Here is a 57,671-nt window from a genome sequence, read left to right on the forward strand (position 1 = left end):
ATGCTGGTTAATAAGGTAATGTGAATGGCGATCGTCTCACGCGGAACAACTGCTATATGTAAATGTTGGGCGTAGAAAGGAAGTACAGGCAGGCTTACTCCGAAGCCAATCATGACTACAAATAAGCAAACAAGAAGTAAGAAGAGCTTTTTAATCATAAAATCAGGTGAGGGGTTTTATTTGTATTGGGTTGGTGATTACTCTGGTAATCGAAACCTATCGAGTTAATGGTTTCTAGGCGTTGCTCATTCATGGTATGAATCAACTTTTCGCTTGATGTTACAAAACTCACCCTACTTAGCTTATACCCATTCCGAAATCTTGAATTTATACCTGTATTCAGCAACGCCAGGCTGAATCTCATTAACTACCAATAGTCACACAAACCTGGGATAATTTAAACAAACGGCTCAGATGGTAAGCCAAAGAAGCGAAAACAGCAATGGCAAGCTACAGAGAATGGAACCAAGCATTAGTGTCTTACTTTACCAGTGGCGTACCGCGCGGTACTAAACTTTACGTAAGCGTTGACGACGATGTACTCGAGCGTATTGGTCTAGAATTTGGAAAGGATACGGGCGTCAACAACGGTCGCGATGACTTTTTGATTGCCGTAAGGAAAAGAGTCATCATTGACCAACAAGTTAATTTGAGCAACTTGCGAGGGTGTGATTCTGACGGTTTACCCAAAAGTATTGCCTTTCTCAGTGCCACAGTCCTAGCCGCCTATCAGATGGCTGAGGAAGAAAAAATATCAGAACTAAACTACTTCCGGCGATTGCAGAAAATTTTAGGTCTGTCCGACGCTCGTCGTCCACCGGGCATGGAATCTGGTTCCGCTGCTGAAGAACCGCTATGGAAAGAATGGAATCTTTGGCTAAGGCAACAGGGATTTTTACCTTCAGCAGTTCGGGGTCGCGGTGGTCCAACTACCTATATAAATTATCCAATTTCGCAATCTCTTCTACGCCACGCTGATAAAAACCGACTTCTAGATATATTTAACGAAAAGCAATGGACAGCCCAATGGGATGCCCAAACTTTATTTACTCATGTCCGCCGCGAGACGCCGAGGCTTTGCCAACACTTAAAAGAGTTACTGACGGACAACAGGCAGCGCTATGAAGCCGTTGCCGAAGCAATTCACGAAGTTTACGAACAATGGCAAAATGAGGGGAAACCAGTAACACTAAAACAAGGAGTACGCACCTGGAGCCGCTACCTTTTTGCAGGTTTATATCGCACTGAAGATCCATTCTTGGGCCAGATTGATTACTATCTCTACCCGAAACAGCTAAAAGGGCGACCAGTAGAATCGGTACAAGTTCAGTACAGAGATAACGTTCACCAGCTTCGGGACGAACGCGCTGGATGGTATTTCCCTCTAAAAAATCCAATAAATATGAATGAATTGGATCGCGGTGCAAGATACCAAATTAGTTGTTCTACAGACCTGGATTCCCTAATTTTGCCCGAGCGTAACTTTTGGATATTAATTCCAGATCCCGATAACCCAGATTCAGGAGCCTATGCTTCTTGGGGAACGCCATCCCTCGGTACGCCATTTATCCTACTCTACAAAAAAGAACTGCTCTCAGATATTCAACGGTTGCAAGATGAGCAGCTATTGAAATGGCAGGGTGGAGCACAACCAGTATTTAAAAATTCTACCTGGTTTGAAATTCACACCTGCATGGTTGTTTCCCAAGCTTGGGATGCAGTCTTTATCAAAAGTCAAGAACTTAAAGATGCTTTGCAACCCAGTGTCCGTTTATCTATTAGCTTTTCAGGTGGTTTGCGCGTACCTCAATTGGGTGCATGGCTAGAGGGACATAGCCCTCTAGTAACTATCTTTGGTTTCCATCCCACAGTTGAGTTACAAGTAACTCGATTATCGGATGATTCCCAAATTTGGGAAAAGTTACAGCAAAGTACAAATATTCCCATTGTAGTTAACTTTCCTAGTGTAGGTGACTATCTCGTAAAAGCTACTTGTGGAGGTGAATCTAGCGAGCGCTTTGTCAGAATTGTTGATTGGAGTGGTCTGTCAATAGTAGAACCATCAAGTTGTGAAGTGATGCCGATCGGTTCAAGTCATAATATTTGTGGCAGCGTCCTTCAGTCATTGGCTCAATAAAGTTAAATAAATTCAAAAGTAAAATGACCAAAATTCAACGTTGGTACAGAGGATTTTCATACAAAGGGAACCCAAAACAACTTATCCAGGAAGTTTCCAAACACATACAACACCAAAATATCAGTCAATATGTGCCACTTCTGCGACTGGAAAAAGGAGCTACTTCTAGAAAAAGCTTTTATTTTTTTCTAGCAATTGAAAGTAGTACCCTAGGAGAAATACCTCAAGAAATTGTAAACTCTAATTTGCTCAAATTTCCCTGTTTTAAAACTTCGGCAGTTCCCGGCAATAAGAGCTTCACCTATGAACAAATAAAATCTATGGTTGGGGCAGCCCATGAAGTTTACGATTACACGAACCCTATTCCTTATCAGCCTGTAGAGAAAGTTACCTATGATAACCCATTTGAGGCGAGCGCCTCATCGCCTATCAATCAATCGTCACCAGATATTGAGGCACTTTCCCAGCGTTACGAACACCTTCTCTACTGGCTATCTACCCTTGGTAGCGGAACGTGGGAATCCTTCAAAAAAGCCTGCGATACTCTGAGACTTGAGGAACCAAAACGCATTTTACGGAGGCTTAGGTTGCTTGGGCATATTGAGTCTTCTTCAGACGGTACACGATGGTCTATGGCTCCTACAGCCCTCGTTAAGATTAAATCAGACTCTCCAGAATTTCTTCTTTGCGGTCAACGCAGCATCAAGTTGCTGAAGGAGTTGGAAAAATATACAGATATAATTTCCAGTCATCAATCAAGAAGAGACGCACCGCCTTGCATTCGTCTCAATTTGAGTGACTTTAATATAATTACAAGCCAGTTTTCTATCCTTTACGCTGGGGAAGTATCGAGCCGACTTGCTGAAATTATACCAAATCTTGACATTTGGAAGCAGAATCTCAGAAGCTTGCAGGGAATTGTGCCGAGTATATACGAGTGGAAGCGCTTTGATGGTAATGATTTTATTAGCTGTATCTCTCCCAATCAAACAGGTATGTACCAGATGTGGAGGATAGAGGAGAGCGATCGTCCTGGCTATACACTCTTTTATGACCAAGAAAGCGCTAGTTGGCGACAGGGCGACTGGTATGGTCTACGATTTTTAGCATTGCAGCACAGTGGCTTTGAATGTATTGCACGTTACGATCGCGCTAGCTGGCGTTTAGCAATACCTGTCTCCCAGCGTTGGCCTGAAATTTACGAACGTGCGCTAGTGCTAGCATCTGGACAACTCCCAACTTATCAAAAATCCTGGTTGCTCTACGAGAACGTGCCGATGGAAGTAATTTCTCTGCTAACTGATAAACTTAATGTAAAGTGCGAAGAGGTACCTGCCAGTGCATGACTTAGTTGGCGCATATCAAAGACTTGATCGCATTTATCAGCTATATATCAAAAGTGCCTTTCCCCTGCGTTACCGCGCTTTGGCTGATGAACGCGATCGCCTCCTCCAGCAACCAGGTATCTTGAGTCAGCCTCCCTTAGTTGAGCCTGTCCCGATTTATCCATCATCGGGGATGAATTTGTCAGCCGCAGCCAATCAACTGCCCTCCGAATACCACAATTTGGCACAACTTGGGCAAATGATTTTCGATCCGGGAGTCCAGCTTTACCAACACCAATGGGAAAGCCTGCGGGAAGTGTTGGTTAACCAGCGAGATTTAGTCGTGACTACTGGTACGGGTTCCGGTAAAACCGAATGTTTCCTCTTACCGCTTTTGGCACAGTTAGCAAGGGAATCCCAAACTTGGGGGGCTAATCGCCAACCGCCATCAAATCATCGTTGGTGGGATAACAATGTAAATTCTAATGGCGACCGTATCTCTCAATGGGCGCATACACCCCGACCAAAAGCCCTCCGTGCCTTGATTCTCTATCCTCTTAACGCGCTAGTTGAAGACCAGTTGCGACGGCTGAGAAAAGCGCTAGAAGCGCCATCAGTACACCAGTGGTTAAATCAAAACAGAGGGGGAAATAGAATTACCTTTGGACGCTACACCGGACAAACACCAGTTTCAGGCATACAGAAAGACGATAGTATCAGACGACTGAAAAATGAATTAAGGGAACTAGAACAGCAGCGCCGACAGAGAGATACGGATATCCAAAACAATCCGTCTTGGCTTCAGGATATGCCCGATTTGCCTTACTACAAACCGCTACTTGATGGCGGTGAAATGTGGTCTCGGTGGGATATGCAAGATAGTCCGCCGGATATTCTAATTACTAATTACTCGATGCTCAACATTATGATGATGCGGAGTATTGAGAACAATATTTTTGATGCTACTTGTGACTGGCTTGCTGACAATCCCGACAACCAATTTTTCCTAATTATTGATGAACTTCATGCTTATCGCGGTACGCCGGGGACAGAGGTTGCTTATATTCTGCGATTGTTGTATTCGCGTTTGGGATTGACACCAGACTCGCCACAACTACGGATTTTGACGACTACAGCTAGCCTTGAGCCAAATCAACAGGGCAGAGACTTTTTGCGTGAGTTTTTTGGCCGCGATAATTTTGACTTCATCACAGGACAACAAACCCCACCAACACCAGGGGCAAGATTCAATCTTTCGGCCTATCAAAATGCTTTTGCCCAGTTTGCTCAGTCAGTACAAGCTGACCCATTGCAGGAAATGCAACCGCCAAATTCAGCATCTAATCAAGTGCGGAATGCTATGTCTAATTTGGCTATGCAGCTTGGACAACCGGCAGGATCTGGACTAAGTGCGGAACAACATCTTGGAGAAGCACTGGCTACTTTAGGCGCAGCAGATGTACTGAGAGATGCTTGTCGCGAAGTCGATCGTCTGCTTAATCCAAGTAATCCTAACCCTACAGTGAGGGCTACGAAAGTTATAGATGCAGAACACTTAAATGATCCAACAGATTTAGACCGTCAAATTTTCTCTGGTGCTGCGAGTAATGGGTTGGTATCTGATGCGATGCGGGGGCTACTTCTAGGACTGGGAATGTCTCAACGAGTGAGTACGGGGCGATCGCCTCAACCTGTACGCGGTCATCTATTCTTCCGCAACCTGCAAAACTTATGGGCTTGCTGTAATCCTAACTGTACCCATTCACCAGTCGATCGAAATATAAGGCAGAACACTCCGAATCCTCCGACTGTTGGTGCAATTCATGCCACTCATCGCCTTAGCTGCTCCTGTGGTTCTCGTGTTTTGGACTTAATTATTTGTGAAGTGTGTGGAGAGGTTTTTCTTGGAGGCTACAACAAAACTACTCAACGAATAGGAAACACAAATGTAGAAATTCTTACACCCGATCAACCCGATTTAGAGGGAATCCCTGACCGTATTACTCTCAATCAACGCTACGGAAATTATAGAGTTTTTTGGCCTTTGCCTGGAGAGACACCTGTTTGGGATACGCAGCCACAAGACCCAGAATGGACGCTTGATAAAATAAAACGCCGATGGGTTCGTGCCAAGTTAAATCGGACTACAGGCGCACTTACGCAGAATAGCACTCAACCACAAGTAGATGAAGAAATACCAGGGTGGCTCTATCAAGTGACAGGCAATCATCCAGAAGAACGAGCATTGCCAAGTAAATGTCCTCGCTGTGATGCTGACTACGGAAGACGAGACAAATTTCCTACTCCCCTGCGTTTCCACCGCACCGGATTTCAGAAAGCTTGCCAAGTGCTTGCCAGTGGACTTCTGAGAGAAATGCCAGCACCAATAAGCCCCACCAGTCGATCGTCTCGCAAGCTGGTCATATTTTCCGACAGCCGTCAAGATGCCGCCAAGCTAGCTGCAGGGATGGAGCGCGATCATTATCGCGACATGGCGCGGATGTTGCTGATTCAGTCTTTTCAAGATTATTGGAATGACTTTGTAGGCTTCCTCCGCATTACTTCTGCAAATAACCAGACAGCACTTACTAGGTTGCAGGCATTGAACCCAGATCTTTACACTGCTGTTGTTGCGAATCCGCAGCCTGATGATATGGTTCGGCGCAACCGATTTCGCAATACTAATCAGGCTTTGGTAAATGAAGCAAGAGACTGGATTGATGATTTGCCCTCAAGTAATCAGCAGGCTCGTGACGAATGGCTAGGATTACTAGAGCGCTACCCAGGGGGAATTCCTCTTCTGAATTTGCGGGATAAGATTCGAGATGGCCTTCTCAATTATGGCATTTGTCCGGGCAGACCCAGCTTTCGGACTATGACCTATACAGTCGGACAGGGAAGGGGAGTAGAAAGGTTTCCTTGGTTTGATTGCTACAACTGGAATGCTAATCCAATCGCACGAGTTATTCCCGGCACCCAGGAACAGAGAGCTCATGCTGACCTGTTGGAAGCTCTCTTAACTGAAGAGTTGATGTATGCTCTTTTCCCCCACATTGCTCGGACTATTGAAGGACTGGCACAGGGTTGGGTTAGCTATCAATATCAAGGAAACCGAACTCCGTTGATTGAAGCAACTGAAGCAGTGATTCGACAATTAGGAATTCGGAAATTACATCGCTATTTTCCCCATGTCCGTCTCGACAATAATTCAGATTTGCCTAAGTTTGCTCAACGGTACATTAGTAGAACGGGCCTTGAACTAAGCGACGTGCAGCATCAGTTACAACAAGTCATTCCAATCCAACCTTCAAATCAATCTCAAAGTCAACGATTTATACTCGATCCCGATCGCCTCTATCTCGTTTTACCACCCCCGGCAAATTCTGATGGTTCGCGTCCGGGATTCCGTTGTCCGCAATGCAATGCTTTCTTTATTCAACCTGCTGCTGGAGTTTGCCCCGAATGTAACAGCGATCGCCGTTTTGACAATCCGAATACTTCCACAATTCATCTGACACCAGGACAGACAACAAGCGACTTTGATTACTATACCTATCTTTCAGAGCAATCAGGTCAGCCGTTCCGCATGAATGCAGAGGAATTAACGGGTCAAACTGACAAAAAAGAGCGAACTAGGCGCCAGGAGTTATTTCAAGACATCCCTATCAATCAAGAAATTCTGCGGGTTCAGGGTATCGACTTATTGAGCGTCACAACGACAATGGAAGCGGGGGTAGATATTGGTGCATTGCTAGCAGTAATGATGGCAAATATGCCGCCCCGCCGATTTAATTATCAGCAACGAGTTGGTCGTGCTGGCAGACGTTCTGCGGGAGTTTCATTAGCTGTTACCTTCTGTCGAGGCCGAAGTCACGATGACTTTTACTTCCAGCGTCCTGAAAGCATCACAGGCGATCCGCCGCCACCGCCCTACGTTGAGATGAAGAGTCAAGAAATTTTCCAGCGCGTCCTCATCAAAGAAGTGTTAAGGCAAGCTTTCACAGACACAGGAATCACTGCGTCTTTAGGTGGGACTGACAACGTACACGGTGAGTTTGGTGATGTTGCTAATTGGGCTAATTATGAAGTAGCGATCGCCAATTGGTTAAACAATCCAGCCAATGAACCGAAGATTTTGTCAGTTTTGGATATTTTGCGGGTGCAAACAACATTATCGAATGCTAGTAATTCTCAAATGTTGAATTATCTCCGCCAAAACCTGATAAATGCCATTCAAAATGTTGTAAATGACCCTACATACACTCAGAATGCGCTGAGCGAACGTTTGGCAAATGCGGGGTTATTACCGATGTTTGGTTTTCCAACGCGGGTGCGTTTGCTTTACACGCGCTGGCCCTCACCGGGCGCTCAATGGCCACCAGAGACGGGAATAGTCGATCGCAACCTTGATGTGGCTATCAGCCAATTTGCACCAGGATCTGAGACTGTCAAAGATAAGGCGGTTCACACTGCTTGTGGTGTGGTTGAATTGTATCCTCAAGGCAACACAATTGCGACCGCACCAGGCTTAGTCCCAGCACTCACTCAGGGCAACGAATCTCTCGGACTTTGTAGTAACTGTCAAGCGGTAATCTACCCGTACATAACCTTAAATGAACCACTCCCTGGCGGTCAGCGATCGCCAACAACTCAATGTCCAGTTTGTGGTGTAAATGATGCGATGCGTTACATTGATGCCAGGGAACCCAAGGCATTTTTTACAGACTTGCAACCAGAGGACTTTGATGGGCAATTTGAGTGGCAACCGCGATCGACACGACCTTCTTTGAGTATCCCTCCGAATGATGGCACGCCTGCAAATAATGGCACGCCTGCATCTGTCCTTAATGCTTCTGTATCTGCATTCAATGACAATATCATTTCGGTTAATGATAATGGTGGCACTGGAGGGTTTGACTTCTACGAAAGAGTTAGGATTGATAATCGACATAAATCAGGAGCTTATGCTGTATCTAAGCAAAACAGTTCGGTTAGTACATCTGGAGCGGTTTATCGGGTAGCTCTACTATCTCGACGTAAAACAGATATCCTATTAGTAAATATTCAGGAATGGCCTAATGGCATATTTGCCAATCCAACTACAGTTGAAGGTCGTGCTGCTTGGTATTCTTTCGCGTTTTGGCTGCGGGTAGCGGCTGCTTCTCTTCTCGATGTGGATGCACTGGAGTTGCAGGCGGGTTTTCGTTCATTAGAGCAGAATGGAGCGATTATAGGTCAAGCTTTTCTTTGCGATCAATTGGAAAATGGAGCTGGATATTGCCAATTTCTCGCCCAACCGAATGAGTTTCAACGACTGATGGATCGGGCAGATCCAACAATTTCAAACAGCATTGCCTGGAAATGGACGACTCCTCACGAGCACGGAAGTGATTGTGATACTTCCTGCAATTTGTGTTTGCGGGACTATCAAAATCTGGCTTATCACGGGTTATTGGATTGGCGACTGGCTTTAGATATGGCACGATTGGTGTCTAATCCTGCGTCGGCGATCGATCTCAACTCTTCTTGGGGCAATATTCAGAATCCTTGGCTCAACTTAGTGCAAGTTCCAATTCCAGCCGCACTTCAACGCTTGGGTTATGGTGCACCAGTGCAGTTTGAGACTCTCACTGGCTACGTGCACCAGAATGCTCGACGGCGGACAATCAAAATGATTCGACATCCTTTATGGAATGATGACCATCCAGAGTGGATTGCAGCGGTGGCGAGCGCGCGATCGCAGTATCCTGGTTATCAGGTCGAGCCTGCCAACCCATTTATGGTTCTCCGGCGACCGGGAGATTGTGCGTAGATTTTTGTCTAGCAAATCATTTTTGCTTATAGCGAGTGGCGCTTGGTGTTTGACTGTTTCTAAAAAGCGGTTCCCAATTTGTACTGGGTTTATGAAAAAAAGGTAATGTATTATTGGGACAACTATAATGATGGCAGGTTAAGGCTCCCGACTCACGATAGCCTACGGATGATGTTCCAGAAGCACGCAGGCAATATTTTTCTATGAAATCATCATATTCTGATTTAGAAATTTGGTGGCTGTCGAGAATATCCGTAATTTCTTGGCTTTTATAGTCGAGCATCGATTCATAATAGATAGTCTCACTGTTCTCAGAAGCAAATTCTATACTAGCTAAGTTGAATGATGTAGCCTGAACTACATACATAAAGATAAACAATGACTGTTGATATGCAGGATATTGTTTGAGTAGCTTATTGATTTCTCTAATACATTTGGCGAGTTGATTACCAGAACCGTTAGTATAGTCCATAAACACAAAAACTGATGTTTCATAGTTTTCTGTACCTGCTTGAAAATACTTGCTCAGAGGTCTAATTTTTTTGCCATCAGGAACGCTAGTTGCCGTCAAAGCCGACCTTTCATAAATTCCCCAAAGGCCGTATTGACTTTCCACTGATGTATTCGGCGGTGAAGGTAATTCAGCATATCTAATAATTTTATTTCTCAACCATTTTTTAAATTCAGCTTCATTACCTTTCAAAGCAACTTTAGGATCGTCACGAAAAGCTTTGCAAAGATTCTCTTTTGTCAGAAGTAAGTCAAGTAACTTTTTCTGTAAATTTTGACTAGCTGATTCAATATGAGTTTTGGAGAAAAACTGAAACTTACTCAGGAGTAAATATGCTATGTTTTGGTCTAGAGTTGTTTCAAACTGATTAATCCAATCCCGAATTTTTTTCTTTGACAAAGAACCATCCCAACTATCAAACCTCTCATAGCAAGCCTCAATATCTATATCGTCAAATAATAAAGAATTTTCTACCTGGCGTTCTTCTGGTAAAATAGAAGATATAGGTCTTCTATAGGGGTTCATTATATCTGACAGTTTTCTTCGCAATAATTGAATTTCCTTCGTTATATTATCTCCCTTTAAGTTGAGGTACTGATTAAAATCTTTTTGGGTCATATATTCGACGCTTTTTCTTATTAAATTCTTTCACGGGAACGGAAGATATCTTGGAAAATTAAGCTAGTGAGGGTGTACCTATATGGTCTTTGCCCAAACACTTCTAAATACTCAGATCCTAACTTATTTTTAAGTTCTACACGTGCTCTATTCAACCTATAATCAGCTTTTTCATCGGACAGTCCATAAAAATATGAAATTGAACAAGCATCCTTCAATTTCAAAAGCTCTGGAATAGACTGCCTTCTCCCACCGCTAAAAAAGAGAATATTCAAAAAAGCCTCCGATTCTTCCGAAAACTTGAAACTGTCCCGTAACTCTGAGAAATATGATAAGGCGTAAACTCGATAAGTATTACTGAAAATTCTTCTAGCAGTTTCAATACTAACCAAAGTGTGGTGGGGTTCTGCTTCTGCCCAAAGCAATTGGCCAATAGTTTCTACATATCTTGGAACCCCTCCAGAGACTACTGTAATAAAATCAATTACTTCTTCTTCAAAAGGATAAATTTTATCAGTTGTTCTCAAAGTAACTGAACTGTTTTTTGTTTCTATATATTCTTTCACTTCGGAGAAAGGTAGAGGAGTTATAATTTTAAAGTTAAACCTAGCCTCTTGTAACTGTTTAGCTTCTGAAATAATTTGACTGTAGTATTCTTGAGTGACACTTATACACAATCCCCAACCCGGTCTGGTTGAAAATTTTTCGGACAACCCATGCAAAAAAGTCATAAAATATGAAAGTTTTAGTTCTAGGTTGGAAAAGAGGAGCTCTACTTCATCAAAAGCAATTAATATATTCTGTTTCTGCGTTCGATTCAGCATTTCCAAAAAAACTTCAAATAAATCGATAAACTCTATCTTCTCGAATAATACTTCATCTTGTTTAGTCAAACATCCTTCTCTAATCAAAACGTTATACATCTTGGTAAAAATAGCTCCCAGAAGACTCTCAAAGTGCTTATCTGGCTGGCTGGACGCTGCAATAGGCGTAACTATCTCAGAGAATTTAATGGGTATGCAAATGCCTTGTCTATCATGAAATTCTTTGGCTATAAGATTTAATAAAGTTGTCTTGCCATATCCATAATCTCCAACAAAAAATAGTTTTATTGGTCTCTTTATATTGAGTGATTGTCTAACCTCTTCCAGGAGATTGTCAATAAACTTTGTATGAACAATTGTAAATTCATAGTTCTGCTCTAATACTGACATAGCAGAGCCAGAAGCCACGTAGGGATTTAGAGCAGGCGGTACAAGGTTTCCCTTAACATCTTGATAGGACATACTTAGACAGCAATAGCAGGTTCTAGAAGTTTGATAAATCCGTAATTGACTCCTCGAATGTCAATACACTCAATTCCCATATTACGGGCAAGCTGAGACTTGGTTGTCCTTAATTCGATGCGGTGAGTCAGTTGCAACTGAATCAGATGTTTTTTAAAGTGTTCTTCCGTATAATCTGATCCTTGCGTCATAATTCTATCACGAATCTGAGCAACTGGAACTAGACCCAGACTTTTCTGGGCAATATCGCGATAATTTTTTAAAATAAAGTCTAAAAGGTTTAAGTAATTGTCAATTTGTATCTTGTGTCTATAAAACAGATCGAGATAACCCACCCCTGGATTACCAACATAGCTATAGCCACAATGTTGTATTAATAACTCTTGAAGTTTAGCAAGTTCAGGGTTTTCTGATAATTGATACTTTTCACACAGTAAAAATCTATCGTTACTGTAAGTTTTAACCATTGGGGAATATTGAGAACAAATTTGAGTTAAATTTTCATTAAAAACTTCAAGAGAAGAAGACTTTTTAGCCAGAGTCTCTAAGGGCTTGATAACTTCTATTTTAGACTGAACCGAAATTGATGCTCTGGTTTTTTCAGGCGTAGTTTCTGAATATAACTGACCATCTAATTTATAAATATCGAGAACATAAAAACCAGCTAAATAGTTTTTTATAGTTGTAGCAGACATGGGGGTTCCTACTGGCTTTCCTTTATGTGCCTTATGAGTAACTAGCTTACCTTCCAACCAAGACAATGCAGCCTTTAATATCTGACCGTTATTAGCTACAAGCCCTTCCGCCAGTACCCTCATGTCCTGTTCATAATACTCTTTTGGTAAGTAAAAAACTGGAATTATCTTGGACATAGTACCTTTAAGCGTATAAGTAAAAGGTTGAGTCTATTGCAGTAAACACTAAGGTCACAATATTTTACTGCTCTCTGCTATACGGGTTAAGACCTCCTGAAGGCAGCTTACCTTCTCAAGGTTATCACCAAATCTGGCGAATAGGCAATTGGTTAAAGCGTTATGGTCTCGCCTTGAGAGGAGAACTCATAGACCTCAGATCCTCGGTAAGCTTTGCTAACGCAACCTGGAGCGAACAGAAGTGGTAGAAACACCATCTGCCGGAAGAGGCTGATCGCGAGCAGTCTGTTAACAAATGAGCTGGAGTCCTCACTCTTTAAAGATTAATCCCGACGGCGAAGCATAATCTCTAGATGTCCCTTTTTGTACAAAGTCTTTAAGAGTTCCCATACCTCCTGATTATGTGGCAAATTTTGACGAAGTTGGCTAATGGCGATCGCACTGTTGTCAGAGCTAATGGCATTTAAAAGCTGTCTTTCTTCCTCCAGAAGGCTTTCATCTCTTTTAAAATGAATTTCTTTCAATTTATTCTGAAGAACCTGACCGCGTTCAAAAATAGATTTGAGTTCGTTTATCTGTTCTTCAAGGTTGGCTAAGCTGTCGATCGCAGATGGCAACTGTTCTCTTTGTAATGATAGCTGTGTTTTTAAATCAGTGAGTTGACTCAAAAACTCTGTCATATCGTGGTCGCGTTCTTGGGAAATAAAGGAAAAATCACGCTCCAATTGCTCCCATTCTGAAACCAAACCTTCGCAGAATTTTTGCAAATTTTCCCACACAACTCCTTTCATAATGTGGTAAGATCCATCCCGGTCTTCATCATCAAATTTGCATCGATTTTTCAAAGGAGATTCATTAATTGAAATTAGATCCAGTAAGACTTCGTAACGACTAAGCATTTGCTCGAAAGCCTCTCGACGCGAGCGCTGTTCACCATTAATTTCCTCTTCAAGTTCAACCAAAGGTTGTTGCAGTAAATCGTACTGTCTAAAACTCTCAAGCTGATTGTTGCTAAAATGCTTAACAACCCGGTCAACAAAGTCATCATCGTAACGCATCAAGCGAACTGGGTCTTTATTCAAATTCTCTCGTAACATCTGTGCTCGATTTAGAATAATCCGCCACTTCTCTAAACCATCTACCAACTCCTCAAGCCTTAATTTAGTGGGTTCGCAAGTTAGCCAAAACTGCTGACAATGCTTTAGCTGATGATGCAATGCAAGTATATCAGTTTCATTTACTTTAAGCGAACTAGCTAGGCTTTGGCAATCTTTATCTAGCTGATTTACTTGCCTTTCCAAAATTATCCGGTAGTCATTGAGACAAGATTCTAGGCCGCTATCACTCTCAATCATTTGACTAATTTTAGAAGCATTCAAGTCTAAGGTAAATTTTTCTAGCCTGAGTTTAATTCCACGCAGTTCTTTTTGCAGGGTTGAGCGCCTCTCAATGCAAAAATTTTCTAGAAGCTCCCGTTCGGCTTGGATATTTCTATGAACTTGGTCGAGAGCTACCTCTGACTCATGGTTAGCATCAAGAATTTTTTCCTCCTCATTTATCTTTTCATTGATTTCACGTAAAATCGTCTCATCAAAACTTTCAAGTAACGAAGAAACCCGAACGCGGAGTTCTTTTAATTGACCATTTAACTCCTCTGGCTCTAATTCCAAACTGGCTTCGCGGATAATATCCGTTGAACGCGCCCACTCTATGTAGCGTCGCCGCTGCAACCATTCAAGAGCTTCTTGGAACTCGTCTTCAAGATAGCCAAGCAGTTTAACTGCTTTCCATAACTTTGAATACTCTAATGCTTTAACATCTTGCTGTCCCCACGCCGTCTCAACTGTTTGTGTTCTGCCTTGTGATTGCAGTTTCTCTTTAATAAACGATTCCAAAGGATGTTCTGTAAATTTAATTTGGGAATTTCCTTCTTTCCGCTTGGCAATTTTTTCCCCACTCATCAAGCCATGTTGTTTGAAAACCGCTAAAACACTGGGTAGGCTAGAACTCCCCATTTCAAACAATTTTTCAAATTCTTCTTTGGAAACTTGATATAACTGACGACCTTTGCGAACAGATAAAGGTATTTTTTCCAAGAGGAACTTATATTTACGTAACGTCGGGTTCAGACTATTATAGAAAGACTTATAATCGGTAAATAAGGCTTTACATTTTTGATAGAACACTGATTCGATAAGTTTACTGTCTGAGCCATTTACCCCCTTGAGGCCCCCAATTTCCCAAGTTTGAGGCGAAATCGCCGGAAACAGCAATCGCATGGCATACTGGTGACACTCTTGGCGATGGTGTTCTAATCTAGAGCGATCGGCTTTACTGACTTCAGGATTTTTTGAGAGCCAGTCTTGAATATAATGAGACAAACTCAGCAGCGTACAAACAGAACATTGTTCGGAAGCCATGACTTTGCGGAGTAAGCCGAATGATGTGGGATATTCGCCTTCAAAACTTCGACCTAACTGAAGATGGAAGTCTACTTGATTAGTTCCGGTGATCGCAGTTAAAACTTGTGGAACGACGGTTGCTTTTCGCTCATAGTTAAAGTAAAACCGCCAATCTAAGTGAGTTTCTTCTGGGGATTGAAACCTCATTAAACCAGATTCTTTACTCCCGACACTGATAACAAGAGAACGCTTAGGAAAATCCGCATTATATTTTTCTGGAGCCCCTTCTAATAAATTAAAAACTCCGAATCTATCCTGCTTCCACTCCCCTTTATAACGCCAAGACCAATTGGCTTTCTGACCAGTTCTAGAAAGTGGGAAGAGTAAAGAAATAATTTCCGACTTGAAAATCGTTGTAGCCATCTCTTCTTTTTGAGTATCGTTCCACTCTCCAAACCATTGCTGACGAAATCGATTTAGAATTTTATCTACAACTGTGGGAATGCTTGTCTGAAGAAGGGCGACTAAAGCAAAAGTGCGCTCAGTCGGCTGTATAATGTGCAGCCCGTAAAAATTGTCATCTTCTGCTAGTTTTTTCAACTCCTTTAAGAGTTGAAATTGTTTAGCTACACTTTCAGAAAGGCCTGAGGGGAAACCAGCGAGTAGCTTGATTACCTCTCGTCCTTTGGGGTGTTTTGGAAAGGAGATCAACGGCTCCAAGGTTTTGATAGTATTGCTAATTTTGTGTTGTTCCGTGCCATATAACTGTACTTGTCCTTCTAGATAATCCTGAATCAAATCTAAAGGAGTATAGGGACGCTGATTATTTGGAGCAAAATGGATGATGCGTTTAAATACTTCAATGACGGTGCGAGGGCCATTGCTGAAGTTTTGTCGATCGCATAATTGCCCTAAACTTTCAATTGTTGCTGGATGTGCCAAGTGATTTTGCTGCGCCTTGTCTTCCAGAAAATTAGTACACAAATAATTCCACAGTTTTGCTGGGAACTCAGAGCTGTACGCACCAGCTAATCTAAGAGATACTTTCTGTTCCTTCATACGGTGAATAATATCACCAGCTTGTTCTTCAATAGCTGATTCAGTCGGAGTAGTCGGCATACTTAGAATTAATGCAACAGGCGTAGAACCCAAAGCTCGCATTCCTTTAACTAAATCGCTCAAAATCTGGATGCGAACGCTAGCACCTTCTTCTGTTCGCAAAAATTCTTGGCTTTCATCCGCAAATATTGCTAAACCTGCAAAACCTGCTTGTCGGAGGAGAAAAACTGTCTCCTGCCAAAAATTCAAAACATTATCAGTATTTGTGGTGTCAGTATTTAATTGTTGAATAATTTTTAAAGCTTTCTCTTCAGATAACTTGTACTTAAGCGCTATGTCTGCTGCTATATTTTGCTGAGACTTCAAGCCATATTTGCGATACAGTACCTCAATCTGAGGAAGAAATTCTGGTTTGAGGCGCGTTTTTATCCAGCCATAAGTGGCAACCATCAAATCTCCCAGCTCTTTAAACTTGAAAGGTGGCACCGCCATTATCTTATGATCCTGACACTGCTGCCATAAATAAATTAGTGTTGCTGTCTTACCATACCCATAGTCGGCACTAAGGTAGCCAGTAACAGGTTTACCCTTACCAATTTCCTCAATCAAATGGTCTTTTAGAGTTTTTACGGGTTCAATTGGGTTATAGGTGGTGGCATATAGATTATAAACTCTGGCTACTTCTTGAGGCTCATTTTCTATCTGGGAGGGATTGACTGTATCGACAATTGCTTGGATAGAGTCTAGTTGTTCTAATAATCTGTTCATGGATTGTAAATATAAAGTGTGTCTCGGAGAATGCTAATACTTAGCTAAAGCAATTGAGTCCACTCAGGGGATTGAGTTAGCATTACCCATTGTCCGTATCCCCCTTCATAGCCACAGTCAAAGAAGCCACCTCGATCATAATCATAGGTGCATTTAGCATTATCTATGCTACCATCTAATCCGCTCGGATCTAGCAACAACATTTGACAAATAGCCTCTTGAACTTCTTCTCGCAAGAAAATCTTGACTCCATAGGTTCGTTGTTGCTGTTTGTAGATTGTGTCTACTGCCTGAAGTAAAATAGGAGCGGCACTGAAGTAGCGACGGCTGAAGTGTTCGTATTTGCCTTCTGGTTCTATAACACTGGGTGATAACGATCGCAGCCAATTGAGGGCACCAGCCACACTCGTATCACTAAATGCTATTTCACTGGTAGGTAGTTCAAACTTCACAGCAGCCTTTTCAATTACTTCTCCAACTAGGGACTTTTTTTCGGGCGGTGATAAAACAACTTCTTTTCGCAACCAGAGTTGTTGTACAACTGTAGCATAAGTCCAAGAAAACCTTTTTTCAGCTTCTTCTTGGTGTAGATTATAAATTACTAAATGTAAAAAATCTCCTAGCAATTCGGGGTTAGACTCTTGAATTTTAGCTGCAACTTGACCAAGAGGTGTCAGTGAGGGGGGATTTTTTTTTGAAATAATTGAAAGATTTCGCAAGAAGGGAAATACCACTTTTTGGAGAACGGAAAGCCCTAAATTACAACTAGCTCCAAGTTGTTCAAAATTTGTTTCTTTATTTTTCAAAAAATCAAGAATTATAGCTACTCTTTCTAGCGTAGTATTTTGCTGAATATGTAAAGTTAATTTATTGCTCATAAAGCGCGTTCTAAAGTATCTAACCAAGCAGTTAAATTGTGCATAATCCGATATTCTCGGCTTGTTCTCAATTTATCAATACTTTGACAAAAGTAACATGAATGTTGCGTAGATTTTTTGAGTTCCTCTAGACCAGTTTTAGTAGTTTCAAAACCGCGTCTAACGGTAATTTGAATTTGAGAAGTACCCGGAAAAAAGATGCTGCCGAAGGCTCCTGCTTTTGACCAGGTTGAGCTATCTAAGCTATGGGGTACAAGGGAGTTGTTGCGGAGGCGATAAAAGCTGTTTGGACCGCCAATGCCAAAGCAGTGAACTTTCATGTTTTTTTCGCGGGCGATACTGCCAACAATCTTAAACAATGCCAAACTAGATTCAGAAATCATATTAACGCTGCCGTTGGGTCCTGACGTTCCCCAAGAGCCAAAGCCGATACGGGTAATACCCATTTTTGCATAGGTTTCAATGCAGCGATTGATTTGGTTGATAGTGCGTCCGTGTACGGGGGCGATCGCGCGTTCTTGTACATAAACAGGCATTTTACCGAAAAATTTTTCGCAATGGTAAAGCGTTTCGCGAACTTTGTACTCCACTATTTCATCTGAATCAGTTGAGATGGGTACAATATCGGGCAATACATACCCATCTGCCCAAGTATTATTGCGATAAAAATTATCTAAAAATTCCAGCAGTCGATCGTAAGTAAATTTCCCCTGTTGCACCTGATATGCACCGCAATCTAGCCAAACTTCCGAAATGTTTCCCACATCTTTTTGTTGACGAAAGTATTCTGTAGTAGAAGCTGGGCACGTTATCGGTGAGTAAAGAACGTTTTCAAAGGGATTACGCCGATCACCGCTAGAATTCCACAACTGCCGACTGCGTTCAATCTCAGGGCCGCCAGCACTTACGGCAGCCACAAACTTGGGAATTGTCAGGAGAATATTAGAGCATAATATCTTTTCCCAAACAACCAAAGAGCGGCGTTTACCAGGTTCAATTTGAACCCGATCAAATCCCATCTTGTTGTAAAACCCGTTAGCTTCTATGTCCAGGGGGCATTTTAGGCGCAGTTTTGTAATACCGCACTTCCTACTGTGTTTTTCCCATGCCCAAATAAGCTGACGACCCATGCCTAGCCTGCGGTGGTCGGGGGAAACGCAAAGATGGTAAAGAGTAGATATCTTGTCTCGACGGTGATGAAAATGGAGAAAGCCGAAGGGGTGGTAAAGAATTTCACGACTTGCGATCGCTTCTGCCAGGACTGCCCGATTCACAAAGCCTATCTCTTGCCGATGCACATCGGCAAGCACCTTAATCTGAACTAGCTCCTCGCTCGAAGCAAATACCACCTCTGACTCTAAACACCTAGTCTGCACACATACCTCACTTCTTCCAACCAACGAACGTAGACAAGTGTAGCCGATGTCCGCACCTGTTAATTTTACACTTGTTGCTTGCGGTAAAATTTATACTATTAATTGTATTGTACTTTTACGACTTTATTAAATTTTTGCATTACTAAGTTTTTGGACTAAAACATTACATCTTGATTAGTTAATTGTTTGATAGAATAACTTACTTAACCAGGAGCTATGCAAGTCTCCCAATTAATAAGGTAGACCCGATAAGAACCCCCTGATAATGTGAGAATCTATCCATAATCAGAGTCTGACACACCTTACAAGCTGATTCGCGTATGCTACTTGCATAGTCCTATCAGTAGGATGTCATGGCTACATCCTATGACCAGCAAGGGTTGGGCTGGCTCTTACTGTCACACCCGGTACTTGCACGACAATTAAGCATTTTAGAAGGATAAAGACTTCAGAATATAGCACAAGTGTTAACAGATCACAACACCAGCAGCACTTAACCGGATTTTTAAGAAAGCCCCAACACAAAACTGGATGGATAATTTATGGAAGAGAGCGCGAGCTACTAGAATGGCGAACTTATCCTGCAACACTTAGAACTTTTAGGCGCTTACCCGCTGTTTACTAATTGATGTCCCCAATGCGGAATAACTTATTCCAAGTACGAAACCCCCTCAGCACTGGGCTATTCCAAATGTTGCGAGCTAGAGATTCGATGTAAAGCGATAGTTCGGAACGATAATTATCAGCAACGGGAAAACACTCGCTCGACACCCCACTTGGAAGTGCAGCCGACTAATCCCCCAGCAAACACCCAGAACGCGCATTGAGGCCACACACTTAACACCGCAAACTCATGCGGCCACGATTGTCAGAAGCGAAACATGATTGCAGCGATCGTGGTTAGTAAGAATATTTTGCCAACAGTTGCTTCACCGATCGTCCAACCCCGGTACATTCCCCGGCAACAGGCGATCGTCAATTCAAGAAACAGCACCAAGTTCAAAACGCTGATGATGGCGCTGTTGATGTTGATGTTGTGCAAAAAGGTTAGTGAATTCATAGGGTTGATTTTTTAGACTACTCGCTAATCTAGCAAGCTTAACAGAAGTTGTGTAGCCACTGCTTTTCAAGTTTCCTCACCAACGCTCGTCATCCCAAAAGTCACCAACTAAAAAACCCAGGGGTCGCTGGGACTGTGTGCGATCGTCAAGCGAGTTTCTGCTGCTGTGTACTTTGTGTGTTCTTACTTGGCGATCGCTCAAGAATGAGACAAGCGTGAAATGATGGCAGATAGGCACTAAGAAATATGGAATGCAGAGAATGACTGACTGGCCGATCGAACAAATCAATTTGCTGGAAATGGACTATGCCGACATCCTTGCCAGCAGCATCCATCCATCATTTGAACTACAACTGGTAAAATCGGGGGTTAACCCATCAGAAGCCCGCATCAAAACCAATTTCCTCACTCTGTCTGGTGCGCCAAAAACCTAAGACTCCCGAACAATGGGCTATTTTAACCGAAGCATGGGAAGTAGCTTGCGAGTATAAGCCCACCGTTGAAGATTTTCGCTTATTGGCAGAATTCCTGTGGGAGAATTAAGACAGCGTTGAAGTTGACATTGACTGCTGACAACTTTGAATTGAATTTACTTCGATAACAGAGCGATCGCCCTATTTTGAAAAGATGAGCTTTTACCGCTATGCCTAAACCAAAGAGATATCCCGACAATTGGCAAGAGATTGCGCTTTCGGTGAAAGAAAACGCGGGGTGGCGTTGTGCAAAGTGCCATCAACAATGCCTCCGACCCGGTAAACTCCGACCCGGTAAACAAAGCGGCTTAACCAAATCTGAACGATGTGCCTTAACTTTAGCGGTGCACCATCGCAATCGGATACCGGAGGACAATCGCCCAGAAAACTTAATCGCTCTGTGTACCGCGTGTCACCTGTCCTATCACAATCGCGGTCAATCAAACGTATCGCCAGGGCAATTATCCTTGTTCCCCGATGATGGCATTGACTGGGATATTATGGAGTGCTCTCTGGAATCGGCATGAAACAATGTATCCGATCCGAATCCGCTGGTGTCCGTTTACTTTGTTTAAAGGTAGCTTTACAGTTTTCCAGCGCGAGCGTGTTCGCCGTTGAAGAGGAAATTTCGTATTTTTGTTTAACAACCAGCCGGGAAGTCCCTGCGGTAATTTATTCGGGGTACTTCGCGCAGCGCTCAGATTAATCCCCTCTAAATATACCGAGGGACTTCCCGGCTGGTTGTTAAAGGTCTTCGTTACTCTTAGAAAGCTGCCAAGCATCGAGAAAATTACTGAATAAATTGCTTTATCCCTCCAAGTCAATCGCTTCATGGGCTAACTCCGCGTTTGCTACACTATGGGTGTTTTGTACCCATGCCGGGGCTGTAATATCGAGACTTCTCCGGCATAGATAATTTAGTTGCTCTCTAATTGCTGGTGGTATTTCTTACCTTCTGAGATTCTACGCTTGAGGGTGTCTAATGCCCTCACCGCTGTCCAATTACCCAGATTAGCTAATTGGATATATTGCTGTATCAATTCTTCGGTGATTTGTTGGTCTAGCCACTGCACCAATTCTGCGGTTGCGAGGCGCGCTTGGGGATTGGTGTTGCCGAACATCTCGAACATTCCCAAACGCTGCATTTGCTCTAAGGTCATACTTTCCACCGCTTTCACGGCTTCTTCAAACTCTTGGGCGGTCAACTGGGACGGCTCATGGGGATGCTGCTGTAACAGGAAATAATCGATTTCTTTGTACGCGCCGACATACATTTTATGGCGAACAGTGTCGCATAAAATTGCGTGTTCGGGCAATTCATCATCAGAGCCTAAGTTGTAAGATTCTAAGTGGATTGCGAGAGTTATGTGTTCTATCAGTGGCGCATACACGGCGTAGTAGCTAAATGTAGCCATTGCTCTGCCATTACTCCAGGTGGCTTTGCTTCCTTGGTAATAAAGAGCAAAGTATTGAGTGTTGTTGACTCCCACCATCCCCGGTAACATGGGTGGCATCGCTACGGGTAATTCGATGAAGTGTGTTCCTAACATGATTCCTCCTTGTTCAAGTAAAAGGGCATGGAAACGCTGGTTTTTTGGCCTTTCGTGTATTCAATATCTACCGTTGTTTTAGTCAATGCTCAACAACGAATTGCTCTTTATTTTGTTGTTATTTCATTTGAGTTACCTCCCAGATATCGGGGTATTTTAAATGTTTGAATCCATTGGGCATCAACACGAACCATCATTTCTGATGAATCATTTTTGATGACATTCAGCCAAGGATTTTTCGCATCTCTCAGAATAAACTCTACTTTAATAGACTGCACGAACACTTCAGGCGGAACCCGACTAGCTTCAATCCATACCCCATCATCAAACGGGTTGATTGGATAAATCATTTTTTTGAAGTTATACACATTGTCGTGATAGCAGTTGGGATACTCATAGCGCGATACCATCCGATTGGAATGAGACATGGGATTGTACTTCCTCAATGAGAAAATCTGCATCTTTTATGACTCCATTAATCCCAGAGTGTAGTAGTTATCTAACAATCGAGCGAAAGAAAACAGCCGTTAGATTGATCAGCCAAAGTTATCTTTAGTTCAAGCCCTTCTGTTCTCAAAACTTTTTCTGCCTCATCCAACAGCTCAAAAGAGTTGAACCAAACTTGAATGATGCCCTCAAGTTTATGATGCTTTAAGGTGTATCCTCGTTCGTGATGGGAATGGTGACGGCATCTCACGAAGCAAGCCGTTCTGAGGAATGTGTGAATGTTTCTGGTCATTTTTATGTGTTCTGTTATTCAAATAGGATGAGAGCGCTGCTTTCTTGGCGTTTCCCGTAGTCTGGGTCTACCTGCTTTCTCAAATACTCAAAGTCATCAAATAAGTCACTGCGGACATACTTGGTATTGTTTCTAGAGCTTAGTTTGTAATAGGCGTGTTGCCATTCTGCAAAGGCATTCAATGATGCGCTGCTGTGCAGCAACCAATCGCAGTTGTTGAGGTGCTTGAACCCCCACTTTTCATCAGTCCATTCGGTGTTCGCATTATCCTTGCTATGCCAGCAAAGATACACCGCACCTGGGAATCCTTTGAGTAGCACTATTTCGTACAAATTCCCAGCTTCTGTGTAACGGTAGCAACTTTCTTCGTTGATGCACTCTCCGGGAACATCTCACTTTTGCAGCCAAGCTAGAAATTGGAGTTAGGAGCCAGGAGCCAGGAGGAAAGAGGAAGAAGGAAGAAGGAAGGAGCCAGAATAAGTGTTTTTACAACTATGAGAGGCTCCCCACTCTCCGCCTTCATCTAAACCCATTTGAGGACAATCTAACCCTAAACAGCAGTGCATTGTGTACCTTTAACTTAGTGTTTTTTCTACACTAGCGACAGCTATCTTATTAAAATTACTTTTGTTTTTATGTTAACATTCAGCAGGAAATAGTCCTTGGTAAAAAGTGATTATTTGCTGCTTAATGGCAATCTATAAAACGCTCAAATGAGTTTCGCGTCCTCCGAATTGTGCAACTTTCTGAGCTTCGATATCTCCCGCTTCCAAGGCTTGTCGGATGACTGAATTATCGGGCGATACTTCAATGCGTTGAAACTGGGGAGGAAGTTGATTTACTTCACAAGGGAGTTTGAGGGGCAAAACTCCGCCATTGTTGCTGATAGTTAAGTGGATGCGGCGCAGCCTTAGTTTCTTGACACCCTGAGATTTGAGACAGCTCTTGAGTTGCTGTTTCATCCAATTCACTCGTTTGCTGTCGGTAGCTGCGAGTTTATTCAGGCGTTCTGCTTCAGATTTACGTTGTTGGCTCAGGGCATGGCGGTTGGTAATGGCAGCGCAGTAGTTATCAACCTTGGAAAGCCATTGCTCGTAGGTACTACCCCGTTGTTCTAAGAGTTGTTGCACCGCTACTTCTAATTCGGGTGTGATTTCTTCACCTTCGATGTTGTCGATTAGCTTATCCAAGTCCTCCAGTTCTACAGTAAGTAAATGCAATGACTTAGTGCGCCCTCGGTGAGCCTCACAGCGACTGGAAATCAGAGCACGTTGGTCTGGGTTCATGTGTTGCCATGCTTGCTGCACAATTGAGTCGGTTTCAGGAGTTTCGGGGTAAGGAAGTTGCCCCAAGCGCAAACTTGAGGCATGATAGATTAGATCCTGCTCGCAATAATCAGATTTGTCGCGACTAATTGAAACTGAGCTTCGGTCAACCCTATTGTTTCACCATCATCCGTACAGGCAGTAGCAATCACTTGACCGCCAAGTGCAATACTGCGACGAGTAATGCAGGTTAAGGGCAATTCCTTGTATAAGAATTCCTCATCACAGATTAGGTCTATCGCGGGATCTGGAAATTGATTCCGGACATATTCTATGAACGCAGGTTCACCTGCAATGCCCACTCGGTTTTGCAAATCTGCAAGTTCCAACTTTTCTTCTACTTCCAGCCGATGGATTCCTGTTGAATTAATCAAAGCGTAGAGCATAGCTTACTCCCTATTTTTTACACCCTAGCGGTAGCCCTTTACTTCAGAAGTGTTGAACGCTTATTGATAGGATTCTGAAAATAGACATACGAATCCTATAAAATGCTGATTTCAGCAATTGAAAACAAGTTCCTTAAACCAGTGAATATAGCTAATTTTCTCACACATAAAAGCCTGTAAATATCGTAATTTGTCTAAGAGTTTATTTCCAATTTCATCAGGAACTTCAACTAACTGAAGCAACAAATAACAAATCAAACAGGCATAGATTTGGATCTTGATTCCATTAGTATTTTTAGTAATTATACGAGCCAGTTTTAAATGCATTTTTAAGAATTTCCACAGCAATTCAATCTGCCATCGTCTGCGATAAATTTCTCCAATTTCTTCATTAGTGTATGCTAATTCTCCTGATTCAGGTAAATTAGTGACAAACCTAAATTCAGTTCGTGTTTCTAAATCTGAAAAAGTCACTAATCTTACTTGAACTTTTCGTTGGTCACTCCACACTTCATAAGTTCCATCCTCCTTCATGTTGATAGTAGAATTATTCTTAATTCGTAGTACAAAATATTGATTTTCTTGTTTCATTAATGCTTGAACGCGTTCAGAACTCGAAAAACCTCTATCCATTACAGCGACTCCATTTTGAGGTGTGGCTGCTATAGTTTCATCTCCATGCTCACTGTCATGACCTTGGCCAAAATGAATGTGTACTCCATCAATTATTCCCCGTTTATTGTCCGTTCCAGCAAATAATTTTACTTGATGGTATTCCTGTTGCCATAGTAATTTACTTGTCAAGGTAACTATCGTTGAATCTAAAGGGAATAAGCTGAGACAATCTTTGTTAATTAATTGACGTTTTATATCGGCTTGTAATCTTTCAAATATTTTTACAAAAACATCAATATCTCTCTGCTTACTAGCCTTGGAAAAAGTTGATATATCTAGGGAAATATCTCGACTGTTTAAACGGGAAAATAGGGAACGCATAGTATCCAGACTTTGGTCAAAACTAAACCCTAGCCAGCAGGAGACAAATGTGAAGCTATCTAAAACTGGATAATCATCTTTGGGTAAATGGGCGAGATACCGTTTGACAATTTTGGGGAAGTTAGAAAATAGCATTTCAGTTGATTATTAATAATTTATAACTCTGCAATTATACATTGTTGGGCCAATTTTAGCAATCTTTTCCTATCATTCAACACTTCTGCCTTTACTTTAAATTTTTCGTATATTTAAAATTACTCTTGATATTAAGTTGATTTAGTATGACCTCTGCTTACCACTTAACCCGCCCAACTCTGGTGGTTAGTGCTATCACGCCCGCGATCGACCAATCATGCGGGTATTGCTTATAACGATGGCGTAATTACCAAGTGGGGTACGTTCGAGAAGTGCTACTCCCACACCGAACTCAAACACTTTATTGAAGATACTTTGGGCGTACCTGCTCGGTATCTCACTCACAATACCTACACCGTTTCTTACAACTCTAAAGCTCTTTCCCTGATAATCTACCCAAGATTTTTTCCTTGAAAGGCAGCCTGTCCCCGCCATTTGGAGGGGGCTATTTTAATTATCCAAAACCACCGGATTTGGTGAGGTCAGACTTAAACTGAAGCCAATACTATCATTTTGTAACGTAATAAAAGCCAGCGTTTATGAAGAAAAAATCCTCAATACCAGATGCGATTCTGGCTATAGATTTTGGCGGCTTATCTACTAGAGTTTTCTGCCAAAGCTCGCAAGCAGGCAGTAAAGCGAACTCCTTTGTAATGGAATCGCAGGTGGGGCCAGTGAGCCAAGACATAGCCAATTGTTTCACACAACCCAACCTCGCATCAGCATCTCCCGAAAATATTGCTTGGGTGGCAATTGGTAATGAATGCCGAGCCGTTGGTTACCTAGCAGCATCGCAATTCAATGCTCACATCGGTTTAGCGGGACTGAAGTACAGTAGCGCTTTGTACAAAGCTCTAGCAGCTTTGTGGGTAGTGTCGCGGAAGTTAGATTTAGGCAGTCAATTTAGCGCTGCGATCTCCGTTTTCTTGCCCCCAGGCGAGTTTAATGACTCCAAGCAATTTTTTGAACTCTTAAGTCAATACTCTGCTTCATTTGAAACACCCACAGGCAAGCTCTCCGTTACCCTGGACAAAACCCAAGCTTTGCAAGAAGGCGGCGGCATTGCTTTGATCCACAACAGTAATTTAGGTTCAGCCTTCAAGCAGCGGGTAACTGCCTTTGTTATGGTAGGATTTCGCAATGCTTCGGTAATAGTTTCGGCACGCGGTGCTGTCGGTAAGGGCAAAACTTCAGACTTAGGAATGGTAAGGTTGGTGGATCTAGTTCAAGAGCGAACATCTAACTACGATGCTTCCCGTTTGGCTTTATCAATCGCTCAAGCGGGCGTAAGCTACAACCGCCCTTACTTTTACCGAATTGCTCGGAATCGAGAGGAAACAGCTAAAGATCGAGAAGTTGACCAATTGATTGAAGCAGTCAAGCTGTCTCGCTTCGACTACGCTCGAATGCTATCTCATTGGATTAATGAAGTGCTGCCGCCCGATTTAGATGAAATTGTATTTTGCGGGGGGACTTCTGAATATATGAAGCCAGAACTGCGAAATCAGTTTTCTCCTTATTCGCTGTCTTGGCACGCAGGCATAACAGTGCCAAAAACACTTGACCCTGATGGTTTAGGTTGCCGCATAGCTGATGTTTACGGACTATTTTCTTACTTCAAATCTCAGTTTGAGGTACTGAGGCAAAGCTCTGTTGCGGCAACTTCTCAGAGGGCAGAAGATACAACTTCTACTTCAGGAGATGCTCCACTCCCTCCAACTGATATACAGAGTGTAAAAGAATGTGCTGAACAATCTATCAAGCCCAAATCTGAACAATCTACCAAGCCCAAATCTGAACAACCTACTCACCCAAAATCCGAGCCACCTACTCAATTAAAAATTGAGCAATTTACTCACGCTAAATCCGAGCAATCTACTGAACAAAAATTTGAGGAATCTACTGAACAAAAGACTGAAGATATTACTGAACAAAAATTTGAAGAACCCGCTGAACAAAAATTTGAGGAACCCACTGAACAAAACACTGAAATTATTACTGAACAAAACAGTGAAGTTTGCGCTCAACAAAATGCTGATTCAAGTATCAAAGATAGCTGCTTAGATGATTCTAATAAATGGAGTGAGGAGGAGGAGTCGTCCAATACAGAACCTTCATTAGAGGAATCAGAAGCAAACTTAGATGCAGCTCTCTTATTGGGAGGACCCTACCGAGGTGCTGGAAAGAAGGTGAGGAATTATGCCTAGAAAACGTTACAAGGAATTTTGCTGGCGCTGTCAAGTTTTGCCAGATTCCGAAGACGCTATCTTGCTATCTTACCTGCAAAATCATCCTTTTTTTAGTTTACAGGAAACGATTTTACCTCTAATCAAAGCGCGGTGGCTGTTAGCATCATTACGCAATAGCGGTAGTCATTCTAGTACAGAGTTAGAGTATTTGAGGCGAGAAAGCATTAATTTTTTGCTTAGGCAGATAGATGAAGTTTGCCGAGATGCGGGATTTAACTGTACCGAGTTAGGAGTAATTGCCCCTGGTATTTCTTCGGGTTTAATTCCTTTAGCTACTTTCCCTCACTTATCGAATTCAGGTGCATCTATTGCTACGGAATTAACTGCCCCTGAGAGTTCAAATCCCGCAAGTTTGCCCGAAGAAAAAGAACCAGAGGAATTTTCGGGAGAAGTTGAGTTTGAAAACAGCGCATTTAACTTAGCTGGTTTCGATCCGGCAATGGTCGGGCCTAGCTTTAGTTAAAAATTATTAAGTCTTGAATAGACATCGACATCCAGCAAGGAGGAATGAAATGACTAACATGATTCACTTGGTTGACGGCGAGAAAGGTGGTGTTGGCAAGTCGATGCTAACTCGGATTCTGGTTGAATTCAATCAGAAGTATGAACTGCTGTACACGTTAATTGATGGCGATTTTCAAAATCCTGACGTGCAGCAGCGCTATCCTGAACACAATGCAAAAATCGTAGCTTTAGTTGAAGATGAAGAGAAGTTTTTCGATATCGATATTATTTTTGAAACAGCAGTAGAAACTCCTGTGATTGTCAATTTACCAGCTCGGGTTTACAGCATTATCAACAAATGGATTGACGAAGCTAATTTAACCTCTCCTGATTTTAAAGAGCAGTCAGGAGTTGATGTATGCAAGTGGTTTATTTGCGGTGGCACGACGGACAGCATTGAAATGTTTATTGACTCTTTCAACTACTTTGAAGGTCAGCTCAATCACATTTTTGTCCGCAATTTTGGAGTTTGCAAAGATTGGTCGCACGTACAAAGCCATAAAGAAATGAACAAGCTCATTAATAATTACCGAATTCCTGTGGTAGATTTGCCGGCTCTGAGTGCAAGAGAGCGCAAGTTTATTGATACGAAGCGGTTGTCATTTTCTCAAGCAATGAAACACTCTGAATTTTTCTTGATTAGTCAGCAGCGATTGCATACTTTTCTGGAAGACTGTTTCCGTCTGATAGAAGATGTAGGTTTGTTTAACAACGCACCCAATCGCAATAAAAAAGAAGTTATCGCGCCCTATGAACAAAAAAAAAATGAGGAAATGCAGATAGAAAATGAGCCCCAAAATGAGTAACAAAATAAGCAACAGGTTGTAAAGTCTCAGGAGGCTGTAATTTGTAAAAAAGGTATCGTAAGCTTTTAAGAATCTAAATTAAGGCTTACGCACAGACTCTACTGATAGGGTGTGCCGAAACCAGCCCGCTGGCTGAGTGCAATCAACGCAGTTGTGTTATCCCAGGCGTTGGATATTAGCAATAAACGTTGTTTATTGCGTTTAAATTCTGAAAAGAAGAAGATTGATCGATCGCCCGCTACGAGATTTCCAGGGTTTCAAAAACTTCTTCACCACTGGGCCAGCGGGCTGGGTGGGCAGAAACACATCTTAATACTACAGATAGTGTCTAAACCGATAATTTGCGGGTATTCCTGTAAATTTTACAGTCATATCAATTCCGGTTGCACTCAGACATGATGTTGACTGTTGACCCTTCGACCCTTCGGCTACGCGGTTCCTGAGCGTAGTCGAAGGGCAGGGCGACGCTCCGCTCAGGGCGACGCTGTTGACTGTGAATCGAACAACTGAAAATTGCGCCGAGATAGGTGGCGACTTGTAACAATCATTCATAAATTGCCCTCTAATTTATCACCTGACGATGCAGCCGGAAACGAGATCAATGGGTGATGAACTCGTTAGGAGACGGACAAAATATGAGTTCACACTATAGAATGCGCGAAGCAGAACAGCATAAAGATTAGGATTTTGATTAGGTAGGAGGTTAAATGTCCGATCGACTTTTAGAAGAACTTTCCGAAGTTGACTCTGAAGAGTTTGGCGAGATATTGGAAACGCCAAGGGAACAGGGCAGACTTAATAATACCAAAAATAATTCCATACAATCCGCTGAAAATTCGCAAAGTTTGCCCGATTCTCCAGATACATTCCCAGAAGATGCAGTAGAAGAAAAGTTGAAATCCGATGGGAGTAAGCTAAATGAAAAGGAGTTTTGGGAACTCATAGACGATGATTCGAGGGAAAGAGAAGCTCTGAACAGAGATCCTTTATCTGCCTCTCCCATGTACGAGAGAGATACTGAGTCACTAATCAGCCAGGTACTCAAGGGCAAAGACTCCAAATTTCGCTCTCATGTCATTCAGACAGCTTACCGATACGGTCTCAATAAAAATGACCCGCTTTTTATCGTATTGCTGGCTACAGGTCAACTCGAACTGCTGTTAGAAAAAAAACCACAAGAGATTGACCAGTTTTTCAAGAATTGGCAATCTCAATGGCAAGGTGATTTGAAAGATTCTCAAGCTGTTATTTCTCAAGAACTGGAACAAGTTCGGCAGCTTACTGAAAATTGGGAAAAAGAAAGCAGGGAGTTTTTAGAACGGCAGGGAAAAGCGGCTGTTAAGGTGCAACATCGCCACATTTCTAACTCAGTTTACACCCTAGTGCGACAAGCAGCTTTAGAGAAAGTTGCTCACGATATTTGGTCGGTGATTTTTGGGAGCGGGGTGGTGTTAGGGGCAATGGCGATCGGCGCTTTTATCGGGTTAGCTGTGCCCCGGTTCATTCCACCGCCTGAACTCGACCCAAAAGGGCCGCGCCAGCTCACTTTAGAACAAGCTGTAGCTCTCGAATGGGGGCTGAGCAAAGAGGGTCAGTTTGCTCGCAAGAACGCGGATACAATTCAGTGGGCAACAAGCAATGAAGGGAAATATGCTCGCCAACTTATGAGCTGGAATCAAGCTTTGTTGAGCGAGAAAGGTGGCAAAAAATTGTGTGAAACTGAGATAAATCGATTGGGGGTGACGCTGACAGTAGAGGGTAAACCTGCACAAAAAGGATTTTGTACTTTGTGGATTCGCTCCCCTCAAGAACGAGAGTTTGTTCCTTGATGGCAAATACTAAAGTCTTGAATGGGATGTAAATAAGTTAGCTTAACAGGAGAAATCTATGATTGCCAATTTGAACAATCAGCCGTTACCTGACCAAAATCAGAAGCAAGTGCAGTCGCAAATATCGGGTGTTTTAGTTGCACTAGACGACCCATTCGATAACATGGTTTGGGATTACTGTTTGAGTCAAACATACCCAATATCGGAACAGATTAAGATTGTACTGAGTGCTTTCTGGGGGCCGTTTGCTGCTAAAAATGCTAGCAAGTCTCCTGAGCGAGTGCGAGCGATCGCTTGTTATTCACTGCGACAATTAGCAGCTCAACAAAAATTGATTGGCTCAGTGTTTGAACTGTCAAGTGAATCAAATAAAATTTCCGAAGTTATTGCTGTTCTCAAAAGGGAAAATAGTTGTGAGGCACTCAATCAAGCTTGTGTGTGTTCTCAATATGTTCTAAATACTGCAATTCGGTGGGAGTAAGAACCGTTGCTCTTTCTAACAAGTTGAGGATTTCTATCTCAAAAGGATCTAGATTTCCTAATTGGTGAAGTCGGCCAGTGCGATCGCAAATTTCTTGAAGTCCGGGTTGATTTTCGAGCGGTACAGCAGTAAGAGCCGAGTGTTTGAAGGTATGCAAATTCATGGCAAGAGTAGGGATGTGCCGCATCCACACGGTAGCCGTTTTCTCGCCCACTGACTGAATGCGCCCCAACCGACCGTTAACGTCCTGGCGATCGGGCGCGTACACTTCCACCAAGGAACCAATTTTGAGCGTCAGGTGGTGGGCGATCTTAGGTTCGCCTTCAGGTTTTACTTTTTTGTCGCGCCCCTGTAAAGTTTTGGCAACCTGAGCCGGATTGCTGCGAGTGTCGTTTGCCAAAGCGATGACCTGCTTCTTGGTCAGCCCAGCAGAGCGATTCAGTATTTTCCACTTCACTTCGTCCCCTCCAATAAAACTGAGAGCATCCACAGCTCGAGTAAATTGGGCATCCCGGTAAATCGTTCTGGGGGAAGCTTTGAACCGTTCTCCTAACTCTCGTGCTGTTTTGTCTGTCAAGCTGCCATTTTGACAGCTTGCTCCTTCTGGCATTGTTTTGTCTGTCAAGTGGTCATTTTGACAGCTTGCCTCATCTGGCATTGTTTTGTCTGTCAAGCTGCCATTTTGACAGCTTGCTCTATCTGGCGATACTTTGTCTGTCAAACTGTCAAAATGACAGTTTGCCGAACGCTTGCCCCCGTGAGATTCCTTGGTCAGCTCGTACCAGGTGCCGCGCAGGTAGCTAACGGATTCTGGCGTCAAGCTGCGCCGTCCCAGTTGGTTGGCGATCGTCCAGACCTTGACTGCATTCCGACTGTCAAAAGACATCTCTACAATTTTGTATGGTATGCCGTGCGCGGTACAGATGGCGAACCTGTTGTGGCCGTCGATGAGAAGCTTTTCCTCGGCCCAGACTACTAACGGATCGCGGCATCCTTCCTCCAGAATGCTCGCTTGCAGGGCGGCTTTTTCGTCTTTACTCAGGGGAGGAATGAGAGATTGAAATTCGGGGTCGATTCGCAGTTGTTTCGCAGCACAAGAGGTACACCCTCCAATACCCCCCGGCAAAACAATTAACGCTTGCGGCTCCCGATCGTCTGCTTCTGATTGCATTTGACGCATTCCTGGCGAGTTTGTTGAATGCAAGGCTCGCCCGCGCTCGACCGCAACCGGAGTAGGGGAGTCAGCGCGGGCAGGAATTTTCTTGAACTATTCAACACTAACATAGTTATCGTCGAGAAGCCTCCAGAAAATGCGAAAATAGTAAAAAAAAGGAAATGCTATCCACGCTATGTCACCTAGGAAAGGAATTCACCCCCATCCCAACTCACTAGCCAACCTCAACCGCTCTGGGGGACAACCCCGCTATGAAGAACCCAAGAAGCAAAGAAATATTCAGGTAACATCGGTAGGATGGGAAGGAATTCGCGCGATCGCCATTGAACGCGGATTGAGTCTCAACGAGTTGATAGAACAGATTGGCCGGGGTCTGATTCCCCTTGGCAATGGTGAAAAAAGTAACTAATTGCCAGATATGGAAAGAGAGGTTAGAGCAAAAAAACTTTCTATCAACTAGTTACGAGAAGTTTTATTAATAGTAACAACGGTGTTTTTATCGGTTAAAAAATGTTCTAACTTACGGTATTGTGCCCTGCCAATATATCAGGAAAAAATATAATGGTTCAATCACATCCAAAACTTATAACTGTTGATGAATTTATTACAAGCTACGGCGACAGCGATTGCTACGAACTGATTGATGGTGAATTAACCGAAATGGAACCAACAGGGCCGCACGAACAAATATCCGGTTTTCTGGGACGAAAACTGAATGTAGAAATTGACCGCCTGGATCTACCCTACCTTATCCCCCCTCGCTGTCTCATCAAACTATTAGGAACAGCAACAGCATTTCGCCCCGATGTGCTTGTATTAAACCAAACTCGACTAATTAATGAACCTTTGTGGCAACAAGAACCTGTAATTACATCAGGTTCCTCAATTAAACTGATTGCTGAAGTCGTTAGCACCAACTGGCAGAACGATTACGCCCGCAAAGTTGAAGATTACGCCATACTAGGAGTGCCTGAGTATTGGATTGTTGACTATCTGGGCATTGGCGGCAGAGAATATATTGGCAAACCCAAACAGCCGACAGTTACAATTTGTACGCTGCGAGAAGACGAGTATCAAAAACAGTTGTTTCAAAATGACGATCTGCTTATTTCCTCAATCTTTCCCGGCTTGCAATTAACAGCGCAACAAATCTTCGCGGCAGGCAGATATGCTGCTATCTAGCTTATATCCAGGTAACGTCGGTAGGATGGAGAGAATTCGTGCGGTCGCAATGGAACGGGGATTGAGTCTCAACGAGTTGAGCAAACAAATGGGCAAGGGTCTGATTCCCCTTGGCGCTGAAGAAAGTAACTAATAGCTTGGTCAGGAAAAGGAGGGTGCCTTCAAAAAAACTTTCTATCAAATCGTTCCCATAAGTTGTTTTGAAATAAAAGACTAATTGGCTTGTTGATTCCCCGAGCGTGCTAACTAACTTTCAAAATTTGCTCAATTAGGGAGACAAATTGCTGCGGTCGATGCTTAAAATGCTTCTTGATTTGAAATTTTAACGAATCTGCTGGCACATCTTTTTTGTTGAGTTTCAGGCGAATATGCTCACTTCGTGGGAGAGTGGCATTGAGCGCTCGAATAACGGTGCGGCATTGTCGAAGAGTCAGGCTATCGACTTGAATGAAAGGTAGATTTAATGTGTCGGTATCGAGTTGAATATTAGAAGCAAATTCGGCTTTAAATTGTAGCGAAGAGGTGAGGCGCTGTTCTTCTGTGGGTTCTGGAGTTGCTGCACATTCGGTAACAGCAGGAAAGGAAGCAATTTCATTGAGAAGAGGCACAAAATCTGGGGCAAGTTCTGCTGAGAGTTTTTCAGAAGGATTCATTCGCTTCGATGCTAACAGCGTAGCGATATAGTGAACAATTAAGCCACCGTAACCAAAAATTACCACAGTTTCAATTGTGAGGGTGAGAAAATGCTGAATATGTTCGTACATGATTATAATTTATTTGCAAGTGGAACATCTCTCAAACGCGCTCGCGTTTAATATCAAAACCTTACTAAATCCTTCTGAGAATGCGATCACAAATATCGCAAAGGGAACTGGTGTGGTGGGTGGGCGGGCAAAACAAATCCTGCTCCAAGCAGGATTTTACCCCCTTTATTGGGGGTCGTCATTGATTACTTGATAAAATCATCAATCTCTTCATTATCGTCAGTTGCCTTTTTCTTATGAGAAGCTTTGACTGCCGAGTCGATATAACGGAAGTGCAAGTCAATCACTGCTTGCTCAGATGAAAGCCAGTAAACGTTGCTCAAGATTTCTTCAAGCATCTCGTCAGCCGAGTAGCCTTCATATTGCTTGTTAAACCAAGTATTGAACGCTTCCCAGTCAAGAGCTTTACCTTTCTGCAACTGTCGTTGTTTGGCACGTCCAGTTAACTCGCGGGCAACGTGCAAAAACATCTCGAAGCGCTGTTCTTCAAGAGTTTCTGCAAATTGCTTTTGCATCGGAGTTGGAGCGGATTTGCGATTAGCCATGATTAACCCTCAAGCGTGTTTTTTTTCACAACTAAAGCGACGGCAGTCTGCTAATTACAATTAATTCAAAAAAATTAGTGGTGGGTGGGTGGGTAAATTAAATTCACAACCAAGGTCAAAATTTCCTTGATTGTGAATTTGTTGGGTCTGCTTCCCAGAGCGTCCTGATTCGGACGGTGGCGACAATCATTACCCTGAAATGAAGGAGAAGGGGAAGGGGAAGGGGAAGGATAATTTTTTTAGTAATAACGGGATTTTACTAAAGTTTTTCTACCCTTGTCCCAAGTTTTTCTACCCTTTCCGTTCCTTCCCCTTCCCCTTCCCCCTCCCCTTATTAAATGAATCGCGATTCGTGGAAAAGGCCTCGATAGAGGCAAAAAAATGCTCTGCTTTTTCAGCAGAGCTTTCTAATCAAACTTTAGCAATTATTCGTCGTCTTCCTCAAATTCTTCGTCTTCGTCTAAACTAAAATCATCCTCCTCATCGTCATCATCCTCATCCTCGTCCTCATCGCTTTCCTCGTCTTCGTCATCCTCATCAATTTCATCGAGTATGTCATCAATTTCATCATCTTCATCATCGAGTTCGTCGTCCTCATCGAGTTCTTCAGTATCTTCTTCTGAGGATTTAGCTAACTCGTTGCGACGCTTTAAGCTTTGAGCATTGAACTCCATTAAATCGGCAATGGCAGCTTGCGGGTTGTCAGCAATTGTATCGTAAAGTTGGCTCATCGCTAAGGCAACAACTTCGACACCATACTTGAGTTCCTCGGGTCGGCCAACTAGCTTGGGAAACACAGTATTGTTCCACTCTTGCCAGTCGAACTTTTTACCATTGCCATTGCCGTTGCGCTTGTTCAACTGAGCTTGAATATCCAATCCCAGTTTTTCGCGAATTGCGTGGCCAACCTTTGTCGAAATACGGCTATCGCGACGCTGAATTGTCACACCGTACTTCTTATGAATTGTATTGCGAATCTGTTTGACTAGCTCGCCAGCAAGTTGCTCCGGGCTGAGGTTAGGTTGAGGTTTTGATTTGGCTCCATTGTTACTGCCGACAGTTTGACTGTTCTGTTTTTCAGGTGGCTTAGATTTAGCAGGCACTGGTGACTGAGAGCGAGTGGGAGTGGCGGCGGTTTGCTTTTTACTTGTGACCATGATTGACAATTTAACTTGCATAACATCAATTTATTAGTGCCGTTAGGCACAATTACCCCCTCCAATTGAGGGGGAAAAGTTCGCTCATTAGCAGGACGCTAAATTTTAATTATGTTAGTTAAAATTTTATGTTAAACATCCTCTATTTAGATGTATAAATTCATGAAATATTTCACGATTTTGTCTAATTTAAGAGTCCCTCCAACTCCAATATTTGCCCTAGAATATTACAGTGCAGATCGCCAAAAAATCTTGTCATCATTTCATCAGTACGCCAGTGAGTGTTGTTTACCTGTTTATTATTGGAATCCTGGCTATGCAACTCTTCAACAGGTGCGGTGTTTGGATAAAAATCTCCCAATTTTAGGTTGTCATTCAGATATGACAAGCGTTTCAGATATTTCGGAGATGTATAATAGTGAATGCGTCTTATGTAAAACTGAGCTATCTGTCGGGAGTGATGTGCTGCAATTTCTGCTGGAAAATGACTGTCCCGGTATCTTTTTGTTAGAAGATATTTTGGAATCAGACAGTACCGAACAGCCTCTTGTCCGCCGTTATTCTCAATTGGCTAACGCATTCTTTGAGCTGAAAGGGCGTTGGGCCAACCAATATTGGGTACTGCTGGGTGAGTACATCCAACTGCCATCAAAGCTAAGTCCATTAATTCCTCTACTCAAATGTCCGTTACCCGATCGTTTTGAAGTCGAAGTTCTTGTAGATAATTTTTGCGATCGCAATTGTTCCCTTGATTTTGGTTCAGATGCGGTAGCTGCTAAAAAACGGCTGGCTGTTTCTAGTCTAGGGCTGCCAACTGCTGAAATTGAATTGGTGTTAGATCGATCGCTCTCTGTGACCGCTTCAGTTGTCCAAATCGCACAGTTGGTATTGGAGCATAAAATATCGCAACTTCGAGACCAGGGGTTAGAGTTCATTGCTTCTCCAGACGTGCCTCATGCTGGCGGTTTAGATTTATTAGACGCTTATTTGAGCGAAGTCGTAAAGCTGTCAGAAGCTGATGCCAAGAAATATCACCTCAGACCTCCCAAAGGAATGCTGCTGTGGGGGCCGCCGGGGACGGGCAAAAGTTTGAGTGCGAAGCTAGCTGCTAAGAAGCTAGGTTATGCGCTTTTAGCAGCAAGTTGGGGCAATATTCTAGGTTCCTCTAATCCCGACCGCGCTCTCAACAAAATGCTGGATACAGCCGATAATTTGGGCGGCTGCGTGCTGTTCTTTGACGATTTTGACAAGGGTTTTTCTGGCTGGGAATCAAATGCTGATGGCGGTGTAGCTAGACGGCTGTCGCAGAAATTGCTCACCTGGATGCAGGAACATGAGAGCCCCGTGTTAATGTTAGCTACTGTTAACCGCTTAGAAATGCTGCCGGCTGAACTTATCCGCAGATTTGACGACGGCGGAATCTGGTTTGTGGATTTGCCACACAGCGGCGCTCGCTATGAGATTTTCAATTTGCACTTAGCTAAGTATTTCCCAGAGCAGTTTGGGGAAGGAAAAGAGAACCTTTGGAGCGACAGGCAGTGGTATTCATTACTATCTGATTATGCCGGAGCAACGAGTGCTGAAATTGCGATCGCAGTAAAGCGCTGTGCTGAACGAGCCTATTGTGAAGGGCGACCGGGTAAAATTGAATTGGCCCATTTGCGTTATCAGAGAACTCAGTTTGTGCTATCGTCTGAGCGTTCTTCTGAAGATATCCAGGGGATTCGCAACAAAGCGTCCTTTGCTCGGCCTGCTTCTGGGAGGGATGGGTCTAAATTTGCGGCGGGAGAGCAAGAGTTATTCGAGTATCGGCCATCTGCTTACGATAAAACTTGAGTGCATGATAACCAACAATAGCATGGGTTTTTTGGTGAGCCAAAAAGTTTTGACTGTTGATAGAATTAGCGCAAAAGTTTTATAGCGCTTTCCCTCGCAAATAATAACCAGTGCATGTGTTTAATAACAAATGCACTGGTGATCGTATTATAAGCTAAGACTTAACTTGGACGCGGTAGCCGCAATTTTCAAGGTCGAGTTTGACTCCCTGCCAAGTTAACCCTGTTTCTGGTTCAAGCCGTACAGTTAAAGCATTGGTTGTGTAGCCGCGCTCTCCCTCCTGCCTGATAACGCTATATTCAGCTTGGTGAAGCATGGCAATAGCGCATTTTGATAACTTACCAACGATATTTGCGGCTTGGTTACTAATAGTGAGAATTACATTCATTATGTTTTGAAATCAACTGTTCACTTGCACCTCAACAATCGTTGTTTAGGGGTGGGAGGTTGGGCGCGGAATTATGCGGTGACTGTTAGGGGAATGGGGAGTGGTCAGGAAGTGGAATTTTCACAGCAATGCCTGCGGTGCGGTTTCTCCCTACTTCCCATTCCCCACTCTTTCCCCGTTAATCTCTCACCCTCCCCAACTTTCCATCACCTTAATTTCTACCTCGCAAGGAATCGGAGAGAGAAACTTATTCCCGGCTCTCACCATACATTTTTTAAGCAAGGCTTTAACTTGCCTCACTTCTTCAAGAGGACACTCTATTAAAATTTCATCGTGAACGACACAAATTAGTTTAGCACCTGTACGGCTCAGAGGCAGAAAAAGTAGAGCAAGAGCGAGTTTAGTAATGTCAGCGCTCATTCCTTGAATTGGGTTATTTAGCATCTCATTAAGCAACGGTTTAGTATCTTTTGACCATAATCTCCTTCTGCCTAAGACAGTCCGACTCTCTCGAATACCTCGGCTCCAGGCGCTCCGAACTTTGCCGTGAAATTGTTTGATACCTGTATAGGATTCAAAGAACTTCTTACGAAAGTGTGAAGCTTGTTGCAGCGTTAAAGTGACTCCATGCTCTGCTTGAGCCATATTCTTAAATTTCTGTGCTCCCATGCCATAAATTAAACCGAAGTTAATAATTTTGCCGAGCTGTCTGTCTTCGACAGTAATTTTAGATAAAGGTTTTGCTAGCACCAAGGAAGCTGTGAGAGAGTGCAAATCTTCCCCTTTGGAGTAAGCTTTCACCATCGTGCGATCGCCGGAAACCTTCGCCATGATCCGCAGTTCAATCTGGCTGTAATCGGCTTTGAGCAGGACGTAACCGGGTACAGCTTTAAAACACTGTCGGGTTTCCTTATCTCTGGGGATATTCGTTAAATTTGGCTCTCGACAACTAAACCGTCCTGATCTAGCACCAATCTGAAACCAATTGGGATGAATGCGCCCTGTAATCGGGTGAATGCGTTCAGGTAAACCCAGAGTAAAAGTATCGATACGAGCCGATAAACTGCGGTACTCTAACAGTGTTTGAATCACAGGATACTCGCCTTGCAAAGGAATTAAATGTTGAGAGTTAGTGGAAGTAACAGGAATGCCTTTCTGTTGCAAAGCCGCTAGAACTTGCTTGGGAGAGCGAGGATTAATTGTATCCATAAATTCGGGCAGCAGAGAAATTTGTTGATTAGGGTTAGGTCGATGGAGTTGTGAATTAATTTGTTTTAAAAGAGAGTCGCGTTCATGACAGAGCTTGACTCCCAAAACTTTCCACTGTTCTCTATCTAAAAGCATTCCGTTGAGTTCCATAGAAGCCACCGCCGGCAGACAAGCAAACTCTAGTAAAGCAGTTTTCCAAAGCTTAGAAGCTTTCAGTTTTTGTTGCAGAGCAGCAGCCAGCGGGAGTAAAATTGCAGCATCGGTAGCAGCATATTGCAGTTGAGCGAGTGTTAAGTTTCCCGACCAATCGCTAACTTGCTGCGTTTTGTCTAGCTTTACTTTCAACAAATTCTCAGTGACAGCATCTAGGGACAAATGGCGTTTTAGTCCAGCCGTCAGCACTCGGTAAGCCAAATAGGTATCGAAAAAGGGTTTGGATGGTTCCAGTCCGGCAAAAGCGAGCATTTGCCATTCAAATTTGAGGTTGTGACCTACCTTCAGTGCAGGACTGGCTAAGAGCAAGCGTAATGGTTCGAGGGAACTCGGTTCAATGGCCCATAAATCTACAATGATTACTGGATGGTCAGGAATGGCAAGTTGTAACAATCTAATTTTGGCTTGGTAGGGGTCAAGCCCTGTTGTTTCGCAGTCTATACCTATGATTTTTGCTTGTTGGAATGGTTGAAGGGCTGTTTCAATATTGAAAGCAGTATCGATCAGTTGGTAAGGGGTTTTAAGTGTAACTGGGAACTGAGCTATTTTAAGTTTCTCGGGCGTCAAAGAAGTTGGAATAGCGGTTGATTGTTTCTGCTGGTTTAGCGGAGTAGGTTTCATAATTACTTGCTTTTCTAAAAAAAGTGAAAGGATATCTTTCTGTCAATCATGCACGAAATTTAACTATTTTAAAGCAGGTATTCGAGATTAGGTAGCTTGAGGATAATGGGTTTTATTTGGGAAGTATACGAGTTTTAAGTCAATACGCTTGGACTCAGAACAATGTGACTTCCTTTCACAAGTCGGGAATTCCCAAAAATCCGTGAAATTAAATTCGTCTGAAAGCGCTAACCCAAGCGTATTGAGTTATTATTCGGTTTTTTGTAAATCAATTTAAGTCCTGAACTTTAGAAATAAGGTAAAAGACATAAAGGATGGCGGTTGGTCTAAAAACAACCAGGGGTTGCCTGGTTTTGAAAATAGTTGCCAACTTTAGAGTCGGTAACAGTTGTTTTGACTATCCCAAGTGCCGCCTAAAAGGTCGCAGCCTGGTTTGCCCTCTGTAATCTTTTTACAGACGACTGCGTTAGCGTCTGTTGCCATTAAGAGCAAAAGGCTTGTTAGAGCGATAGCGAGGAGTTTTTTCATAACGGTGAGTTCAGATGTATGAACTTCACCGATACAGCACTGTTAAGTGCGACTTTAATTCGGAACGATTAGATTGTAAAAAAGATTTTTATATAGAGGTGGGTGGGAAAATATTGCTGGAATTTAAATTTAAAGATTAGGATATATAATGTAGTTGTCACAATAATTAGGTTTGGCAATTGAATCGCCCTATCCAGCTTCTTAGAGTTCGAGATCGACAGGTAGTTAATGCTATCCTGACATCCGTTACTGAGAAGCATTTAGAAGATGCCACAAACCTCTGGGAACCAACCCTTCGAGGGAGTGGAGAAGAAGATGAATACTGGAATTGGGTTAGTAAAAGCTATCGAACTCAATTTTTACCAGGAGATGAACTATATGCCATTGAGTGTGATGGCATAACTCAGGGTTTAATGACTATCGATATTTTAAAAAAACGCTGCTATATTGAGTCTCAATTGAGACGAAGATTGGTTTACGTCAGAGCCCTAGCAACGGCTCCCTGGAATCGACCAACTATTAGCAATCCTCCAACTTATAAGGGAGTAGGTGGAACTCTGATAGATTTTGCGATCGCTCGTAGTGAGGAACTAGGATACCAAGGAAGGATAGGCTTCCACGCACTGCCTGGTGCGCTAGTATTTTATAGAAAGTTGAAAGTGGGGCTGCTAGACTGCGGTCTCGATCCTGAAGAACCCGACAATCTTAATTACTTTGAAACATTAAGGAAAGACAAATGAGTAACTCAATTCCCTCCCAGCCCCAATCCACAATAGATGATACAACCAGTTATCCGCGCTTGATGGAACTGATAGAAGCAGAAGATGCAGCTAATGGAGAAGTTGGCTGCGGTCGGGATTTGGGTAATAAACCTTCAGTTTATCTGAAAACCTGCGGTATGAATATCTCTGATGAAAAGCTAAGAAATTTGTTAAGGGAGTATTTAGGTCATTTATTGATGGAGCTAGATTTTGACTCAATCATCAACCAGGTGAGTCACTTCGTAGAGTCATTAGTCGTGCAGGAACACACTCAATTAGAGCAGACAAGACCAGCATTAATGCTCTTAGAATCAGTTTTTGAGCAAATTCCTGCGAAAGAACTCAAACAATGTATTGAGTCTGAATTGGGGGAGTTTTGTTCGGAAACTGCGATCGAGCAAATTGTTCAGTACACTGGTCAAGTGATTCACTATTCAATTCTCCAACCTCGACATAAGTGGCCCAAACCTATTTGGGTACTAAGTGTTCTTGAGAAGGTGTATATTGCTCAGGCATCTAGTTTAGATGCAGCAATTGCCCAAGTTAAAGCACAATATCCCGACGAAAGCGGAGAGCTGCAAGTAATAAAAGTCGGAGGTGTTCTCGCACCAAACCAAGTGATTTGCTTGGAGTTATTGAACAATTAATAAAAAATGCGGAAGTAATTTGGTAGCTTTGAACGCACCCCAACCTGCATCATATCCCCTCTCTTAAGCATGGGTATTCTTTAGCTTTTAGTTCCTACTTTCTCTTAAAAAACATTTTTCTCGACTTCGTATAATTGCCCAGTGCTGAGAGCCGTTAGGCAACCTTCATAAAGCTGCCCCCTCCATTTAGAGGGGGTAATTTTTACTGAACCCAATCGCTCACAGGAATGAAGTTGCAGGAACGCGATGCGATTTAAATTGGAATTGTTGACCACATAAACTAAGAAAAACCATGCACAATGCTTCGATCGAACCTAATTCCGGCTATAACAACTCCGGTTACGAATCAGCACCCGATTTGACTGTCGGTTACTCGTCATCTAAAGAAGTTCGCCAAGGTAATTTTGACAACGGTTACCAAGAAAATGTCTATGACTTGTCCAACCTAGCAGATACTTCTTGGACAGATTCAGCAGTCCGCCCGAATCCACAGCTTGAGCTGGAGCTTGATTAAAGAAAAAAGCGAAGATGGAGAAATGCAGTCCAGGACGCACTATCAACCTAAAAAAAACAGTTTCTCGTTCTCATCCTCAACCTAAAATGACGGAATTACATTCAAAAACCGGGTTTTTGGGTAATTCCTAAAATGGAGAGGGAGAGAGGAAGAGGGGGAGAAAGGGAGAGAGGGAGAGGGCGAGAGAGGGGGAGAGGGAGATTTAGCTGATGGCTAATTTCTGCAATACTGCTCTATTTTTCGTAATGTTTTAAAAACCATTTAACGTTTTTCCAAACTAGAGAGAATAGAGCAGCTTTTTTTACCCGCATTTGAGTTAACATCAATAGGATTCCCATGAACAGTCCAAAGCAGTTAATAAAATTCAGCCAGGTAGGATCTGCTTTAATAGCTGCCAGTACACTCTGCCTAATTTTTGCTTTCATCTGCATTACTTTCTTCAGCTTCCCATCAATTGCTAGCGCTAGTTCCTTACCTACTAAAATTTGGGAAAAAGAACAATCTAGAGTTTTGCTGCCAGATTGGAACCAGATTACCTTTAGTTCCCTGCCCGCCGTTGCTAGTTCTGGAAGTTCAGGCGGTCGAAGCTGGCAAGCCGGCACTTCTGTTGACAACATCTTGAAGCTGGGGGACATCAACGATGTAAAACCTGAAATTCTGTCTTTGCAAGCAATTGAACAATTGGCACTAGGGGATATCAATTTAGAAAATATCAGCTTGTCAGCATTTCCCTTAGCTGGTAAGCAAACTGTCGGTCACTTGGTTGAAATTGTTCCGAATCTGGGTCAATTTCAATTGAGCGATGTTCCTCCAATTGCTTCTTTATCTTCTCAAATAGCCGGAGTGAACCCTAACATCAACCAATTACCAATTGGTCAAGCTGTAAAACAAGTACCGCAACTAGCGCAGGCAAAACTCAACCAAATTGACCTATCTGAGTTTGCGATCGCCCAAATCCCCAACCTTAATAGCGTAAATTTAGAACAGTTCTCTGGCTGGTCAGAGGAACTCATCAGCAATATTCCGCTGCTGAGTCAAGTCCCGCTTTCTAGCTTTCCGGTTCCTATTGCGTCTATTGGCAGCGCAGTTATGCGAATTGACATGATTTACAGTCGGTACGAGAGCAAGCGCAATAACACAATTTCCGGTTCTGATGTAGAAGGATTTGCGGTAGCTTGCGAGAAAGATTGCGCTTATATCGAACTCGACGATATGGAAAACGCCGGTCGCCGCGCCACAGGGCCGCTAGAAGGCAAGCAGTGGATTAGCGGCAAATACCAGGAAGTGCGAGGCGGTTCTGGCTGTTTGACCGGTTGGGAACCGACGGGCCGGCATCCTTTTGGGCAAGTGTTTAAAGTAGTGGTAATGGAACCGTCAGAAACCAGCGATACTGTTGACACGGCTCTGTACTTCAGGTTTAGTTTGCCCTGCGGCAAATCACCTTACATTATTGGTCCGGTTCCGTTTCTCAGTTACAGCGTTAATTCGCCTATGTTTGTCGGTCGATTGGAGGGCGGTTCTTCTAACAGTATTTCGCGTTCTAAAGGCGTCGCATCCGAAACAAAACCTTCAAAGCCACTGAGTTCCAATCAAGCTAAAAAAAACGCTTTACCAACTCAGCCTGTACCTGAATCGAAGCGAGAGTGCGCGCGCCCCGCGACTTACGTTAGCGGTGTGGATGTGGCTTCATTAGGGGAGGCGTTAGCGAAGCTTTCTGAAGGAATCGCCTATGTGGAAAGTGCAGCCAGTGCCGACTACGAAGCCATTGGCGAGATGGTTTGTACTGAAGGATCTCGCAACTGCGGGCGGGCGATCGGTCGCTATCAGTTGATGAGTTACCGGGAAGACGTGCAGCGTGCTGTCAGCTCAATTCCAGGGGGGCCTAACTTTATCCTAAACGTCAACAAAGGCCAAAAACCTACAAGAGAGGAACTCTTCCAATATTTTCCTCCTGCTGTTCAGGATAAAGTCTTGCAAAATTCTCTAGCTGAGAACTTAGTCCGCAGCCAACAGGAAATTGACCCTAAAACTGGGCAGGTGTTCAAGGGCGATCGCTTAATTGAGCGAGTAGCGCAAAAACACTTTGGGGGTTCTGGCAGTAAAATTGATGCCAGCTATTCCAACATTTTAGGCGGCTACTCTCTCAAACAGTACGGGGAAAAAGTTCGAGAGCTTTATAACCACAATACCAGCGACAATTGCCAAGCTAATTCTGGTGACAGCAATGGCATCAGCAACTCGGTCGGCTCCGGCATTACTTTAAATGCTAGTTGGAGTATTAAGGTTGCGCCCTTCCTCAGCTCTTTTTTGGTAGGATTGTGGTTTTTAATTCGACTTTTTCATAAGCGAAAGCAGCAAACTTTTTTGATACTAATCGGTTTGGGGATAGCAGTTACTCTTGGCACGGCTGCGCTCTCCCATTGAACCAGAGGAAAGAGGAGGTGGAAAAGCAAGGTATTAACAACTCTAACAACCTTCTCCGTAATCAGGACGTTTTTAATTGCTGAAAGCAGTGATTTTATAGCACTGATATCAATTCCGGTTGTATCGGAATGATTGGGAGCATCTCATATTGGTAAAAACACTTCTTCTTCCTTCTTCTTTCGGACTCTTTCCTCCTGACTCCTGGCTCCTGGCTCCTAACTCCAATTTTGGGCTGGGCTGCTTTCATTGAGATGCTCCCGAATGATTAAACCACAGAGGGCACAGAGGACACAGAGAAAGAGAAGAGAGAGATAATAATTCCGATGTCAACGGATTAGATATGACTTGTCCCTAAGCTGTGCACGATATAAATTGTAGAGTCGTTTTGTATTCCCCGAAGTCAGTCATAAAAATTGACGGTAAGATTTAGACATACAACAGCTTACTTCAACAAAAGACTCTCTCTCTTATTGTCTTTTTTTTCTGCTTTATTGTCCTTTTTTTTCTTTTATTTTGTAGGGTTGGACTAACAAATGGTTAAACAAAAGAGAGTTAAACAACAAACAGCAGGCACCCAAAAGATTGTCAACCCCCCGGTTTGGTTAAATCAACTTGGTTACTGGTTTCGCATTGGTTTGACAGTTTTTACCGCCCTGTCGCTATTATTGGGGACAGTTGCTTGCACGAATTCTAGTTCAGCAACAACCGCACCAGCTTCTTGGCAACAAGCTTTGCGAGTCACTCCAAAAGAAACTTTAACCCTAATTGTAAAGGAACACAGCAGCCTTCCAGAACTCAAAGTAGCGGCTGGGCAAAGTGCAGCGGCGGAAGCAATTAAGAGAATGCGAGTGTGGCAAGTTAATGGCTCGGTAGGACGGCTGAACCTTTATGATTTCAATAATTCCACTCTGTGCGGTACAAAAGGCTGCCTTTATGTTGGCTACTTAATTCCTAATGATTCAAGTCAAATGCCAACAGAAGTATTTGCAGCTTATCTCGACCCCCATAAACCGCAAAAAACTCCTTTGTTTAAGGCTGACAGTTCTTCGCACGACGGTTTGCCTTGTCTAGGAGTGAATCAGCTTTCCAAAAAAGGCCGCCGCCAGCTTCAATTTTGCTACGACGGCCTTACCTATCAACTTGCTGACAGCCAGCTTTTCAGTAGTTAGTGTTTAGTAGTCTGCGGGTTCATCGAAGTCAAAATCTTCTTCTGAATCAACCTCAACTTCAACCTCAGCAGCCTCGGAAAATTCATCTAATTCCTCTAATTCTGAGTCGGTTCCTCCTTCAACTTGTGCAATTTTGCGAGGGGGTGACAATTTACCTCGATTTTTGCGGTTAGTTACGCTTTCTGGCAATGCCTGGACTTCAGGTTCCGCACCAGCAGCTATAGCTGGCAACCCGGCATCGCTAGCCTCAATGAAACCAGCAATGTTATTGTGCAGTCCCCAAATCAATTTCTTTTGTGGTTTTTGACCGAGAAATAGCTTGTGAAAATTAGCATCAGTTGGCTGAGTAATGCTGTAAGTTTTGCAGCAAAACGATTTATTTTTGCCTTCCCCTTCTTTGATAGCTCTAAATTCGACATTCAACACTCCCAAAGAGCGCCACTTGTCATTTTTACCGCTGTAATCTCTCCCAAAGCAATCAGCAAATGCCCGTTCCAAATTGCGGTAAAATTCTTCTCTAGCGCTCTTAAAGCTCCAGAGGGCTACATTCTTGAAGCGGACGACAATCGGTACCTGATGCAGGGGTTGGTTTTTGGGATTTAGAAAGATGAGAGCGTGTTCGGAACACACTTCCTGCGTCTTTTTATCGAGGGAATCGCGATATTCGTCGTAAAGCCCAATAAAACTACCTGCTAATTCTCCATTTTCTTCAATATCTTTGTAGCGGATGTACTCAGGCACACAAGCTAATACCAACATTCTCGCTTTTGGGAGCAGTAAGCCGGTCACTTCTTCGCTTAGTTCGACCGTTGTCAATTCCTCAACATTAGGCATTACGTGCCATTCCGCTTTGACAAGCTGGTCGTTCGAGAGCAAAATACCTGCTGGGTTATCGTTAATCACGATTCCATAGGGCAAAGAGGGCTTGCGAGTTTGGTTGTATTCACTGTTGAATAGCTCCGGATCTATCTCGTAATAATCAGCACTCTTGTTCTTTTGCGTGTTGGACTTTCCACTAGAATTCTGTACTGTCTTACTGGGAGATTTCGCGTTATTGCTTCTTACCATTGTTTACCTATTTTTGTAATAATCTCCCCCTTGAGGCGATAGCCGCTATCTGAAACATTTAGTTTTTTTAAGAGCTAAAAAAAATGAACAATTTGCAATTTCTGCCTAAAATTAACAAAGCTACCTTGGTACCAGTGGCAGTTCAAGCTCCTAAACGTTCGTTAACTAGCATAGATTTTGGCGGGTTGTTGGGTCAGTTTATGAAGCCAGAGGGACTGGCAATGTTAGGGCTAATGGCAGGCTTACTTATTGCTTCCAAATTAGTGGGAAACGGGAAGGGTAAAATTACCTCCGGGCGGCTGTGCGGGACGGCTGAAAAATTGGCAGCCACAGGCTCTGCCCTCAAGCAAATGAAAGAAAAAAAACGGCAGCCCGTTACTTTGTGGAGCGGTACGCCGAGTTATTGGTTTAAAGGTTGTCAGGGATTGAGTGCTCGATTGCAAACGCTGCTAGGTGCAAATCCGACGGTTTGGTTTCCCCACGCAGAACGCGGAACTTTAGTCATTGGTGCTCCGGGTTCTGGCAAAACATTCAGCGTCATTGACCGGATGGTTGAAAGTGCATTCCAGCAAGGTTTTCCTGCCATTATTTACGACAAAAAAGGAGACCAGATGAAAGTGCTTACACCCCTTGCAGTGCGCTATGGCTACGATGTGCAAGTGTTTGCGCCAGGGGAAGCTTACAGCGGCACTATCAATCCTCTGGATTTTATGAGAGATGCACAAGATGCAGTAATGGCCGCAGAAATTGGACAAGTTATTGCTCGAAATGCTAGTCCGGGGGAGAGTAAAGGCAATGAGTTTTTTGAGAAAGCAGGCGAGTTGATGGCGAAGGGTTTAGTGCAGTTGGCAAAAAGCAGTCCTTACCCGGATTTAGCTTTTGTGTACGCAATTATTCAACTGCCTGATTTGGTCAAGCGCATCGACCACGCCGTTCACCGACCCGACGGTCATCCCCTCAAAATGGACAGGTGGATTGCCTCTAGTTTTTCGCAGTTATTAAGTTCAAAAGATGCTGAAAAAACCGTGGCGGGCATCAAGGCAACCGCAGAGGCAACCTACTCCAGTTTCATTCAAAAAGATTTGCTGCGGGCATTTATTGGTCGCAGCACCATTCCAATTGCTTTAGAAGGGAAAAAGTGCATTATTTTCAAATTAGATGACCAAAGACGCACTGTAGTGGGGCCGCTGTTAGCTGCTGCTATTCACTTATGTGTGGTGTCTAATTTGAGTCGGGTACGTTCTGACCCATTTTTGTACTGCTTAGACGAGTTTCCATCTCTCAAGTTCGACAGAATGGATCAGTGGGCTAACGAATATCGTTCTGCTGGCGGCGTACCGATTGTTGGCATTCAATCACTCAATCAACTCTATAATCTCTATGGGGATAAAAAAGGGGCTGCGATCGCCAGTGCTCTGTCAACTCATGTCCTCTTCAACCCCGGCGATTTTGAGACAGCCGAGAAATATTCTAAGCGGTACGGGGAAGTGGAAGTGCTGGTAAAAAATCGATCAACCGGCAGCTCGACGGGGCAGCAAACGAGCCGTTCTGTCAACTGGAGCGAACAGTTGCAAAAGAAACCGCTGATTAGTCCTGACGAAATTCTGAGGTTTCCTCAAGGCAAGTGCGTCATCACTTCACCGGCCTACGCAACGGGGACGGAAGCTTTATTTCCCTACCCTCTCAAGATTCCGGTGCGGCCCGGCGACATAAAGCGAGCTAAAGAGTCTGAACAACTGTGGGACAGCAGCATCAGACCGCAGCTTGAAAGGCGGGCGAAAGCTTTGTCAGTAGAGCAGCAGACGGGTAAACTGCTCAATATAGATGAAGAGCTGGATCAGCGGATTCGATTCGCTTACCAATTGCTGCCACATCCGAACGATCCAGAAGAACCCGTGACTGTGGCTGATGTTAAGTCGCCTGTTAATGCTGGTGGTGCGAACAGCGCGGCTGGGAAAATAGCAGTTGGCAATATTCGGAAAAAACTCAAAACTCTGTCCTTTGGTGGCGATAGATGATGGAGCAAACTAAACAATTTTTGGCTGACATTTTGATTGTTGACGATATTCCCGCTAACATTCAACTACTTTCTCAATTGCTAATTGAAAACGGTTACAAAGTCAGGAAGTTGATTAGTGGACAGCGAGCTTTAAAAGCAGTAGAGTTGCAAGCGCCCGACTTGATTTTGCTAGACATAAAAATGCCCGGTATGGATGGTTATGAAGTCTGTCGTCAACTTAAAGCATCTGAAGCTACTTGTGATATCCCTATAATTTTCATCAGCGCTTTAGATGACGTATTTGACAAAGTAAAAGGGTTTGAGGCGGGCGGTGCTGACTACATTATAAAACCTTTTGAGCCTGTTGAAGTGTTAGCGCGGGTATCTGCCCAACTTAAAATGCAGCGCTTGCAGCAGCAACTTCGCTGCGCTAACGTGCAATTGGCTACACAAAATGTTCAGCTCAGCCAGGAAATTCAAGAAAGACAGCAAGCAGAAGCCAATTTAAGAATGCTGTTGCACGCTGTTTCTCACGATTTGCGATCGCCTCTATCAGGAATGTCGCTGCTGCTGCGAAGTCGCCTCAATGATGCTGGCAGTAACATTGCTATTGATAGGCGGACTATGGAGGTTATGGTGCAAAGTTGTTCGCGCCAACTCCAGTTGATTGAGTCACTAACAGCAACACAACAGTTTGATGTAAAAAGTGCTTCTTTAGCCATGAAGCCGCTGTCGCTGCCTGCTTTAGTCCAAAATATTCTTATTGAAAGATTACCAATTCTCAACCAGCATCGAGTCAAGGTTAAGCAGCGTTTTGCAGCAGATTTGCCTTTAGTCAATGCTGATGCCCAGCAGCTATGGCGGGTGTTTGGCAATCTGATCGACAATGCTGTTAAATACAATCAGTCTGGGTTTATTTTGACTGTAGAAGCTCAAAAGGAAGGTGAGATGGTTCGCTGTACGGTTGCAGACAATGGGGCCGGAATTTCTCCTCAGCAATGTGCAAGATTATTCGAGCCTTATACGAGGGGAGTTGGAGTTAGTTTAAGGCAAGGATTGGGATTGGGACTTTACATTTGCAGGCAAATTGTTGAGGCTCACGGCGGAGATATTGGCGTTGATAGCGAATTGGGAAAAGGAGCGAGGTTTTGGTTGACATTGCCAAAGTTTGAAGATTGACAAGCTGTTATAATTTGCTACGCGATAGCTACGCCTCAAAAACCACTTATTTTAGAACAATTAGAAGCTGCATTCCAACGGCTAAACCAGCCCCAAACGCAGTGCTTTAACGGCAGCCTGGGTGCGATCGCTCGCTTCAAATTTAGCTATAATCATCTCTACATGACCTTTGGCGGTGTGGACGCTCATTCCTAGTTGAGCAGCGATTTGTTTATTGCTTTTACCCTCAACTAGCTGCTGCAAAACCTGCATTTCCCGTTCTGTCAGCTTGATGTCGTCATTCGCATAGCTTTCGGGCAGTGGCGTTTTGAGATTTTGTAGCACGCAGTCGGCAATCTTAGGGTCTAGGTAACTGCCACCTTCTTGCACAGTCGTAATCGCTGCTAGAAGTTGTTCTGCGTTAGTGCCTTTAACGCAGTAGCCGTGAGCGCCGCTTGACAAAGCCGCCATTACCTGAGTTGGATTGCTGTGGTGGGTGAGCATCAGGATGCGAGTATGCGGCAGTGCGGCTCTGATTTGCTGCGCGGCTGCAATACCGTCGATTCCGGGTAAGTCAATGTCCATCAGGGCGATGTCTGGTTGGTGTTGCAGTGCAGCACTGACGGCTTCGTTGCCGTTAACAGCTTGTGCGACAACTGTTAAATGGGGTTGGTTATTGAGGATATGCTGTAGACCGAGCTGCATCATCGGGTCATCTTCAACTATCAGGATGGTTTTTAGTTGGCTTGTTTTTGGTTGGGTGGCGGTAGTTGCAGTCACGGCTAAGATTCCTACTACATTTTATCCATAGTCTATTGTTTTTCCTCATATTAAAGAGTGTCATCCTCCTATGGAGAGAAGAAAAGTATTGATTTTTGGGCAATTTCGTCGGAAGGTGGATGTCTCTCGATAGGAGGATGGTAATAAAGTCGATTCTCCCGAGTTTTAGGTGATCAGAAAAATTCTAGTGATGCGGCCCGAAAAGCCCGCGCGAGAGGCTCACACTACCGTTCCCACCACAAATCCAGAAGAGCTATACACAGTCTGAACAGATTATATCGACACTTCGTTGACTTCATCCAAATTGATTTCATCCAAATTGACTTCATCCAAATTGACTTCATCCAAATTGATAGCTGTTGCTACTTTCTTCGGTTGAGGTGTTAGATGACCATTGAGCTTGATAACTGTTTGTTTTCTCTCTCGTTCAATGGTAGTCAAAAGCCAATTTTGAGTGTGTCGGTGTTGCTTGCTGTCCCAGGCAAACAGAACTTTTTCTGCTGGTTGAGTCGGGTGCAGTGCCAAAATAATCAGTTGTAGCTTGTGAGGCTCGATCTCGAAGAATTCGGCAGCTACCCATAACTTAACTCGGTCTTGCCAAGTCAGTACAGGATGGCGAATCGCCCACTCAAATAGTTTGGGCGTCCCTTTGACTAAACCCACATTTGTACGGACTTGTATCACTTTTAATGGAGGAGAAGGGGAAGAATTTTCTTTTGTCACTCCCCTTTTTGTTCGGTCTAGTTTTGTTTGAATTGGAATGTCAACAAACAGTTTTCGCTGCGGTAAAAACAGTGATGGCGATAGTTCTTTGAGCTGGAAAACCCACTGCTGGAACTGGGGGTGACTGTTGAGAATTGGCTCGACAGGTAATCCCATTAAAATTTGCTTGACAAGCAGTTGCAAGCGTTCTTGCAGATAGGAAGGAACAAGAGGTGGCTCTTGTAGTGGGCTAGTATGAATAGTTTGATTGAGGTCGGATAGAGTAAGGAGGTACATTGCTCAGAGCATAAAAGACTGAGCAATAGCGGCGATCGCCAGAAGTCAGGGAGAGTCATTGCTGACAATTTAAGACCGATCGTTGGAGTCAGGAGTCAGGATTCGGATACTTAACAATTCCTCGATCGCTCCGATTTGAGTTTTATAGCCAAAATCCGAGTCAATTCTGATCGTAATTGCTGATTGACAAATGCTTCCTTAACTTAAGTTGTCACCCATTGGGGGGAGTGGGGAATGAGACAGTGATTTTTCCGGCTTCTCAACTGAAAACCGTAAGGGTGCAGGCTGCTTGTTACCAACTATACAAGTTTGGCTAAAAATGCTACTGATGAAGAAATGATATCGGCAATATCATCTGGATCGAGGGAATAAATCTTTGCTAAAACTTCTTTTTTAATTTTTTCAGAGCCTATCCTCTTGCTGCCACTCACCTGACCGATCGCCACCTCATCCAAACCGCGTTGATAAACTGATAAGGATATTTCTCCATCCAAATAAAGTTGCAGAGTCTTGGTACTGCCACCGCTTAACTTTGCCAGTTGCCGAAAGTTCTTAGAATCGGATTCGGGTATCGTTTTTCCTTTTAACCACCGATATACGGTTGAAAAATCTACTCCGATAGCGGACGCTAAAGCGCTTTGAGTCCAGCCTTCTTTCAGCAGCAGCTCGATCAACTGAGTCAGCCGCTTTTGGCGATCGAGTATAAGAGAAGATACAGAGCTAACAGTCACAATTGCTTACCGAAAATTTAGGTTTAAAGTCCTGGGGCACACGGGAACTAACGCCCTTGCGAGACACCGACAAGAGTTTGGCTGAGGATACTCCTCCGAGTGTAAGCCGAGTAGTGGAAAGAGGAAGCCCAAAGAGTGGTCTTGGGAATCCCCGCGCACGAACGCACCCGGAGGATGTCAACTAACGCTTTTACCGTACACTATTTTACTTTCTGCTGCGTTGAAGCCGATACTTTTTCGCTATTTTACGCCCTTTCTACAAAATTTGAGCAATCACAGCCTTAATCGATTACGCAACTACCCTTGCAGTATGCAATACTTAATCTTGCACCGCGCAAGACGGACGGAACATCAATGTCATCCTCCAACACAGTTCGCGGTTCTGATGCACATAACTTCTCTGTTGTTCGCAGCGCTGAACTCACTGCGAGAGTTGCACAGGACTGCCACCTAAACAAAGCCGACGCTAAAGATTTGTCTGCCCACAGCAGTACGCTCACTGATGCTGAAGCATTAGAATTAAGCAGCTTGGAAGCGAAAGTCGAACGGAGCTTGAAAGCTTTCTGGGAAATAGGGCAAGCTTTGCGCCAGATCCGGGATCGCCGCCTCTACCGACAAGACTTCTCGACGTTTGAAGACTATTGCACTAATCGATGGGAAATGTCTCGTCGCTGGGCTTACCAACTGATTGAAGCGGCAACCGTCTATGAAAATGTGCGCCATGGCGCACAAATCCTTCCCGCCAATGAGCGCCAAGTTCGCCCTCTAACAGCACTACCCTCCCAAGAGCAGCCTAGGGCTTGGGCTCAAGCGGTTTCTACTGCTCCGAACGGCAAACTTACGGCTTTTCACGTTGCCCGAGTTGTTGAAGAACACCAGAAAAAAATTTCGAGGAATAAGTCTAACAACGAGAACAGTTCCAAAAACCAACGAACTCAAACAGCCAATCATCCGTCAAACCGTGAAATTTCAGCATCCACTCAAAAGAATGCTGGGGAATTGGGAGCAACATCCAGTCAGAAAGAAACTCCATGCCGAAGCTGCTGGAATTGCTATCATTGCAGTTTTGAGCCTGTTCAAGACGACCCTCACAGTTTTTATTGTCAAAAGCTAGGCAAACTAAGCTTTATTGAGAAAGATGGTAACGAACGAGGATCTAAATGTAAATTGTGGCTCGATCGATGGATCGAGCCAGAGTTAGTCAAAAAGGCAAGACGAGCCCAACGAGATACTTTTACCTTAACTCTACAGCTCCCGATACACCTGCAAGCCCAGATGCAAGATGCGGCTAAAACTCAAGGGCTGGCTGTAGTAGATTGGGCAGCACAAATCCTTCAAGCAGCAGTTGGTAAGTAGTATTGGGCTAGAATTCGTCTAAATTAAACAGCGTAAATTGATGAGGCGATGTTGTCGTATTTCTGGGTCGGCGTTTGCCCTTAACAACTTCTTGAACTACTGGATTTGAGTGAATTGATGTCTGATCATTCAAGTCAATAACTTCTGAGCTTTCTCCTGAACTTATTTCATGTTCGACTGGATAATCAGTATCATTTTTAGCCTGAGATTCGACAGGCTCAAACCACTCATTATACCAGTAAGCAGCGTTTATTGATTGAGGTCTATCGCTACTTAAAGTATTGCCAAGGAGCAAATCAGTTTGACCCAACCACCAAATCGGAACAGCCAGCCAAGGTGAAAACAGATAAAACTGAAACAAAGCGCATTTTAACAGAGTAGGGTCTATATCTTGACCGATACCGCTCAGACAGTAATTCGACTGTGTTAACATTAAAGCACCCGTACCGCAAGCGGGTTCATTGAAGCTGGAAATTCGCTCTGTCTTATCACCACTGACTAACTTAGATATCAACTGACACAAAGCTAAAGGTGTCGGATAAAACCCTGAACTTTTTTGAGCAGTCTTTCCGCAAATTTGGGGTAGCAGCCGGCCCATGTAATCTTCAGGATACAGCATGAGAATTGACAGGTCAAACATCTGATAAAGACGCATTGATGCACCTTCACAGCCGGCAGGTTCTTTGGGTAAAATCTTGTAAGCTGGATGTCCGAATGCGAACAAAACCCAGTCCAAGAAAAACTCCAAATAGTCCCAAGCTGACCAAGTTTTCCATTCTCCATGTTGAGGAATGCAATTGAGGCTATTATCTAACATGGCTTCTGCGGTAGGAGAATGCTGCCATTCGATTTGGGGAATCGGTTCTGCTGGCAAAGTTTCCTCAATTACAAATTTGGGTAAAATTTCTGGTTTTCTGTTCTCCAGAATGGCTAGCATTGGCTCCATCTTCCACCGCATCCAGGCATGAGCGGGGACAGCTTGACACAAAGCCCAATAATCCCACCTTCCCCATAAACATCGGTCTATTTGTGCGAGAATTGTTAAAAGCCAGCCCGGCTTTAAATCTCGTTTGAGGTTGGGAATTAAAGCTTGCTTTTTCTTTTGTTGATAGGGTTGATTTCTGAAATGTAACAGCGTTGACTCTCTAATTTTGGAGTCAATGATTGGCAAGACAAGCTTGTTTTTCATGAGTACAAGTCTGAAAAATGCACCCCTAAAAACCGCAGTAGCGGTTCGCACAATTTTATGTTGATGCAAGCAGCGTCTTGTTTAATAAAAACAGTAAAAACAAATTGGGAATAGAGCGTAGCTTTTTTGTTTGAAAAAAGCTACACTCTATTCCCCACTCCCATTTTCCCTATTTCTCTCTCCCCATTCCCATTTCTCAGCCGTCTATTCCACCAATTATTTTGATATTTGAGGAGTTGAAAATGCTTCGCATAGCAGCAGCCCCACCTGCTTGAGTAAAGCTTTGTTACCATCAGGGCATCCCGACTGAATCAAACATTTAGGACAGCCAGAACTGCAAGAACAACTGCGGGCTAACTCAGCAGCCGCATGAGCTAATTGAGGGAGAGAACGAAAAATAGCTTCCGAGGTTCCCGAACCTCCTTCTGCTAAATCGTAAAAGAGTCCTGCATAGTCATTTGCACCTCTCTTCTCTACCAGAAAATTCACATCATTAGGTGAAGCCAAAATAGTCAGAGGTAAAGCCGCTAAAATTTGATGGCCGAAACTGTGAATAGCCAACAAATTCGCGGGGTACTCCCACAACTGCTGATATCCGGGAGGAATCGGCTGTTGAGATTGAAGCAATTCCTGGCGAGTAGCTGTTACTACGTGTTGCAGGTAACATTCAACCGGGGAATTCAAACTAATTTGCAGTACAGGAGTCGCAAATTTAATTTCGTAAGGTTGCTCAAAGTTTACCTCATTAAGAACCGATGTTAGCTCAGCCGAGCGAGTTCTCTTGCCACAAACAGGACAGGCAGTACATTTTGATAAAGGCTCTCTGTAATTGACGCACTTTCTATTGAGACAAGTTAACTCGTAATTGCGAGTCAATAATTGATAACCAGTGACGAGTTGGCTAATTTCTCCCCAAGCAAGAAACAGAATAGCTTGAGCTGGAATTGCATTACTATCCGTTGAATTGGTTTGAACATTTCCTTCAACTTCTGGAATAATCAACGGGATTTGTTGAGGCAAACTCAAATTCTGCTTGAGGCTGATATCAGTGTGGCTAATCGCTACAGTAAACAGTCGAGTTTCAGGGATGTTTTGCAAAATAGCTTTGCCATTCAAGAGTGAGCGCGAAGTATAAGTCACCAAACAGCCGTCTGAGTTTTGCGTGCGGTAAATAGCACCAGGAAATACCTCTCGATAAGCAATCTCCGCACTGAGGACTTCAATCTCTTCTTGAGTATCCGCATCCACCAGTTGTATCGTGCTAGCACCCGTTCCCCCTCGAAAGTTTACATCTTTATGCGGAAAGCCTTTAGCCCATAATTTATCCCGGCTTCTGTGAAGAACACCTTGCTCAATTAAAGCCGTTGCAATTATATGAGCGCTCTTGCCAAAGTAGTGCTTGAGCTTATTGGCCCGAATGCCTGTTTCGACAGCCGCGCACATCAAATGTTTGGCAATATCTATGGGATAATTGGCATTAAAGCTCACCAATTCAGATTCGGCCGACAGCAACAATTCAGGGCGCTCGGCAAAATAGTTATCCAAAGGTGATTGTGCAATGGGAATGAAAACAATTAAACCGGAGTTTGCGCGACCAGCCCGGCCAGCCCTCTGCCTGAAAGCTTGCAAGCTTCCCGGCCATCCCCTAATAATAGCAAAATCAAGTTGAGGCAAATCAATAC

The 57,671-nt window shown here is 43.5% G+C and carries 47 protein-coding genes (2 of these 47 cut by a window edge); 21 read left to right on the forward strand and 26 right to left on the reverse strand.

The features are described 5' to 3' along the window. Positions 1–158, reverse strand: the 5' portion of a protein-coding gene (locus tag QUA43_RS16840) for an MFS transporter (protein ID WP_333142802.1). 1,051 nt of this gene lie to the left of the window's left edge; the window shows 158 of its 1,209 coding nt (coding positions 1–158); the start codon lies at positions 156–158; the stop codon falls past the left edge of the window. 284 nt (positions 159–442) lie between these two features. Between QUA43_RS16840 and QUA43_RS16845 the strand changes: the two genes are divergently transcribed. Genes QUA43_RS16845 through QUA43_RS16855 form a run of 3 tightly spaced genes read left to right on the forward strand, consistent with a single transcriptional unit; the run spans position 443 to position 9,274 of the window. Beyond that, on the forward strand, positions 443–2,137 hold the full coding sequence (locus tag QUA43_RS16845; RefSeq protein ID WP_333142803.1) for a hypothetical protein: 1,695 nt from the start codon (positions 443–445) through the stop codon (positions 2,135–2,137). A gap of 23 nt (positions 2,138–2,160) precedes the next feature. After that, positions 2,161–3,483: a hypothetical protein gene (locus QUA43_RS16850; protein ID WP_333142804.1), complete on the forward strand. Its 1,323-nt coding sequence runs from the start codon at positions 2,161–2,163 to the stop codon at positions 3,481–3,483. Then, positions 3,476–9,274, forward strand: coding sequence for a DEAD/DEAH box helicase (locus tag QUA43_RS16855; protein WP_333142805.1), 5,799 nt, complete (start codon positions 3,476–3,478; stop codon positions 9,272–9,274). Before QUA43_RS16850 ends, QUA43_RS16855 begins: the two co-directional genes overlap by 8 nt. 16 nt (positions 9,275–9,290) lie before the next feature. Here the strand turns inward: QUA43_RS16855 and QUA43_RS16860 are convergent, their stop codons facing one another. From QUA43_RS16860 to QUA43_RS16890, 7 genes are all read right to left on the reverse strand, one after another. Next, positions 9,291–10,403: a phosphoribosyltransferase-like protein gene (locus QUA43_RS16860; protein WP_333142806.1), complete on the reverse strand. Its 1,113-nt coding sequence runs from the start codon at positions 10,401–10,403 to the stop codon at positions 9,291–9,293. Positions 10,404–10,423: 20 nt separating this feature from the next. Further along, the gene (locus tag QUA43_RS16865) at positions 10,424–11,689 is read right to left on the reverse strand and encodes an ATP-binding protein (protein ID WP_333142807.1); all 1,266 of its coding nucleotides are present in this window, start codon (positions 11,687–11,689) and stop codon (positions 10,424–10,426) included. A gap of 2 nt (positions 11,690–11,691) precedes the next feature. Next, entirely contained in the window at positions 11,692–12,561 is an 870-nt protein-coding gene (locus QUA43_RS16870; protein WP_333142808.1) for a hypothetical protein, read from the reverse strand. Positions 12,562–12,884: 323 nt separating this feature from the next. Then, positions 12,885–16,145 (reverse strand): hypothetical protein, encoded by a 3,261-nt coding sequence (locus QUA43_RS16875; protein WP_333375384.1) that lies wholly within the window; start codon positions 16,143–16,145, stop codon positions 12,885–12,887. 689 nt (positions 16,146–16,834) lie between these two features. Next, positions 16,835–17,668, reverse strand: coding sequence for a hypothetical protein (locus tag QUA43_RS16880; protein WP_333142810.1), 834 nt, complete (start codon positions 17,666–17,668; stop codon positions 16,835–16,837). Then, entirely contained in the window at positions 17,665–19,044 is a 1,380-nt protein-coding gene (locus tag QUA43_RS16885; RefSeq protein ID WP_333142811.1) for a GNAT family N-acetyltransferase, read from the reverse strand. The genes QUA43_RS16880 and QUA43_RS16885 overlap by 4 nt, the downstream gene beginning before the upstream one ends. Positions 19,045–19,912: 868 nt before the next feature. Continuing rightward, entirely contained in the window at positions 19,913–20,104 is a 192-nt protein-coding gene (locus QUA43_RS16890) for a hypothetical protein (RefSeq protein ID WP_333142812.1), read from the reverse strand. 251 nt (positions 20,105–20,355) lie between these two features. On the opposite strand from QUA43_RS16890, the gene QUA43_RS16895 reads away from it, so the two are divergent. Then, positions 20,356–20,538 carry a hypothetical protein gene (locus QUA43_RS16895; RefSeq protein WP_333142813.1) on the forward strand — a complete coding sequence of 61 codons (183 nt, stop codon included), beginning with the start codon at positions 20,356–20,358 and terminating at the stop codon, positions 20,536–20,538. Between the two features lie 956 nt (positions 20,539–21,494). Here the strand turns inward: QUA43_RS16895 and QUA43_RS16900 are convergent. The 6 genes from QUA43_RS16900 to QUA43_RS16925 form a co-directional block, all read right to left on the reverse strand. Continuing rightward, positions 21,495–22,127 carry a hypothetical protein gene (locus QUA43_RS16900; RefSeq protein ID WP_333151713.1) on the reverse strand — a complete coding sequence of 211 codons (633 nt, stop codon included), beginning with the start codon at positions 22,125–22,127 and terminating at the stop codon, positions 21,495–21,497. Between the two features lie 107 nt (positions 22,128–22,234). Further along, positions 22,235–22,555, reverse strand: a complete 321-nt coding sequence (locus QUA43_RS16905) for a hypothetical protein (RefSeq protein ID WP_333151711.1) — start codon at positions 22,553–22,555, stop codon at positions 22,235–22,237. A 325-nt stretch (positions 22,556–22,880) separates the two neighbouring features. Beyond that, complete coding sequence (locus QUA43_RS16910) at positions 22,881–23,198, reverse strand: hypothetical protein (RefSeq protein WP_333151707.1); 318 nt, start codon at positions 23,196–23,198, stop codon at positions 22,881–22,883. 366 nt (positions 23,199–23,564) lie between these two features. After that, complete coding sequence (locus tag QUA43_RS16915) at positions 23,565–24,218, reverse strand: siphovirus Gp157 family protein (RefSeq protein WP_333151705.1); 654 nt, start codon at positions 24,216–24,218, stop codon at positions 23,565–23,567. Between the two features lie 23 nt (positions 24,219–24,241). Then, the gene (locus tag QUA43_RS16920; protein WP_333151703.1) at positions 24,242–24,577 is read right to left on the reverse strand and encodes a DUF3846 domain-containing protein; all 336 of its coding nucleotides are present in this window, start codon (positions 24,575–24,577) and stop codon (positions 24,242–24,244) included. A gap of 111 nt (positions 24,578–24,688) precedes the next feature. Beyond that, positions 24,689–25,708: an IS4 family transposase gene (locus tag QUA43_RS16925; RefSeq protein WP_333375389.1), complete on the reverse strand. Its 1,020-nt coding sequence runs from the start codon at positions 25,706–25,708 to the stop codon at positions 24,689–24,691. A 189-nt stretch (positions 25,709–25,897) separates the two neighbouring features. Here QUA43_RS16925 and QUA43_RS16930 point away from each other — a divergent pair, with 189 nt between their 5' ends. From QUA43_RS16930 to QUA43_RS16955, 6 genes are all read left to right on the forward strand, one after another. Beyond that, on the forward strand, positions 25,898–26,122 hold the full coding sequence (locus QUA43_RS16930) for a hypothetical protein (RefSeq protein WP_333151699.1): 225 nt from the start codon (positions 25,898–25,900) through the stop codon (positions 26,120–26,122). A gap of 125 nt (positions 26,123–26,247) precedes the next feature. Beyond that, the gene (locus QUA43_RS16935; RefSeq protein WP_333143565.1) at positions 26,248–27,915 is read left to right on the forward strand and encodes a hypothetical protein; all 1,668 of its coding nucleotides are present in this window, start codon (positions 26,248–26,250) and stop codon (positions 27,913–27,915) included. Further along, the gene (locus QUA43_RS16940; protein WP_333143564.1) at positions 27,908–28,420 is read left to right on the forward strand and encodes a hypothetical protein; all 513 of its coding nucleotides are present in this window, start codon (positions 27,908–27,910) and stop codon (positions 28,418–28,420) included. The genes QUA43_RS16935 and QUA43_RS16940 overlap by 8 nt, the downstream gene beginning before the upstream one ends. A gap of 49 nt (positions 28,421–28,469) precedes the next feature. Further along, on the forward strand, positions 28,470–29,267 hold the full coding sequence (locus QUA43_RS16945; protein ID WP_015179754.1) for a hypothetical protein: 798 nt from the start codon (positions 28,470–28,472) through the stop codon (positions 29,265–29,267). Positions 29,268–29,974: 707 nt separating this feature from the next. Continuing rightward, a complete protein-coding gene (locus QUA43_RS16950) occupies positions 29,975–31,096 on the forward strand; it encodes a DUF6753 family protein (protein ID WP_333143562.1) in 1,122 nt (373 codons plus the stop codon). 58 nt (positions 31,097–31,154) lie between these two features. Then, positions 31,155–31,577, forward strand: coding sequence for a hypothetical protein (locus QUA43_RS16955; protein WP_333143561.1), 423 nt, complete (start codon positions 31,155–31,157; stop codon positions 31,575–31,577). Here the strand turns inward: QUA43_RS16955 and QUA43_RS16960 are convergent. Next, complete coding sequence (locus tag QUA43_RS16960; RefSeq protein WP_333143560.1) at positions 31,519–32,748, reverse strand: hypothetical protein; 1,230 nt, start codon at positions 32,746–32,748, stop codon at positions 31,519–31,521. The two genes, QUA43_RS16955 and QUA43_RS16960, sit on opposite strands and share 59 nt — an antisense overlap. 178 nt (positions 32,749–32,926) lie before the next feature. Between QUA43_RS16960 and QUA43_RS16965 the strand changes: the two genes are divergently transcribed. Then, positions 32,927–33,160: a hypothetical protein gene (locus tag QUA43_RS16965; RefSeq protein ID WP_194012320.1), complete on the forward strand. Its 234-nt coding sequence runs from the start codon at positions 32,927–32,929 to the stop codon at positions 33,158–33,160. 152 nt (positions 33,161–33,312) lie between these two features. Further along, the gene (locus QUA43_RS16970; RefSeq protein WP_333143559.1) at positions 33,313–33,933 is read left to right on the forward strand and encodes a Uma2 family endonuclease; all 621 of its coding nucleotides are present in this window, start codon (positions 33,313–33,315) and stop codon (positions 33,931–33,933) included. A 242-nt stretch (positions 33,934–34,175) separates the two neighbouring features. Here QUA43_RS16970 and QUA43_RS16975 read toward each other — a convergent pair whose 3' ends face one another. The 3 genes from QUA43_RS16975 to QUA43_RS16985 all read right to left on the reverse strand — a co-directional run bounded on the left by QUA43_RS16975 (position 34,176) and on the right by QUA43_RS16985 (position 36,399). After that, a complete protein-coding gene (locus tag QUA43_RS16975) occupies positions 34,176–34,697 on the reverse strand; it encodes a hypothetical protein (protein ID WP_333143557.1) in 522 nt (173 codons plus the stop codon). Between the two features lie 185 nt (positions 34,698–34,882). Beyond that, a complete protein-coding gene (locus QUA43_RS16980) occupies positions 34,883–35,242 on the reverse strand; it encodes a hypothetical protein (RefSeq protein ID WP_333143556.1) in 360 nt (119 codons plus the stop codon). A 425-nt stretch (positions 35,243–35,667) separates the two neighbouring features. Further along, a complete protein-coding gene (locus QUA43_RS16985; RefSeq protein WP_333373131.1) occupies positions 35,668–36,399 on the reverse strand; it encodes a hypothetical protein in 732 nt (243 codons plus the stop codon). Between the two features lie 381 nt (positions 36,400–36,780). Between QUA43_RS16985 and QUA43_RS16990 the strand changes: the two genes are divergently transcribed. Continuing rightward, on the forward strand, positions 36,781–38,235 hold the full coding sequence (locus tag QUA43_RS16990) for an AAA family ATPase (protein ID WP_333373128.1): 1,455 nt from the start codon (positions 36,781–36,783) through the stop codon (positions 38,233–38,235). Between the two features lie 154 nt (positions 38,236–38,389). Here the strand turns inward: QUA43_RS16990 and QUA43_RS16995 are convergent, their stop codons facing one another. Both QUA43_RS16995 and QUA43_RS17000 read right to left on the reverse strand, forming a co-directional pair. Then, positions 38,390–38,623 (reverse strand): hypothetical protein, encoded by a 234-nt coding sequence (locus tag QUA43_RS16995; RefSeq protein WP_333232373.1) that lies wholly within the window; start codon positions 38,621–38,623, stop codon positions 38,390–38,392. Between the two features lie 186 nt (positions 38,624–38,809). Beyond that, the gene (locus QUA43_RS17000; RefSeq protein ID WP_333232371.1) at positions 38,810–40,666 is read right to left on the reverse strand and encodes a bifunctional 3'-5' exonuclease/DNA polymerase; all 1,857 of its coding nucleotides are present in this window, start codon (positions 40,664–40,666) and stop codon (positions 38,810–38,812) included. 707 nt (positions 40,667–41,373) lie between these two features. Here QUA43_RS17000 and QUA43_RS17005 point away from each other — a divergent pair. From QUA43_RS17005 to QUA43_RS17025, 5 genes are all read left to right on the forward strand, one after another. Continuing rightward, positions 41,374–41,934 carry a hypothetical protein gene (locus tag QUA43_RS17005; protein ID WP_333232369.1) on the forward strand — a complete coding sequence of 187 codons (561 nt, stop codon included), beginning with the start codon at positions 41,374–41,376 and terminating at the stop codon, positions 41,932–41,934. Next, a complete protein-coding gene (locus QUA43_RS17010; RefSeq protein WP_333232367.1) occupies positions 41,931–42,602 on the forward strand; it encodes a hypothetical protein in 672 nt (223 codons plus the stop codon). Before QUA43_RS17005 ends, QUA43_RS17010 begins: the two co-directional genes overlap by 4 nt. A 292-nt stretch (positions 42,603–42,894) precedes the next feature. Beyond that, a complete protein-coding gene (locus tag QUA43_RS17015) occupies positions 42,895–43,116 on the forward strand; it encodes a hypothetical protein (protein WP_333232365.1) in 222 nt (73 codons plus the stop codon). A gap of 336 nt (positions 43,117–43,452) precedes the next feature. Further along, positions 43,453–45,540 carry a hypothetical protein gene (locus QUA43_RS17020; protein WP_333373123.1) on the forward strand — a complete coding sequence of 696 codons (2,088 nt, stop codon included), beginning with the start codon at positions 43,453–43,455 and terminating at the stop codon, positions 45,538–45,540. Positions 45,541–46,073: 533 nt separating this feature from the next. Then, positions 46,074–46,709 (forward strand): hypothetical protein, encoded by a 636-nt coding sequence (locus QUA43_RS17025; RefSeq protein ID WP_333232361.1) that lies wholly within the window; start codon positions 46,074–46,076, stop codon positions 46,707–46,709. A gap of 3 nt (positions 46,710–46,712) precedes the next feature. Here QUA43_RS17025 and QUA43_RS17030 read toward each other — a convergent pair whose 3' ends face one another. Beyond that, positions 46,713–47,777: a DUF5895 domain-containing protein gene (locus tag QUA43_RS17030; RefSeq protein WP_333232359.1), complete on the reverse strand. Its 1,065-nt coding sequence runs from the start codon at positions 47,775–47,777 to the stop codon at positions 46,713–46,715. Between the two features lie 83 nt (positions 47,778–47,860). Here QUA43_RS17030 and QUA43_RS17035 point away from each other — a divergent pair, with 83 nt between their 5' ends. Together QUA43_RS17035 and QUA43_RS17040 are read left to right on the forward strand one after the other, a co-directional pair. Beyond that, positions 47,861–49,795: a type IV secretion system DNA-binding domain-containing protein gene (locus QUA43_RS17035; protein ID WP_333373227.1), complete on the forward strand. Its 1,935-nt coding sequence runs from the start codon at positions 47,861–47,863 to the stop codon at positions 49,793–49,795. Then, complete coding sequence (locus tag QUA43_RS17040; protein ID WP_333373224.1) at positions 49,792–50,955, forward strand: hybrid sensor histidine kinase/response regulator; 1,164 nt, start codon at positions 49,792–49,794, stop codon at positions 50,953–50,955. Before QUA43_RS17035 ends, QUA43_RS17040 begins: the two co-directional genes overlap by 4 nt. Before the next feature lie 81 nt (positions 50,956–51,036). On the opposite strand, the gene QUA43_RS17045 is transcribed toward QUA43_RS17040, so the two are convergent. From QUA43_RS17045 to QUA43_RS17055, 3 genes are all read right to left on the reverse strand, one after another. Then, entirely contained in the window at positions 51,037–51,714 is a 678-nt protein-coding gene (locus tag QUA43_RS17045; protein ID WP_333232353.1) for a response regulator transcription factor, read from the reverse strand. A 273-nt stretch (positions 51,715–51,987) separates the two neighbouring features. After that, on the reverse strand, positions 51,988–52,713 hold the full coding sequence (locus QUA43_RS17050; protein ID WP_333373221.1) for a hypothetical protein: 726 nt from the start codon (positions 52,711–52,713) through the stop codon (positions 51,988–51,990). A gap of 299 nt (positions 52,714–53,012) precedes the next feature. Further along, entirely contained in the window at positions 53,013–53,444 is a 432-nt protein-coding gene (locus tag QUA43_RS17055; RefSeq protein ID WP_193975537.1) for a helix-turn-helix domain-containing protein, read from the reverse strand. A 354-nt stretch (positions 53,445–53,798) separates the two neighbouring features. Between QUA43_RS17055 and QUA43_RS17060 the strand changes: the two genes are divergently transcribed. Next, positions 53,799–54,800, forward strand: a complete 1,002-nt coding sequence (locus tag QUA43_RS17060) for a hypothetical protein (RefSeq protein ID WP_333373218.1) — start codon at positions 53,799–53,801, stop codon at positions 54,798–54,800. A gap of 7 nt (positions 54,801–54,807) precedes the next feature. On the opposite strand, the gene QUA43_RS17065 is transcribed toward QUA43_RS17060, so the two are convergent. Both QUA43_RS17065 and QUA43_RS17070 read right to left on the reverse strand, forming a co-directional pair. Beyond that, positions 54,808–55,989: a hypothetical protein gene (locus QUA43_RS17065; RefSeq protein ID WP_333375396.1), complete on the reverse strand. Its 1,182-nt coding sequence runs from the start codon at positions 55,987–55,989 to the stop codon at positions 54,808–54,810. 216 nt (positions 55,990–56,205) lie between these two features. Further along, on the reverse strand, positions 56,206–57,671 hold the 3' portion of the coding sequence (locus QUA43_RS17070; RefSeq protein WP_333375397.1) for a DEAD/DEAH box helicase. Its footprint extends 1,180 nt past the window's final position; the window shows 1,466 of its 2,646 coding nt (coding positions 1,181–2,646); the start codon falls outside the window, past its right edge; the stop codon is at positions 56,206–56,208.

The organism is Microcoleus sp. N9_B4, assembly GCF_036701635.1.
Lineage (GTDB): Bacteria > Cyanobacteriota > Cyanobacteriia > Cyanobacteriales > Microcoleaceae > Microcoleus.

Bases quoted from the DNA above. Each gene is read 5' to 3' on its own strand.
- QUA43_RS16845 (WP_333142803.1), top strand. From the start codon at position 443: ATGGCAAGCTACAGAGAATGGAACCAAGCATTAGTGTCTTACTTTACC.
- QUA43_RS16850 (WP_333142804.1), top strand. From the start codon at position 2,161: ATGACCAAAATTCAACGTTGGTACAGAGGATTTTCATACAAAGGGAAC.
- QUA43_RS16860 (WP_333142806.1), bottom strand. From the start codon at position 10,403: ATGACCCAAAAAGATTTTAATCAGTACCTCAACTTAAAGGGAGATAAT.
- QUA43_RS16865 (WP_333142807.1), bottom strand. From the start codon at position 11,689: ATGTCCTATCAAGATGTTAAGGGAAACCTTGTACCGCCTGCTCTAAAT.
- QUA43_RS16870 (WP_333142808.1), bottom strand. From the start codon at position 12,561: ATGTCCAAGATAATTCCAGTTTTTTACTTACCAAAAGAGTATTATGAA.
- QUA43_RS16880 (WP_333142810.1), bottom strand. From the start codon at position 17,668: ATGAGCAATAAATTAACTTTACATATTCAGCAAAATACTACGCTAGAA.
- QUA43_RS16890 (WP_333142812.1), bottom strand. From the start codon at position 20,104: ATGAATTCACTAACCTTTTTGCACAACATCAACATCAACAGCGCCATC.
- QUA43_RS16895 (WP_333142813.1), top strand. From the start codon at position 20,356: ATGCAGAGAATGACTGACTGGCCGATCGAACAAATCAATTTGCTGGAA.
- QUA43_RS16900 (WP_333151713.1), bottom strand. From the start codon at position 22,127: ATGTTAGGAACACACTTCATCGAATTACCCGTAGCGATGCCACCCATG.
- QUA43_RS16905 (WP_333151711.1), bottom strand. From the start codon at position 22,555: ATGTCTCATTCCAATCGGATGGTATCGCGCTATGAGTATCCCAACTGC.
- QUA43_RS16920 (WP_333151703.1), bottom strand. From the start codon at position 24,577: ATGCTCTACGCTTTGATTAATTCAACAGGAATCCATCGGCTGGAAGTA.
- QUA43_RS16925 (WP_333375389.1), bottom strand. From the start codon at position 25,708: ATGCTATTTTCTAACTTCCCCAAAATTGTCAAACGGTATCTCGCCCAT.
- QUA43_RS16935 (WP_333143565.1), top strand. From the start codon at position 26,248: ATGAAGAAAAAATCCTCAATACCAGATGCGATTCTGGCTATAGATTTT.
- QUA43_RS16940 (WP_333143564.1), top strand. From the start codon at position 27,908: ATGCCTAGAAAACGTTACAAGGAATTTTGCTGGCGCTGTCAAGTTTTG.
- QUA43_RS16945 (WP_015179754.1), top strand. From the start codon at position 28,470: ATGACTAACATGATTCACTTGGTTGACGGCGAGAAAGGTGGTGTTGGC.
- QUA43_RS16950 (WP_333143562.1), top strand. From the start codon at position 29,975: ATGTCCGATCGACTTTTAGAAGAACTTTCCGAAGTTGACTCTGAAGAG.
- QUA43_RS16955 (WP_333143561.1), top strand. From the start codon at position 31,155: ATGATTGCCAATTTGAACAATCAGCCGTTACCTGACCAAAATCAGAAG.
- QUA43_RS16960 (WP_333143560.1), bottom strand. From the start codon at position 32,748: ATGCAATCAGAAGCAGACGATCGGGAGCCGCAAGCGTTAATTGTTTTG.
- QUA43_RS16965 (WP_194012320.1), top strand. From the start codon at position 32,927: ATGTCACCTAGGAAAGGAATTCACCCCCATCCCAACTCACTAGCCAAC.
- QUA43_RS16970 (WP_333143559.1), top strand. From the start codon at position 33,313: ATGGTTCAATCACATCCAAAACTTATAACTGTTGATGAATTTATTACA.
- QUA43_RS16975 (WP_333143557.1), bottom strand. From the start codon at position 34,697: ATGTACGAACATATTCAGCATTTTCTCACCCTCACAATTGAAACTGTG.
- QUA43_RS16980 (WP_333143556.1), bottom strand. From the start codon at position 35,242: ATGGCTAATCGCAAATCCGCTCCAACTCCGATGCAAAAGCAATTTGCA.
- QUA43_RS16985 (WP_333373131.1), bottom strand. From the start codon at position 36,399: ATGGTCACAAGTAAAAAGCAAACCGCCGCCACTCCCACTCGCTCTCAG.
- QUA43_RS16990 (WP_333373128.1), top strand. From the start codon at position 36,781: ATGACAAGCGTTTCAGATATTTCGGAGATGTATAATAGTGAATGCGTC.
- QUA43_RS16995 (WP_333232373.1), bottom strand. From the start codon at position 38,623: ATGAATGTAATTCTCACTATTAGTAACCAAGCCGCAAATATCGTTGGT.
- QUA43_RS17000 (WP_333232371.1), bottom strand. From the start codon at position 40,666: ATGAAACCTACTCCGCTAAACCAGCAGAAACAATCAACCGCTATTCCA.
- QUA43_RS17010 (WP_333232367.1), top strand. From the start codon at position 41,931: ATGAGTAACTCAATTCCCTCCCAGCCCCAATCCACAATAGATGATACA.
- QUA43_RS17015 (WP_333232365.1), top strand. From the start codon at position 42,895: ATGCACAATGCTTCGATCGAACCTAATTCCGGCTATAACAACTCCGGT.
- QUA43_RS17020 (WP_333373123.1), top strand. From the start codon at position 43,453: ATGAACAGTCCAAAGCAGTTAATAAAATTCAGCCAGGTAGGATCTGCT.
- QUA43_RS17025 (WP_333232361.1), top strand. From the start codon at position 46,074: ATGGTTAAACAAAAGAGAGTTAAACAACAAACAGCAGGCACCCAAAAG.
- QUA43_RS17030 (WP_333232359.1), bottom strand. From the start codon at position 47,777: ATGGTAAGAAGCAATAACGCGAAATCTCCCAGTAAGACAGTACAGAAT.
- QUA43_RS17035 (WP_333373227.1), top strand. From the start codon at position 47,861: ATGAACAATTTGCAATTTCTGCCTAAAATTAACAAAGCTACCTTGGTA.
- QUA43_RS17040 (WP_333373224.1), top strand. From the start codon at position 49,792: ATGATGGAGCAAACTAAACAATTTTTGGCTGACATTTTGATTGTTGAC.
- QUA43_RS17050 (WP_333373221.1), bottom strand. From the start codon at position 52,713: ATGTACCTCCTTACTCTATCCGACCTCAATCAAACTATTCATACTAGC.
- QUA43_RS17060 (WP_333373218.1), top strand. From the start codon at position 53,799: ATGTCATCCTCCAACACAGTTCGCGGTTCTGATGCACATAACTTCTCT.
- QUA43_RS17065 (WP_333375396.1), bottom strand. From the start codon at position 55,989: ATGAAAAACAAGCTTGTCTTGCCAATCATTGACTCCAAAATTAGAGAG.